The 55675-nt window shown below is 69.9% G+C and carries 53 protein-coding genes (2 of these 53 only partly in view); 36 read left to right on the top strand and 17 right to left on the bottom strand.

The window, feature by feature from the left end:
- The 12 genes from AC07PU_RS20505 to AC07PU_RS20450 form a co-directional block, all read right to left on the bottom strand.
- Window positions 1-412 carry the beginning of an aldo/keto reductase gene (locus tag AC07PU_RS20505; protein ID WP_495319981.1) on the bottom strand. The gene continues 644 nt to the left of window position 1, outside the view, so the window shows 412 of its 1056 coding nt (coding positions 1-412); it begins with the start codon at window positions 410-412; its stop codon lies beyond the left edge, outside the window.
- Window positions 413-438: 26 nt separating this feature from the next.
- Entirely contained in the window at window positions 439-2064 is a 1626-nt protein-coding gene (locus tag AC07PU_RS20500) for an MFS transporter (RefSeq protein WP_495319979.1), read from the bottom strand.
- A gap of 63 nt (window positions 2065-2127) precedes the next feature.
- Window positions 2128-2586, bottom strand: a complete 459-nt coding sequence (locus tag AC07PU_RS20495; protein ID WP_398492550.1) for a MarR family winged helix-turn-helix transcriptional regulator — start codon at window positions 2584-2586, stop codon at window positions 2128-2130.
- 119 nt (window positions 2587-2705) lie between these two features.
- On the bottom strand, window positions 2706-4649 hold the full coding sequence (locus AC07PU_RS20490; protein WP_495319976.1) for an aconitase family protein: 1944 nt from the start codon (window positions 4647-4649) through the stop codon (window positions 2706-2708).
- A 23-nt stretch (window positions 4650-4672) separates the two neighbouring features.
- Window positions 4673-5653 (bottom strand): tripartite tricarboxylate transporter substrate-binding protein, encoded by a 981-nt coding sequence (locus tag AC07PU_RS20485; protein WP_495319974.1) that lies wholly within the window; start codon window positions 5651-5653, stop codon window positions 4673-4675.
- A complete protein-coding gene (locus AC07PU_RS20480; protein WP_495319972.1) occupies window positions 5650-6285 on the bottom strand; it encodes an isochorismatase family protein in 636 nt (211 codons plus the stop codon). The genes AC07PU_RS20485 and AC07PU_RS20480 overlap by 4 nt, the downstream gene beginning before the upstream one ends.
- A complete protein-coding gene (locus AC07PU_RS20475) occupies window positions 6282-7328 on the bottom strand; it encodes a 2,5-dihydroxypyridine 5,6-dioxygenase NicX family protein (RefSeq protein WP_495319970.1) in 1047 nt (348 codons plus the stop codon). Before AC07PU_RS20475 ends, AC07PU_RS20480 begins: the two co-directional genes overlap by 4 nt.
- Before the next feature lie 25 nt (window positions 7329-7353).
- Window positions 7354-8349: an amidohydrolase family protein gene (locus AC07PU_RS20470; RefSeq protein WP_495319968.1), complete on the bottom strand. Its 996-nt coding sequence runs from the start codon at window positions 8347-8349 to the stop codon at window positions 7354-7356.
- Window positions 8350-8362: 13 nt separating this feature from the next.
- Window positions 8363-8878, bottom strand: a complete 516-nt coding sequence (locus tag AC07PU_RS20465) for an aromatic-ring-hydroxylating dioxygenase subunit beta (RefSeq protein WP_495319966.1) — start codon at window positions 8876-8878, stop codon at window positions 8363-8365.
- Window positions 8875-10185, bottom strand: a complete 1311-nt coding sequence (locus tag AC07PU_RS20460; RefSeq protein ID WP_093345134.1) for an aromatic ring-hydroxylating oxygenase subunit alpha — start codon at window positions 10183-10185, stop codon at window positions 8875-8877. The genes AC07PU_RS20465 and AC07PU_RS20460 overlap by 4 nt, the downstream gene beginning before the upstream one ends.
- A gap of 21 nt (window positions 10186-10206) precedes the next feature.
- The gene (locus AC07PU_RS20455; RefSeq protein WP_495319964.1) at window positions 10207-11466 is read right to left on the bottom strand and encodes an NAD(P)/FAD-dependent oxidoreductase; all 1260 of its coding nucleotides are present in this window, start codon (window positions 11464-11466) and stop codon (window positions 10207-10209) included.
- Window positions 11463-11780 (bottom strand): non-heme iron oxygenase ferredoxin subunit, encoded by a 318-nt coding sequence (locus AC07PU_RS20450; RefSeq protein ID WP_495319991.1) that lies wholly within the window; start codon window positions 11778-11780, stop codon window positions 11463-11465. The genes AC07PU_RS20455 and AC07PU_RS20450 overlap by 4 nt, the downstream gene beginning before the upstream one ends.
- A gap of 305 nt (window positions 11781-12085) precedes the next feature.
- Here AC07PU_RS20450 and AC07PU_RS20445 point away from each other — a divergent pair, with 305 nt between their 5' ends.
- Genes AC07PU_RS20445 through AC07PU_RS20425 form a run of 5 tightly spaced genes read left to right on the top strand, consistent with a single transcriptional unit; the run spans window position 12086 to window position 17981 of the window.
- Window positions 12086-14467 carry a xanthine dehydrogenase family protein molybdopterin-binding subunit gene (locus AC07PU_RS20445; protein WP_495319962.1) on the top strand — a complete coding sequence of 794 codons (2382 nt, stop codon included), beginning with the start codon at window positions 12086-12088 and terminating at the stop codon, window positions 14465-14467.
- The gene (locus AC07PU_RS20440) at window positions 14464-15321 is read left to right on the top strand and encodes an FAD binding domain-containing protein (protein ID WP_495319960.1); all 858 of its coding nucleotides are present in this window, start codon (window positions 14464-14466) and stop codon (window positions 15319-15321) included. The genes AC07PU_RS20445 and AC07PU_RS20440 overlap by 4 nt, the downstream gene beginning before the upstream one ends.
- 11 nt (window positions 15322-15332) lie before the next feature.
- Window positions 15333-16514 (top strand): xanthine dehydrogenase family Fe-S subunit, encoded by a 1182-nt coding sequence (locus tag AC07PU_RS20435; RefSeq protein ID WP_495319958.1) that lies wholly within the window; start codon window positions 15333-15335, stop codon window positions 16512-16514.
- A 2-nt stretch (window positions 16515-16516) separates the two neighbouring features.
- Entirely contained in the window at window positions 16517-17344 is an 828-nt protein-coding gene (locus AC07PU_RS20430; RefSeq protein WP_495319956.1) for an alpha/beta fold hydrolase, read from the top strand.
- A 37-nt stretch (window positions 17345-17381) separates the two neighbouring features.
- Complete coding sequence (locus AC07PU_RS20425; RefSeq protein ID WP_495319954.1) at window positions 17382-17981, top strand: MarR family winged helix-turn-helix transcriptional regulator; 600 nt, start codon at window positions 17382-17384, stop codon at window positions 17979-17981.
- Here the strand turns inward: AC07PU_RS20425 and AC07PU_RS20420 are convergent.
- Window positions 17965-18768 carry a helix-turn-helix domain-containing protein gene (locus tag AC07PU_RS20420; RefSeq protein ID WP_296784043.1) on the bottom strand — a complete coding sequence of 268 codons (804 nt, stop codon included), beginning with the start codon at window positions 18766-18768 and terminating at the stop codon, window positions 17965-17967. The two genes, AC07PU_RS20425 and AC07PU_RS20420, sit on opposite strands and share 17 nt — an antisense overlap.
- A 175-nt stretch (window positions 18769-18943) precedes the next feature.
- Here AC07PU_RS20420 and AC07PU_RS20415 point away from each other — a divergent pair, with 175 nt between their 5' ends.
- Genes AC07PU_RS20415 through AC07PU_RS20395 form a run of 5 tightly spaced genes read left to right on the top strand, consistent with a single transcriptional unit; the run spans window position 18944 to window position 24521 of the window.
- Window positions 18944-20950: an FUSC family protein gene (locus tag AC07PU_RS20415; protein WP_495319952.1), complete on the top strand. Its 2007-nt coding sequence runs from the start codon at window positions 18944-18946 to the stop codon at window positions 20948-20950.
- Window positions 20947-21153 carry a DUF1656 domain-containing protein gene (locus AC07PU_RS20410; protein ID WP_093345151.1) on the top strand — a complete coding sequence of 69 codons (207 nt, stop codon included), beginning with the start codon at window positions 20947-20949 and terminating at the stop codon, window positions 21151-21153. Before AC07PU_RS20415 ends, AC07PU_RS20410 begins: the two co-directional genes overlap by 4 nt.
- Before the next feature lie 30 nt (window positions 21154-21183).
- Entirely contained in the window at window positions 21184-22161 is a 978-nt protein-coding gene (locus AC07PU_RS20405) for an HlyD family secretion protein (protein WP_495319950.1), read from the top strand.
- Complete coding sequence (locus AC07PU_RS20400; RefSeq protein WP_495319948.1) at window positions 22158-23621, top strand: efflux transporter outer membrane subunit; 1464 nt, start codon at window positions 22158-22160, stop codon at window positions 23619-23621. Before AC07PU_RS20405 ends, AC07PU_RS20400 begins: the two co-directional genes overlap by 4 nt.
- Window positions 23622-23624: 3 nt before the next feature.
- On the top strand, window positions 23625-24521 hold the full coding sequence (locus tag AC07PU_RS20395) for a LysR family transcriptional regulator (RefSeq protein ID WP_495319946.1): 897 nt from the start codon (window positions 23625-23627) through the stop codon (window positions 24519-24521).
- 87 nt (window positions 24522-24608) lie between these two features.
- Here AC07PU_RS20395 and AC07PU_RS20390 read toward each other — a convergent pair whose 3' ends face one another.
- Window positions 24609-25376 (bottom strand): FadR/GntR family transcriptional regulator, encoded by a 768-nt coding sequence (locus AC07PU_RS20390; RefSeq protein ID WP_495319944.1) that lies wholly within the window; start codon window positions 25374-25376, stop codon window positions 24609-24611.
- Between the two features lie 222 nt (window positions 25377-25598).
- Here AC07PU_RS20390 and AC07PU_RS20385 point away from each other — a divergent pair, with 222 nt between their 5' ends.
- The 21 genes from AC07PU_RS20385 (at window position 25599) to prpB (ending at window position 47234) form a co-directional block, all read left to right on the top strand.
- On the top strand, window positions 25599-26564 hold the full coding sequence (locus AC07PU_RS20385) for a Bug family tripartite tricarboxylate transporter substrate binding protein (RefSeq protein ID WP_495319942.1): 966 nt from the start codon (window positions 25599-25601) through the stop codon (window positions 26562-26564).
- Between the two features lie 41 nt (window positions 26565-26605).
- Window positions 26606-27490 carry a fumarylacetoacetate hydrolase family protein gene (locus AC07PU_RS20380; protein WP_261214189.1) on the top strand — a complete coding sequence of 295 codons (885 nt, stop codon included), beginning with the start codon at window positions 26606-26608 and terminating at the stop codon, window positions 27488-27490.
- Window positions 27491-27498: 8 nt separating this feature from the next.
- Window positions 27499-28482 carry a Bug family tripartite tricarboxylate transporter substrate binding protein gene (locus tag AC07PU_RS20375; protein ID WP_495319939.1) on the top strand — a complete coding sequence of 328 codons (984 nt, stop codon included), beginning with the start codon at window positions 27499-27501 and terminating at the stop codon, window positions 28480-28482.
- 25 nt (window positions 28483-28507) lie between these two features.
- Window positions 28508-29482 (top strand): cupin domain-containing protein, encoded by a 975-nt coding sequence (locus AC07PU_RS20370; RefSeq protein WP_495319937.1) that lies wholly within the window; start codon window positions 28508-28510, stop codon window positions 29480-29482.
- Between the two features lie 138 nt (window positions 29483-29620).
- Window positions 29621-31069, top strand: coding sequence for an MmgE/PrpD family protein (locus tag AC07PU_RS20365; protein ID WP_495319935.1), 1449 nt, complete (start codon window positions 29621-29623; stop codon window positions 31067-31069).
- 30 nt (window positions 31070-31099) lie between these two features.
- Window positions 31100-32110, top strand: coding sequence for a tripartite tricarboxylate transporter substrate binding protein (locus AC07PU_RS20360; RefSeq protein ID WP_495319933.1), 1011 nt, complete (start codon window positions 31100-31102; stop codon window positions 32108-32110).
- 43 nt (window positions 32111-32153) lie between these two features.
- The gene (locus tag AC07PU_RS20355) at window positions 32154-32960 is read left to right on the top strand and encodes an SDR family NAD(P)-dependent oxidoreductase (protein WP_209539537.1); all 807 of its coding nucleotides are present in this window, start codon (window positions 32154-32156) and stop codon (window positions 32958-32960) included.
- Between the two features lie 39 nt (window positions 32961-32999).
- The gene (locus AC07PU_RS20350; RefSeq protein WP_495319931.1) at window positions 33000-34139 is read left to right on the top strand and encodes an ABC transporter substrate-binding protein; all 1140 of its coding nucleotides are present in this window, start codon (window positions 33000-33002) and stop codon (window positions 34137-34139) included.
- Between the two features lie 13 nt (window positions 34140-34152).
- A complete protein-coding gene (locus tag AC07PU_RS20345) occupies window positions 34153-35016 on the top strand; it encodes a branched-chain amino acid ABC transporter permease (RefSeq protein ID WP_209539535.1) in 864 nt (287 codons plus the stop codon).
- The gene (locus AC07PU_RS20340) at window positions 35013-36854 is read left to right on the top strand and encodes a branched-chain amino acid ABC transporter ATP-binding protein/permease (protein WP_495319929.1); all 1842 of its coding nucleotides are present in this window, start codon (window positions 35013-35015) and stop codon (window positions 36852-36854) included. Before AC07PU_RS20345 ends, AC07PU_RS20340 begins: the two co-directional genes overlap by 4 nt.
- Window positions 36851-37555, top strand: a complete 705-nt coding sequence (locus AC07PU_RS20335) for an ABC transporter ATP-binding protein (RefSeq protein WP_495319927.1) — start codon at window positions 36851-36853, stop codon at window positions 37553-37555. Before AC07PU_RS20340 ends, AC07PU_RS20335 begins: the two co-directional genes overlap by 4 nt.
- A gap of 48 nt (window positions 37556-37603) precedes the next feature.
- Window positions 37604-38398, top strand: a complete 795-nt coding sequence (locus AC07PU_RS20330; protein ID WP_495319925.1) for an SDR family oxidoreductase — start codon at window positions 37604-37606, stop codon at window positions 38396-38398.
- Window positions 38399-38430: 32 nt separating this feature from the next.
- Entirely contained in the window at window positions 38431-39525 is a 1095-nt protein-coding gene (locus tag AC07PU_RS20325) for an amidohydrolase family protein (protein WP_495319923.1), read from the top strand.
- Complete coding sequence (prpF, locus tag AC07PU_RS20320) at window positions 39522-40739, top strand: 2-methylaconitate cis-trans isomerase PrpF (protein WP_495319921.1); 1218 nt, start codon at window positions 39522-39524, stop codon at window positions 40737-40739. The genes AC07PU_RS20325 and prpF overlap by 4 nt, the downstream gene beginning before the upstream one ends.
- Before the next feature lie 2 nt (window positions 40740-40741).
- A complete protein-coding gene (locus AC07PU_RS20315) occupies window positions 40742-41497 on the top strand; it encodes an SDR family NAD(P)-dependent oxidoreductase (protein ID WP_093350149.1) in 756 nt (251 codons plus the stop codon).
- Window positions 41498-41561: 64 nt separating this feature from the next.
- Window positions 41562-41810 (top strand): hypothetical protein, encoded by a 249-nt coding sequence (locus AC07PU_RS20310; protein WP_209539528.1) that lies wholly within the window; start codon window positions 41562-41564, stop codon window positions 41808-41810.
- Window positions 41811-41815: 5 nt separating this feature from the next.
- The gene (locus AC07PU_RS20305; protein ID WP_495319919.1) at window positions 41816-43225 is read left to right on the top strand and encodes an FAD-dependent oxidoreductase; all 1410 of its coding nucleotides are present in this window, start codon (window positions 41816-41818) and stop codon (window positions 43223-43225) included.
- A 29-nt stretch (window positions 43226-43254) separates the two neighbouring features.
- Window positions 43255-44892 (top strand): FAD-dependent monooxygenase, encoded by a 1638-nt coding sequence (locus tag AC07PU_RS20300; protein ID WP_495319917.1) that lies wholly within the window; start codon window positions 43255-43257, stop codon window positions 44890-44892.
- Between the two features lie 37 nt (window positions 44893-44929).
- Window positions 44930-45277: an FAD-dependent oxidoreductase gene (locus AC07PU_RS20295; protein ID WP_495319915.1), complete on the top strand. Its 348-nt coding sequence runs from the start codon at window positions 44930-44932 to the stop codon at window positions 45275-45277.
- Complete coding sequence (locus tag AC07PU_RS20290) at window positions 45235-46326, top strand: FAD-dependent oxidoreductase (RefSeq protein ID WP_495319913.1); 1092 nt, start codon at window positions 45235-45237, stop codon at window positions 46324-46326. Before AC07PU_RS20295 ends, AC07PU_RS20290 begins: the two co-directional genes overlap by 43 nt.
- On the top strand, window positions 46323-47234 hold the full coding sequence (prpB, locus tag AC07PU_RS20285; RefSeq protein WP_495319911.1) for a methylisocitrate lyase: 912 nt from the start codon (window positions 46323-46325) through the stop codon (window positions 47232-47234). The genes AC07PU_RS20290 and prpB overlap by 4 nt, the downstream gene beginning before the upstream one ends.
- A 61-nt stretch (window positions 47235-47295) precedes the next feature.
- On the opposite strand, the gene AC07PU_RS20280 is transcribed toward prpB, so the two are convergent.
- Window positions 47296-48114: an IclR family transcriptional regulator gene (locus AC07PU_RS20280; protein WP_495319909.1), complete on the bottom strand. Its 819-nt coding sequence runs from the start codon at window positions 48112-48114 to the stop codon at window positions 47296-47298.
- A 44-nt stretch (window positions 48115-48158) separates the two neighbouring features.
- Window positions 48159-49172 carry a TRAP transporter substrate-binding protein gene (locus AC07PU_RS20275; RefSeq protein ID WP_208507445.1) on the bottom strand — a complete coding sequence of 338 codons (1014 nt, stop codon included), beginning with the start codon at window positions 49170-49172 and terminating at the stop codon, window positions 48159-48161.
- A gap of 175 nt (window positions 49173-49347) precedes the next feature.
- On the opposite strand from AC07PU_RS20275, the gene AC07PU_RS20270 reads away from it, so the two are divergent.
- The 3 genes from AC07PU_RS20270 to AC07PU_RS20260 all read left to right on the top strand — a co-directional run bounded on the left by AC07PU_RS20270 (window position 49348) and on the right by AC07PU_RS20260 (window position 52999).
- Window positions 49348-50151 carry an SDR family NAD(P)-dependent oxidoreductase gene (locus tag AC07PU_RS20270; RefSeq protein WP_495319906.1) on the top strand — a complete coding sequence of 268 codons (804 nt, stop codon included), beginning with the start codon at window positions 49348-49350 and terminating at the stop codon, window positions 50149-50151.
- A 42-nt stretch (window positions 50152-50193) separates the two neighbouring features.
- Window positions 50194-51024: a cupin domain-containing protein gene (locus AC07PU_RS20265; protein WP_093345189.1), complete on the top strand. Its 831-nt coding sequence runs from the start codon at window positions 50194-50196 to the stop codon at window positions 51022-51024.
- A 61-nt stretch (window positions 51025-51085) separates the two neighbouring features.
- A complete protein-coding gene (locus AC07PU_RS20260; RefSeq protein WP_495319904.1) occupies window positions 51086-52999 on the top strand; it encodes a TRAP transporter large permease in 1914 nt (637 codons plus the stop codon).
- Window positions 53000-53031: 32 nt separating this feature from the next.
- Here AC07PU_RS20260 and AC07PU_RS20255 read toward each other — a convergent pair whose 3' ends face one another.
- Window positions 53032-53604 (bottom strand): TetR/AcrR family transcriptional regulator, encoded by a 573-nt coding sequence (locus AC07PU_RS20255; RefSeq protein ID WP_495319902.1) that lies wholly within the window; start codon window positions 53602-53604, stop codon window positions 53032-53034.
- A gap of 186 nt (window positions 53605-53790) precedes the next feature.
- Here AC07PU_RS20255 and AC07PU_RS20250 point away from each other — a divergent pair, with 186 nt between their 5' ends.
- Entirely contained in the window at window positions 53791-55437 is a 1647-nt protein-coding gene (locus AC07PU_RS20250) for an acyl-CoA synthetase (RefSeq protein ID WP_495319900.1), read from the top strand.
- A 145-nt stretch (window positions 55438-55582) separates the two neighbouring features.
- Window positions 55583-55675: the 5' end (the start) of a nuclear transport factor 2 family protein gene (locus tag AC07PU_RS20245; protein ID WP_495319898.1), read on the top strand. It continues 345 nt past the right edge of the window; only the first 93 of its 438 coding nucleotides appear in the window; the start codon lies at window positions 55583-55585; its stop codon lies beyond the right edge, outside the window.

Below are 55675 nucleotides of genomic sequence, written 5' to 3'. Positions count from 1 at the left end.
GAATTTCCTCGGTGGGCGTGACGTTGTCGGAGTGATGGACCCACAGCAGGTCGATGCGGTCCGTCTTGAGCCGTTGCAGGCTCTGCTCGACGGAGTAGACGAGGTTCTTGCGGCTGTTGCCGGTCTTGGCCAGCGTCGGCTCCTTCGATGCGCCGCCGCTGTACTTCGTCGCCACCACGATGTCGTCGCGGACCGGTGCGATGAGCTCGCCGAGCATGGATTCGGACTGGCCGAACTGGTAGCCGTCGGCGGTGTCGAAAAAGTTGCCGCCGGCCTCGAGATAGCGATCGAACACCCGGCGCGCATCGGCATGCTCGGAGCCGTAGCCCCAACCCGTGCCGAACAGGGCGACACCGAGTGCGAATTCAGAGACGCGAAGGCCGGACTTGCGGCCGAGAAGACGATAGCGCATGGAATTTCTCCTTCGTTGATGGACGATCACTCACCCGGCGCCACCATGTGCGCCTCTTGCAGGCCGTTCGCCGCCTGGGCATCGCGGCCGGGCATCAGCAGCCGTGTCAGCACCAGCGAGGCCACGGCCACGCCGGCGGCGGACCACGCGGCGGCGGCGAATCCGGTGCCGAATGCATGTCGCAACGCAGTTGCAGCAGCGGCGGCCGTATCGGTGGGAAGCGCCTGCAATGCGTGCAACGCCCCCGCCACATCGCCCGCGCTGAAGCGCTTGGCCACGTCCCGCGCCAGTGCGGGCGCCAATGGCCACTGCGCGGCCGCGCGCTGGAAATCCGCAGTGGCCATCGCGACCAGCACCGCGCCCAATCCGGCCACGCCCGCCAGCAGACCGCTGAAGCGTGTGGTGCCCGCCAGGCCCGAGGCCATGCCCGCGCGCTGCGGCGGGATCGCGCCCTGCATGGCCTTGGCCGTTTCGCCGTTGAGCAGGCCGGCGCCCGTGCCCGCAAGCGCCATCGCACAGGCGAAGGCTAGATAGTTCGATCCGCCGGTGGCCAGCAGCGCCATGGCCGCATTCGCCACGCCGCTCAGCCCCAGGCCCAGGCACAGCAACGCGCGCGGCGTCCACCCGGCCGTGTAGTGGGCCGCGATGCGCGGTACCAGGAACATGGGCAGCGCGAACGGCAGCATCGAGATGCCCGCGCTGGCCGGTGACAAGCCAAAGGCGTTCTGCAAGTACAGCGGCAGGTAGAACAGCATGACCTGCGCCCCCGCCGCGTAACCCACCATGGCGAAAGCGCTGCCGACGAAAGCCGGCGAGCGCAGCAGCCTGAAGTCGACCATGGGCCGCGCCTGCAGGCCCTCGATCACCACGAAGGCCTCGAGCAGCAGCACGCCGCCGATCAGGCGTCCCAGCACCGCGGGCGAAGTCCAGCCCAGCGCGTTGCCGTCGATGGCGGCCCAGGTCAGCAGGAACAGCGCACCGCTGAAGGTGGCGACGCCGCCATAGTCCAGCCGCACGGCTTCCTTGTCGCGCGACTCTTCCACCACCCGCAGCGTGGCGGCGATCAGCACCACGCCGATCGGCAGGTTGATGAGAAACACCCAATGCCAGCCGATGGTGCTGGAGATCACACCGCCGAGGATGGGCCCGCAGGTGATGGCGATGCCCAGGCAGGCGCCCCAGAACGCGTAGGCCCGTGCGCGCGCGGGTCCCTGGAAGCTGTGGTTGATCACTGCCAGCGCCGCCGTCAACAGCAGGGCTGCGCCGATCCCCTGGAACGCCCGCGACACATTCAGCACCCAGGCGGCCGGGGCCGTGCCGCAGAACAGCGAAGCGCCGACGAAGAGCACCTGCCCCACCACCATGATGCGTCGCCGGCCATACCGGTCGCACAGCGAGCCCGCAGCCATGAGCAGGGCCGCGAAGGGCAGCATGTACGCGGTGATCACCCATTGCATGTCCGCGAACTCGGCATTGAGCGTGTGCGCGATGGTGGGCAGGGCGACCGCCACCACGTTGGTGTCGAGCATCACCAGCGACGACACCATGGAGGCCACCAGCAGAACGGCCTGCTGGCGACGTGGATCCTGCGCGATGGCAGGCGAGGCTGCGGCCTGTTGTGGCGCGGGCGTGGGTGGAAGGCTGGCGGTCATGATTTAGGGGCATATGCCCATATTGGGGTCAACGAGAAAAGCGGTGGATGCAAACCCGAAAAATCAGGAGGCCCGCGAACTCAGCCGCTCGTCCGCGGCAATGTCCAGCAAGGTGATGCGCAAGATCGCCGCCTCCGCTTCGCCGAACACCTCGCAGAAGCGGTCCTGCGCGCGCTGCCACAGCGGTTGCGCGCGAGCGACGAGTGCCTGGCCCTTGCGGGTCAGCACCACCTGGCGCTGGCGCCGATCCGACTCGCCATGCTGCAGCGCCAGCAGGCCATCGCGTTCCAACGGGCGCAAGGTGTGACCCAGGGCGGAGCGGTCCATCACCAGGGCATCGGCCAGCACCTGAAGGGTGGGCGCCTCGCTGGCACGCCGGCTCAGTTCCATCAGGATCGAATACTGGGTGGAACGCAGCCCCACGGGTGCCAGCGCCTCGTCATAGAGCTGCGTGACGCGGCGCGTGGCCTTGCGCAGCGCGGTGCTGCAGCACATGCCGTGGTGGTGGTGGGCGGAGGTCATGCGCAATTATGGGTATATGCCCATAAACCGCGAGGGCGGTAGTGTTTACCGCGTGGCGCTGCCGCTTCGCCGTGAGCGCCTTGCGGCCGGGGCCGCCGTCAACCACCGTGCCGAGCCCGCTACGGCTCAGCGATGCACCCCGCAACCGCCGATGCCGCAAGCACACGCGGATTGGCCAGATAGACATCGCCGTCCCCCATCCGCCCCGGCATGTTCCTGTTCGTCGCAGAGATGGCGACCTGCCCCGCGCGAGGCCCCCCGGGGCCCGCACTGATGCACGCGCCGCATCCAGGCTCGTCGATCACCGTCACGCCGGCCGCGACAAGCACGTCGTGGTAGCCCGCCTGCCTGGCCTGTTGCTGCACCAGCTGCGAGCCGTATTGCACATAGGTCGGAATGCGGACGCGGCGGCCGCTGAAGACTTCGGCATACATCGCAATGCTGCCCAGGTCACCGGCAGTGCACGAGCCGCCATAGGCCAGGTCCAGCGGCGTTCCCAGCACTTGCTCGAGCGGCACCCCGTTGCCGGGATGGCCGGGGCGCGCCACCAGGGTCTGGATCGCGCCGAGGTCGACGGTCATCACGCGCTCGTATTCGGCCTCCGGATCGGGACGCAGGCACAGGGCCCAGGCATCCTCCGGCGCGATCTGCCGCCGAACGGCCAGGTGATCGATCATCGCCAACGTGGGTTCGCACACGGCGGTCAACGCATTGCATTCGACCGCCATGTTCGCGAGCACGGCCTGCTCGTCGAACATCAAGGTCTCGAGGCCGCTGCCGCCGAATTCGATGACGCGGCCTGTGAAGATGCCCGACGCCTTGCCGATGCCGGCCAGGTGAAGCATCACGTCCTTCGCCGTGCAGGCCGCGGACAAGCGGCCCTCGAGCTGGACCCTGACGGTCCGCGGGACACGAACGCTGAGCACGTTCCACTCCCACACGGCGGCGATCTCGCTGTTGCCGACGCCATAGGCCAGGCAATTGAGCGCGCCGGCGGAGCAGGTGTGCGAGTCGGTCCCGACGATGACCTGGCCGGGAAGGGCGACCTGCTCGCGGATCACCGTGTGGCAGATGCCCGTGGGCGTTCCTTGCGGCGTGGCGTGCCAATGCATCCCGGTCCGCTCGGCCAGCGTACGCTGCGACATGCGCAGATCGGCAATGCCGGCCAGCGCTTCGGCATCGATGCCCGGCAATCGCGAGGCCAGCGTCAGGTGGTCCGGAAAAGAGTGGACGGTTGCAGGCCGCTGGACGCGAACCGGTCGTCCGAGGGCCGCCTCGGCGGCGGCCGCGGCAGGCGCCGTCGTGTAGTCATGGGAGAACGCCGCATCGACCTCGAGAAAGCCCGTGTCCCCGGGTCGAACCGCACCGAAGCGCGTCTTCATGCGCCGCGCCATGATCTTCTCCGCGAGGGTCATCGCGCGGGCCGGCGTCGCGATGGCCTCGTCGTGTTCCTTGCCTTCGCTGCGGGCCTGCATGAAGGGGAACAGGCCACCGCGGCGAAGAATCCTGCGCGAGCTCGCGTCGAAGCCCTCGAGCAGCTCGTCGAATGCGAGGGTCTCGCCATCGGCCATGCGCCAGGCGAGTGCGGGATCGGTGATCGGCAGCATCCCGTTGTTGATCAGGTTCTGCCGATGAATGGGCGCGATGGACGGGGCGAACACCGCGCCGATCCCCGCGATCAGCAGCGCCCGGGCAGCGACCTCGCGCGAACTGCCTTCGCCCCATCCCTCGCCCGCCAGAATCAGGCCGAAGCCGCCTTGCCGTATCTCCCTGGCCTCGACGTAGCCGCCGTTTCCCAGGGAGCGCAGCAGGAGGTCGCCGAGCCGGTCGTCGTAGTAGTAGCAATCGGGGTTCGCCTTGATGATCGCGTCGGTCGATACATGGGCGAACAGATCGGAGACCGCGGGCCTTTCGGTCAGTGTGGCGCCTTGCAACTGGGTGCGCAGCGGGCCGCGGTCGTGCGTCAGATACAGGGCCCTGCCCACCAGCCTGGCGGCGGTGGCGAGGCCGTCGTCGTCCAGCAGGATGGTGAGATGGCCGACCTGGCGAAGCTTCGAAGTCATCGTGGGCATGAGGAAGGAGGTCGTCAATCGAGCGGCTTGAAGCCGGTGTCCTCGATCACCTTGCGCCACCGCTCGAGATCGGGCTTCATGCGCGCGGCCAGTTGGCTGGCGCCCGCATTGCCGGGCCTGAAGGCCAGCTGGCGGAAGGTCTCCTGCACGCTCGGCTGCTGCAGCGCGGTCTTCACCCCTGCCTCGACCTGCTGCACGAACTCCAGTGGCGTGCCGGCCGGATAGAAGAAGGCGTTGTAGTCCTCGAGCGTCAGCGCGCCGAAGCCCGCCTCGGCGATGGTCGGCACGTCCGGCAGGCTGCGTTCGGCGCCGCTGGTGGCCAGCAGCCTGATCCGGCCGCTGCCCAGGTGCGGCACCAGGCCCGAGGTCACGTCGACGCCGAAGGGTATCTGCCCGCCATTGAGTGCCTGCAGATGCGGCGCGCCGCCGAGGAAGGGAACGTAGTTCATCGCCACGCCGGCCTCGCGCCCGAGCATGGCGCCCATGAAGTGCGGGATCGACCCGACGCCGACGCCGCCGTAGTTCCCGTTCCTCGGATCCGCCTTCACCCACTGCACGTACTCGCGCAGCGACTTGATGCCCGGTGCTGCCGACGTGCTGGCGACGAAGCCGAACTCCATGTTGACGACGGACGCCACCGGCACGAAGTCGCGCAGCGGGTCGTAGCCGAGGTTCTTGAAGACGTGCGGGTACACGCACATCAGCGTCGAGGACGTCAGCAGCAGGGTGTTGCCGTCGGGCCTGGCGCTCTTCACGTAGGTGTTGGCCAGGCGGGCACCGGCACCGGGCTTGTTGTCGACGATGACGGTCGCCTTCAGCGCCTTCTCCAGGTGCGGTGACATGGTGCGCGCGATGACGTCGGTGGAGCCGCCCGGCGGAAAGCCGATGACGATTCGAACGGTGCGCCCGGACACGCTCGAGAGCTGCGCGCGCGCGACCTGCGCGGCGCCGAGCGCGCCCATGGCGATCGTGTGGAGGACTTGTCGGCGTTTCATGACTGGCTCCCGTGAATGCGTTGCACGCCCAGCACCTCGTCGCGGGTCAGCAGGGTCGCGTACTTCTGTCCCATGTCGAACAGGTTGGCCTCGTGCGCCGGCAGCGAACGGTCGCCCACGCAGTCGGTCACGACCACGGGGCGGAAGCCGTGACACATCGCGTCCACCACGCTGGCGCGCACGCAGCCGCTGGTGGTGCAGCCCGTCACCAGCACGGTCTTCACGCCGCGCTGCGACAGCCAGCCCGCCAGCGAGGTGCCGAAGAAGGCGGAAGGATGGACCTTGCGCACCACCAGTTCGCCGGCGGAAGGCTGCAGCTGCGGCACGAACTGGCTGCCGTGCGCGTCTTCCTTCAAGGCGAGGATGCTGGGCACCTTGAGCGCGAAGATGTTGGCGTCGGCTCCGTCGTCCTGGTAGACCACCCTCGTATGCGCGATCGGCCAGCCGCGCGCACGCGCCTCGGCCAGGAGGCCGTGCGTGCATTCGATGGCGGGCCCGATGTTGCCGCCGCCGAAGCTGCCCGGGTCGGCGAATCCATTGATGAAGTCGACGATCAGCAGGGCGAACGGGGCCTCGGGCGGCAGGGCGTTGCCGAAGCCCTGCTGGCGGTACACGTCGTCGTCGCGGCTCATTGCAGGGCCTCCTCGACGACCTTGCCGTCGCGCACCACCACCACGCCGTCGAGCTCCACCGTGCAGTTGCGCAACGGAATGTCGAGATGGCAGGCCGTCGTGCGCGGGCCACCGACCTCGTTGTTGGGCCCCAGGGAGAACAGGAAGTTGCCTTCGAAGGCGCGCGCGTCCATGCCCACCGTCTGCTCGCGGTCGAGCAGGGACAGCGTGTGCCAGTAGCAGCGCGGCTGCATGCCCCAGCCGATGTGCGCCATCGCATAGGCCTCGGGGTCCTTGTAGGCCTCCATGAACTCGCGCATCAGCTGCGCGTCAATGTCGCCTTCGATCTCGCGCACGAAGCCGTCGCGCACCGTCAGCGTGATCTTGTCCGCCATGTAGTTCTTCTGCGGCAGGAGGATGTCGCCCTTGTCGATCACGATGGTGCCGTCGCTTCCGCCCTCGTTGGCGAAGGTGAAGAGGAAGCCGCTGGGCCAATGGTCCCAGCGGCCGGGCTCGTCGCAGAACCCGTACTCGCCGATGGTGGGAAAGTCGCCGATCTTGAAGGTGGCATCGGTGCCGGCGGGCGAGGTCACGCGCATCAGCCGGGCCTTGCTCAGCACCTCGGTGGCGCGCCGCACGCGGCGGCGATCTTCTTGCGTGGGCACGGCCCGCACCAGGATCTCGGGCGGTTCGACGGCCAGCAGGATCTTGGTGCCGGACCCGAGGATTTCCATCTGCTCGGGCGAGAACAGCAGCACCATCAGGTCGAGCACCAGGTCGCTCGTCTTCAGCGCCGCGAGCGCCACCGGGTTGTTGCTCAGCGGCGTCTCGCCCAGCCAGTTCAGGCGGTCGCGGCTCGTGGCCTTCTCGGCGTTGATCGGCGGCAGCTCGATCGTCGTGACGACCGCACCCGCGTTCTGGGCCGCGACCAGCGCGGTCCGCAGCGTCTGCGGGTTCGTGTAGGGCGCGCACAGGATGGTCACCGTTTGGCCGGGCTCGAGCCTGGACAGCCGGAGAACCTCTTCCCAGGCCTTCGTCAATTGGTAGTCGCTGACAGCGGACATTTTTTGTACCTCTTCGTTGGTGACGTCAGACCTGGGGCAGCACCGCTTCTTCGAGCGCTTCGAGCTTGAAGAGGCGGCGTGCATTGCCGTGGCAGACCAGCGCGCGCGTGGCGGCATCCAGCGGCGCGTTCTCGATGAACGTGCAGGCTTCCTCGGTGGACTCGAAGGGATAGTCGACCGAGAACAGGACGGCCTCGGCCCCGATCTCGCCGATCGCGCCCAGCAGGGCGGGCGCCGAGCACACGCCCGCGGTGGTGATCAGGATGTTGCGACCGAAGTATTCGCTCGGCTTGCGGCCCAACCGGATGCCCGACGGATAGGCGGCGAAGCGGCTGTCGATCCGCGTGCGCTGGTAGGGCAGGAACTCGCCCATGTGTCCCAGCAGCAGCACGAGCCGCGGGAAGCGATCGAAGACACCGCCGAACAGCAGGCGCAGCGCATGTCCCGCGGTTTCGACGCCCCAGCCCCACGTGGGGCCCAGCAGCACGGGCATGCCCGCGAGCAGGGCCGGCGGTGCGCTGAACGCTGCCGGGTGCAGGTAGATCGGAACACCGAGTGCTTCCGCGCGTTCCCAGAAGACGTCGAAGTCGCGGTGCTCGTAGTAGCGGCCCAGCGTGTGGCCGTTGATCAGCGCGCCCTTGAATCCGTATTCGCGAACGGTGCGCTCCAACTCGTCCGCCGCGCTGGCCGGCTCCTGCAGCGCGACATGCGCGAATGCGCCGAAGCGCTTCGGGTGGCGTGCCACGCGCCCCGCGAGGAACTCGTTGTTCTCCCTCGCTCGCCGGACCGCGAGCGCGCTGTCCGCTTCGGCCTGCACACCGGGGGTGGTCTCCGACAGGATCGAATAGCCGATGTTGCCGGCATCCATTTCGTCGATGCGCCGGTCGTCGAAGTCCGAGAGCCGGGCCCCGATCTCGGCGGTGAAGGCGCGCGGGAGCGCGCTGACGAAGGGCGCCCAGTACTGCTCGAATCCGGGCGCCGAGAAGTGTTCTTCGAGTGCGATCTTTGGTGTGGTGTTCATGGTGGGTTTTCTGTCAGACCGGATAGACCAGGGCCGTCGCCAGCACTTCGGTGTCATGGACGACGTCGCGGTGGAACAAGACGAGCCCGTCGGCGCGCCGCAGGAACTTGTCGTAGTAGGTGCCCGCCAGATGGAGCGTCGATGGGCCCTCCACCAGGGTCTGCACGAGCATGAAGGGGGTCTGCGCGGCGATCGTGGATTCGTCCTCGTCCACCACGCGCGTGATGCCCAGCACGTGGACCATCTGGCGCGGCGCGAACATCTGCGAGTGGGCGATGGCCATCGCGCGGTCGCGGATCATGTCGAGCCCTTCGCAGTACATCAGGCCGACGGGCATGCCGAGCAGCGCGTTCTCGCGCGAAGTCACGCGGTAGGTGGCGTCCTCGCAGAAGAACCCGGGCCAGCGTTCGATGTCGGCGGCGTCGAGCGCGGCGCAGTACTCGGCGTGGAAGACGTCGATCTCGGCGCGCAGTTCGATCGCGCGCCGGGGCGCGACCCTCGCGGGGCTGTAGGCGAGCGGGTGCTTCATGCCGTGGCCTCCGCGACGGGAATGCCCATCACCTCGCGGTAGTAGGCGTACATCGAGCGGATGCAGGACTCGGAGATGAACCCACGCGTGGTGCCGGTCTGCCCGGCATCGAGCTGGATCACGTTGGTGTCCGTCGTCGAGCGGCGCATGCCTTCCTGGACGAACTTCAGCGCCTCGTTGTCTTCCACGCCCAGGAAGCCTCCGGGTCCCATCAGGTTGCCCTGGCGCAGGCGATGGCGCGTCATCTCGGGCGTGTCGTCCTCGTAGCCGAACATCGTCCACTGCATGATCATGCTGTTGGGCCCGTTCGGGATGATCTGGCGCACGCCCAGCGTGTTCAGCTCGCGCTGCACGATCATGTTCGGCCAGATGGTCATCATGATGGCCGACCAGGGCGAGTCGAACTCCTCCACGAAGTCGAGGAAGCGCTCGTCGCGCAGCTTCAGGTGGTCATGGAACGAGCGCATCTGCGACTTGTTGTCGTCGGAGACGCTGGCGTACTTCTCCTTCGTCTTGCGCGAGCCCATGAAGCCATGGCGCCCGTGCACCGTGTCCGCGTAGATCAGGGCCTTGACCCCCGCCACGGCCAGGCCGAACACCACCAGGAACGAATGCAGCAGCGTGGCGTGGTACGGGTCCTTGAGGTTCTCGTGGTACATCTTCCAGTTGCACGGAAGCTCGTTGCGGTAGTAGCCCAGCACCTTGAGCTTCTTGCCCGGAAAGGTCGAATCGAGCTGCTCGACGATCTCCGGCGTGAGGTACTCCTCGAGCGGCGGCGTGCGGTCCGAATAGGTGGCGAACACCAGGCCGTTGCGCGTCGCCACGCGCAGCTGGCGCAGGCCGTGGTCCTCGTTCCTGAAGCTCGGCGGCATGCCGCCCACCTTGTCGACGCCGCGCTTGAAGGGGATCCCCTGCAGGTTGCCCTTGAGGTCATAGGACCACTGGTGATAGGGGCAGACGAACTCCTTCGCATTGCCCTGGTTGTGGCGGCAGAACTCGGCCCCGCGGTGCGCGCAGCGGTTCTCGAAGACCGAGACGGTCCCGTCCTCCGCGCGCGCGATCACGACGGGCGTGGCGCCCACGTAGCCGCGCTTGTAGTCGCCGGTGGCCGGGATCTCGGCCTCGAGCGCGACGAAGTTCCAGCTCTCCCCGAGAAAGAACTTGTCGATCTCGCGGTCGTAGACCGCCTTGCTGGTGTAGACCCAGTCCGGGATCGTGTGGAGGGCATCGGCCGGCCAGACGCACTGCTCGAATGGCGGGTCCTTGTCGGCATTCGTGATTCCAATAACCGCTTGTGATTGATACATACAGGTCCTTCAAGAAAAGGGTCATGCGGCGACCGGCAGGCGCTGCAGCGCCTGCTTGGCCCATGCCCGGAGGTTGACGATCTCGTGGGAGAGGTCGCTGACGTCGACCGGCTGTGCGCGGTCGAAGAGAGGTCGGATGGCACGCAACTCGGCACCGCAGTTGAGGGCGACGCCATGGATCGGCACGCCGTCCCGATGTCCGATCCACAGCGCCTTGTCGTGCAGGGGATCGCCGCAGCGGAGGTACTGGAGATCGCTGGCCGGAGCGCCCAGGACCTGGACGTTGTGCCGGCCCTGGTCGGTCCAGAACCATGGCACCCCCGGGGGTGGCGGCCGCAGGCCCAGGATGGCCGCCGCGGCCGTGCGTGCCTGCTCGTTCGCGTTCTGCCATGACTCGACGCGCGTGGGCTGCGATTGGCCGCGACGCAGCTGGCTTGCGCAGTCGCCCACGGCAAAGACGAAGGGTTTGGTGGTACGGCACTCGGCATCGACGAGCACGCCGCCGCCGGCCGCGATGCTCAGGCCCGCATCGCGCGCGAGCTGGTCGTTGGGCACGAGGCCGATCGCGACCACGATCTGGTCGGCCTCCAGCCGCAGCCCCGCGGCGGTGACCAGCTCCATGCAGCCGTTCTCGGCGGCTCGCGCATGAACCAGGGAATCGTCCAGCACCAGCCGCACGCCCTCGCGCACCAGCGCGGAAGCCAGCCATGCCGAGGCTTCGCTCGGCAGGAAGCGTTCGAGCAACGGTGGCGTGCGCACCAGCAGCGTCACCGATGACGCACCGGCCTCCAGCGCGGAATGCGCGAGCTCGAGGCCCAGGAAGCCGCCGCCGACGATGGCGACGCGCGGCCGCTCGCCGAGGGCCGCACGGAAGCGGCGCGCGTCGTCGAGGGTCCGGATGTAGTGCACGCGCGGGGTGCCGCGCGGCAGGCCGGCCATCGTCATGGCTTCGCCGCCGGTGGCGAGCAGGCATGTGCCGTATGCGAACACGCGCCCGTCGCGGGCGCGGACTTGCTGCCGTTCGGGATCGAGGGCGACCACTTCGACGCTCGGAAGCAGCTCGACATCGATGCGCGACCAGACGTCGTCCGGCAGGACATCGAGCCGGGGTTCGACCTCCGCGCTGAGCATGGCCTTCGACAGGGGCGGGCGCTCGTATGGCCGGTGCGCCTCCCGGCCCAGCATGACGATCCGCCCCTGATGGCCGAGCTCGCGCAGCGTTTGTGCGGCGACCGCGGCGGACTGGCCGGCGCCGACGATGACGATCGGTTCGCGGCTCATGCGGCGTCCGGTGCCTGCACGTAGATGTCATCGCCCACGCGCTTCGTGGCGTGAGTGCGCAGGTCGACGGTCGCCGGTGCGCACAGGGCCTTGCCGGTGCGGATGTCGAAGCGTCCCTGGTGCAGCGGGCATTCGATGCATCCGTCTTCGAGGAAGCCCTCGGACAACTGCGCCTTGCCGTGCGTGCAGATCCCGTCGGTGGCGAGGAACTCCCCATCGACGCGGTAGAGCGCGATGCTGTGGCCCGCGACGTTCACGGACCTGACTTCGTCCTCGCCCAGCTCCTGCGCCGAGGCCACCTTGATCCATTCCATGACGAGTTCCATTGCAGTGCTCTAGAAAATTGCTCAGTACACGTCGTAATTTAGGTGAAAGGAGATCGGGATGAATCAGGGTTTCCACGGGGAACGCTCGCTTCGGAGAAGACAGACCGAGCATCTGAATGTCGAAGAAGGTATCTGTTTAATGGGGAAAAATGGTCGATACGCCGGGTCGAAGCCTAGGGTTTCCACGCGGCAAGACAGGTGATCCGCTTTCGCGACGAGCTACCTATAATTAAGACAGTACACTTCGTATCTATCGATTTTCCTGTCGATCCACCACACCTCGGAGACAACACATGGATCACGCAGAACTACCGACACGGGCGCTCAAGCCCGAGGGGATCGGGGCCAGGGTTCCCCGCAAGGAGGACGCCCGGCACATGGCGGGCAAGGGCAACTTCGTCGGCGACGTGGTGATGCCCGGGCTGCAGGAGGTCGCGTTCCTGCGCAGCCCGCTCGCGCACGCCGCCATCACGGGCGTGGAGATTCCGGAGGAACTCGCGGGACGGGTGTTCGTGCGCGAGATGCTCGAGGGCGCGCTGGACATCCAGTCGCCGTCGAGCATCCCGGGCTACCAGTACTCGGAAGTGCCGCCGCTCGCGAAGGGCAAGGTGCGCCATGTCGGCGAGGCCGTCGTCATGGCGATCGCGCCGACGCGCGCGCTCGCGGAGGACCTGCTCGAGGAGGTGCAGGTCTCGTACGACGAACTGCCGGTCTATCACGACGCCGCGTCCGCGCGGGCGGCGACCGGCGAGTTCCTTCATCCGGGCTGGAAGGACAACGTGTTCCTCACGCTGCGCATGGACCGGGACTTCGAGCAGGTCGCGGCGCAGGCCGAAGTCAAGGTCAGCCGCAGCGTCGAGCTCTCGCGCCAATGCATCGCGCCCATGGAGGGCAAGTCCGTCATGGCGTACTGGGACTTCCGCACCGAGCAACTGGTGCTGATCTGCGCGACGCAGTGCCCCCATCTGCTGCGCGCCGGCATCGCGCAGCACCTCGGCATGAACGAGGAGTACGTGCGCGTGATCTCGCCGGACGTGGGCGGCGGCTTCGGCTACAAGGGCATGCTCTACCCGGAGGACATGTGCGTGGCCTGGCTGGCCAAGACGTACAAGCGCCCGTTCCGCTATCTCGAGGATCGGCGCGAGCACCTGATCGTCGGCGCCAACACGCGCCAGCACCACTACGAGCTCACCGCGTACGCGGACCGCAACGGCAAGCTGCTCGCGCTCGACGCGGTGATCACCATCGACGGGGGCGCCTACTCGTATTGGCCGTTCTTCATCGGGCTCGAGCCCGGGCAGGCGCTCGGGAACCTGCCCGGCCCCTACACGATCCAGGGCTACCGATGCGAGACCGTGTGCATCGGCACGAACAAGCCCGGCTTCATGCCCTACCGGGGCGTGGCGCGCACCGGCGTCTGCTTCGCGATCGAGCTGCTCATGGACGCGGTGGCGCGCGAAGTGGGCCGCGAACCGTGGCAGGTGCGCCTCGAGAACCTCGTGCCCGCCGCGCAGATGCCTTACGTGAACATCGCGAACAAGCACTTCGACAGCGGCGACTTTCGCGCCAGCCTCACGCGTGCGCTCGAGATGGTGGGCTACGAGGCCGTGCGCGAACGGCAGGCCCGCGGCGAGCCCGATGGCCGCCGCATCGGCTTCGGTGTCGCCACCTACACCGAGCAATCGGCGCACGGCACGGCGGTGTTCGCCGGCTGGGGCATCTCGGTCGTGCCCGGCTTCGACCAGGCGCTGGTGCGAATGACCGGCGACGGCGGCGTGGAAGTGCGCGTGGGCGTGCACTCGCACGGGCAGGGGATGGAGACCAGCTTCGCGCAGATCGCCCACGACGTGCTGGGCATCCCTGTCAGCCGCATCCGCGTGATCCATGGCGACACCGATCTCACGCCGTTCTCCTCCGGCACCTATGCCTCGCGCGCCACCGTGATGTCGGGCGGCGCCATCGCCACCGCCTGCAAGGAACTGCTGCCCCGGGTGCAGTCCATCGCGGCGCACCTGATGGGCGTGGATGCGCACAGCGTGTCCCTGCTCGACGGCCATGCCTGGGCCGGCGAGCAGTCGATTCCGCTGGCCGACGTCGGACGCGCCTGGTACCTCACGCCGCAGGACCTGCCGCCCGAAGTCCACCTGGGCGGACTCGAGGTATCGCGTGCCTACAAACCCAAGGTCGACACGGGCACCTTCACCTATGCGAGCCACGCCGCGGTGGTCGCGGTGGACACCGAGACCGGCCACGTCGAGATCCTCGACTACGTGGTGGTGGAAGACTGCGGCACCATCGTGAATCCGATGATCGTGGAAGGCCAGACCATCGGCGGCATCGCGCAGGGCATCGGCACCGCGATGTACGAGGAGAGCCCCTATGACGACCAGGCCCAGCCCCTGGCTTCCACGCTGGCCGACTACATCCTGCCGGGCGCCATGGAGATGCCGCGGATCCGGATCGAGCACACCGAGACACCCTCGCCCCACACGGAGTTCGGCGCCAAGGGCATGGGAGAAGGCGGCGCGGTCGCGCCACCCGCCGTGATCTTCAATGCCGTGAACGATGCCTTGCGAGGAACCGGCGCCGCCGAATTGCGAATGACGCCGCTGACGCCCCGGCGCCTGCTGCAGGCGCTCGAATCGGCCAGGCCCGTTCGGGAGGGCGCGCTGTGAAAGCCGCGAACTTCGCCTACGCCCGGGCCGCGGACGTGAACCATGCCATCGAACTGCTGTCGCAGAACGGTTCGGCCAAGCTTCTGGGCGGCAGCCAGTCGCTCGGGCCGATGCTGAACCTGCGCCTGGCGCGCCCCTCGGAGGTGATCGACATCGCGCAGATCGAAGACCTGCGCGTCGTGCGCACCCGAGGCGATGCCATCGAGATCGGCGCCGCCGTGACGCATGCGGAACTCGAGGACGGGGTGCATCCGCCCCTGGTGGGGCATCCGGTCCAGGACGTCGCGGCCGGCATCGCCTACCGCGCCATCCGCACGCGCGGCACCATCGGCGGCAGCCTGGCGCACGCCGACCCCGCGGCGGACTGGGTCGTGAGCCTGGCGGCCCTGGGTGCACGCGTCCGGCTGCGGTCGCGCAACGGTGAGCGCACCGTCGAGGCGGACAGCCTGCTGCTGGGCGCCTACACGACGGTGCTCGCGGCGGACGAGCTGATCGTCTGCGTCGCGGTGCCGGTCTCGACGCCCACCGCGCGCTGGGGCTATCACAAGCTGTGCCGCAAGACCGGCGAGTTCGCCGAAGCGAGCGCGGCCTGCTTCTTCGATCCCTCGCGCAACTGCGCGCGTGTGGTGCTCGGCGCGGTCGATGGTCCGCCGATCCTGCTGCGCGGCCTCGCGGCGCATCTGGGCGATGACGCTACGCAGGGGCTGACGCGCGAGCAGGTGAAGGCTGCCGTGAAGCAGGCCCTTCCCGAGCGCGACGCCATCGATCTCCAGCTGTTCGCCGCCGCCCTCGAGCGTGCGCTGCAGCAGGCCAGCGTGACCATCCACCACCAGGTTCAGGGAGCAAGGAATTGAACGCGATCTCCATGCAAGTCAACGGCCGCACGGTGAGCCGGGACGCCGAGCCGAGGATGCACCTCGGCGATTTTCTGCGCGACGGGCTGCAGCTGACGGGAACGCACCTGAGTTGCGAACACGGCGTGTGCGGCGCCTGCACCGTGCTGCTGGATGGGCAGCCGGCGCGCTCCTGCACCACCTTCGCCGTGGCCTGCGAGGGGCATGCGGTCACGACCATCGAGGGCTATGACGACGATCCGGCGATGCGCCTGCTGCGTCCCGCCTTCACGCGGCACCACGCGCTCCAGTGCGGCTTCTGCACCCCGGGCATGCTCGCCACGGCCCGCGACATCGTGCTGCGGGTCCCCGCGGCCGACGACGCGCGGGTTCGCCTCGAGCTCGCGGGCAACCTGTGCCGCTGCACCGGCTACCAGGGCATCGTCGACGCCATCCTGGACGTGCTGAAGCAACAGCGCGACACGCCGGACCCGCGCGTCGAGCAGCTGCGCGAGACGCTGCGCACGCCGCGACCGGTGACGGTCTACCGCAAGCCCGCCCACGCAACGCCGGCACCGACGCCGGCGCCGGCCGCTCCGGCCTTGCCGCAGACCGAGGTCGTCGCCGAGGTCGATGACGGCATCCTCGCCAAGGCCCGGGCCAAGGGCCATGCGATCGATGCGTCCTTCGACGTTCCCTTTCCCGCCGAGCATGTCTGGGCGCTCATGGGCGATCTGCCGACGGTCGCGTCCTGCCTGCCGGGCGCGCGCATCGACTCGCACGATGGAGAGAGGGTCAAGGGCAGCATCGCCATCAAGTTCGGCCCGATGTCGGCCGCCTTCGTCGGCGCGGCGCGCCTCGAGCGCGACGATGCCGTCAAGCGGGCCGTCCTGCGCGGCGCGGGCCAGGACAGCCTGAGCAAGTCGCGCGCCCAGGGCAACGTGGCCTATCGATTGGAGTCCACCGACGCCGGCCACACGCGGGTCCACGTGGACATGGTGTATGCCCTGCAGGGACCGCTGGCGCAGTTCTCGCGCTCGGGCCTGGTCAAGGACTTCGTGCGCCGCATGGTGGCCGACTTCGGCGTGCAGGTGTCGCGACGCCTGGCGGGAGAGACCGCGCCCGCCGATGAAGCGAAGCGCTCGGTGTCCCTGCTGGCCATCCTGTGGAGCGTGGCCGTCGACCGCTTGCGCCGCGTGTTCAAACGGGCCTGACGATGACGCTCGTGCCCTACGGCTACCACGTGCGCGCCAATGGCGTGCGCCTGCACCTGCTTCGCTTCGGCGGGCAGGGGCCTCGCCTTCTGATCCTCCCGGGCATCACGAGCCCGGCCGTGACCTGGGGCTTCGTCGCCGAACGCCTGGCGCCACACTTCGACGTCCACGTGCTCGACTTCCGGGGGCGCGGGCTGTCGTTCAGCGCCCCGGGCATGGATGCGAGCCTGGCGACGATGGCCGCCGATGTCCTCGACCTCCTCGCGTCCCCGGACTGGTCGGCCACGACGGTGCTGGGCCATTCGATGGGCGCGCGCGTGGCGATCCGCGCCGCTGCGCACGACGCGCGGCAGATGGCCCGCGTCCTGTTGATCGACCCGCCCGTCTCGGGGCCTGGCCGGCGCGGTTATCCGTACCCGCTGGATCTGTACGTGAACTCGATCCGGGCGGCCACGCATGGAACCACGGCCGAGGCGCTGCGTGCGTTCACGCCCACGTGGACGGACGAACAGTTGCGGCTGCGCGCGCAATGGCTGCACACATGCGACGAGGCCGCCGTGGTGCAGGCGCACCGCGGATTCCACGAGGACGACATCCACGCCGACATCGCGCGACTCCATACGCCAGGACTGCTGATGGCAGCGGGCCGCGGCGGCGTCATCTCGGCGGAAGACCGGGCGGAGATCCGGGCGCTGGCTCCCCACCTGTCCCAATGCGTCGCCGCCGACGCGGGCCACATGATCCCCTGGGACGACGCCGAAGGCTTCTTCCGGTTGCTCGGCGAGTACCTGCGGATCGACCTGCGCCACGCGCCTCGGCGGGTCGCGTAGATACACTCGCGAACGTGAGACATCCACCATCCAGAGCATGACGACCCAGCGCAATTCAACGCAGAAGACGGCAGCGGCGAAGGACTCCACGAACAGGCCGGCGCCGTTCAATCCCTTGCGGCAACTCATGTTCAGCCGCCCGAATTTCCTGATCCGGCGCCTGCATCAGATCGGGGCGGCCATCTTCTACGAGCTCTGCCACTCGGAGAGCATCACGCCGCTGCAGGTGGGAATGCTGACGGCACTGTCGATGAACCCGTGGCTCGACCAGAAGGCGATCGGCCGCGAGCTCGCCCTCGACCGCACGACGACCGCGGAGGTGCTCAAGCGCCTGAGCGAGAAGGGCCTGATCGAAACGCGCGTCAACCCGGACGACCGCCGCTCGAGGCTGTCGGTGATCACCAAGGACGGACTCAAGCTCATCCAGGAACTACAGGACAGCGTGCGCCACGCGCAGGAGCTGCTGATGGAGCCGCTGTCCGCGGAGGATCAGCAGGTGTTCATGGGCCTGCTGACGCGGCTGGTCGAAGCGCACGAGCTGCGCGATGTCGCGGCGCGGCCCGAGGCCTCGACCGCCGTCGACGGCGAGCCGCCCGCGACGCGCCGCCGCCCGCGCGCGGTCAAGCGCCCACTTTGAAGCGCTCGGCGATGTAGGTGGCCGGCGGCTTGCCGAAGGCCTTCTTGAACATCGTGATGAAGGCGGACGGCGACTCGTACCCCAGGCCATAGGCCACCTGCTGCACGGTCGCGCCGCCCGAGAGTTCGCGAAGCGCCACGATCATGTGCAGTTGGCGCCGCCAGCGGCCGAAGCTCAGGCCGGTCTGCGCCGTGCACAGCCGGGTCAGGGTGCGCTCGCTGGTCCCGGTCTCGGCGGCCCAGTCCTGCAGGGTCCGGCGGTCCGAAGGGTCGAGCGTGATGGCGCGCGATATCTTGCGAAGCCGCGCGTCCTGCGGCATCGGCAGCGAGAAGTCCTCGTTCGGCATCGCGGCCAGCTGATCGAGCAGCACATGCGCGAGCCGGTCGGTCGCGCTGCCGGGCTCGTAGGTCGGCGGCAGGCCGGCCAGGTGCTGGATCATTTCGCTCAGCATGGTGCTGATGGCCAGGGTGCAGCACTTCGTCGGCAATGCGCCCGTGCCCGGCGCCACGAACAGATAGAAGATCAGCGCGTTCGCCGTGCCGTGGTTGCTGTGCGGCGTGCCGCCCGGAATCCACACGCCCGCCTGCGGCGGCACCATCCACAGCGCGCCCGGCACTTCGCACGACACCGCGCCGCGCAGCGCGATGACCAGCTGCCCCATCTGGTGCTGGTGGACCGGGATCTCGCGCGCACGCGCCTCGACGTCCACGCGCAGCGCCATGACCGGCACGGTGAGCTGGTGGTCCAGGCCTTCGGGGACGACCTCGGGGCGTTGCATGGTCTCCATGGGCGTTGCTGCGAGCCGGCCATTCTCGCCGCGTCGAGCGAAGGCTCCGGACGGAAGGGGCGCACGCCGGGCCGTGGCCGAAAAGAGAAATCGTTCGGCCAGGAATGCAATTTCCGGCAAAGGCACCGCTGCCTAGCATCGATGCATGCAAAGGATTCGCTTCTCTCGCCCCGAGATGCTCTTCTCCCTCAAGAGCTTCGCGGGCGCCATGCTCGCGCTGTACCTGGCCAGCCGCGCCGGCCTGCCACGGCCCTTCTGGGCCTTCATGACCGCGTACATCGTGGCGCATCCGCTCGCGGGCAACGTGCGCTCCAAGGCGCTCTATCGCTTCATGGGCACCCTGCTCGGCTGCGCGGCCACCGTGGTGCTGATCCCGGCGCTGTCGGCCGCGCCCGAACTGCTGACCCTGGCGCTCGCGCTGTGGACCGGACTGTGCCTCTACCTCTCGCTGCTGGACCGCAGCGCGCGCTCCTATGTCTTCCTGCTGGCGGGCTACTCGGCCGCGCTCATCGGCTTCCCGCTGGTGGAAGCGCCCGCGGCCATGTTCGACACCGCCGTGGCGCGGGTGCAGGAGATCGGGCTGGGCATCCTGTGCGCCAGCCTGGTCCACAGCCTCGTGCTGCCGGCCAGCCTCGCGCCATCGCTGCTGGCCCTGATCGACCGCGCACTCGGTGACGCGCGCCGCTGGATGAGCGACCTGCTAGGCGACGGGCTCGCCCGCGCGGATGGCGCGCGCATGGCCGCGGACCGCCAGCGGCTGGCGCTGGACATCACGCAGCTGCGCCTGCAGTCGACCCATGTGCCCTTCGACACCGGCAACCTGCGCTGGACCGCGGGCGCCATCCGCGCCATGCAGGACCGCCTCTCGGCGCTCACGCCCACGCTGTCGGCGATCGAGGACCGGCTCGAGGCGCTGAAGGTCGCCGAGGGCGAGGTGCCGGCGGACATCGCCTTGGCACTCGGGCGGCACATGGGCTGGATCGCGGCGCAAGAGGCAAGCTTGCCGGCCGCGGCCATCGACGAAGCACGCGCCGCCTTCCGCGCCCTGGCCGATGGACCGGCGTCATCGCCCTGGATCCGCGCACTGCGCATCGACCTCGCCGTGCGCCTCGAGGCACTGGTGCGCGAGTGGCAGGCCTGCATTGGACTGCGCACCGACATCGACGCCGGCCTCGCGGGCAGCGCGATGCCGCGACAGCGTGCCGCGGCGCTCGGTCAGAAGGTGCTGCATCGCGACCGGGGCCTGGCACTGCGCTCGGCCGCGACGGCCGTGCTGGCCACCTGCGCATGCTGCGCGGTCTGGATCGCCACGGCATGGCCCTCGGGGTCGGCAGCGGCGATGTCGGCGGCCGTCTTCTGCAGCTTCTTCGCGACGATGGACGATCCCGTGCCGGCCATGCACAAGTTCGTCGTCGCCTTGCTGTGGTCCTTGCCGGTGTCGGTGTTCTGCGTGCTGGTGGTGATGCCGCTGGCGCGCGACTTCGGCATGCTGGCGCTGTGCATCGCGCCGTTCTTTTTGCTCGTCGGCTGCTACATTGCGCGGCCCGCCAGTTCGCTCGCGGCACTGGGCATGTTCTTCGGCGTGGCCGGTACGCTCGCCTTGCAGGACACCGCCAACGCGGACCTGCCGAGCCTTCTCAATTCGAACCTCGCGCTGATCCTGGGGGCCGTGGCCGCGGCGCGCATCACGGCGCTGGTGCGCAGCGTGGGCAGCGACTGGAGCGCCCGGCGCCTACGGCGCGCGACCTCGCTGGATCTGGCCGAGTTGGCGGCCAATCCGCAAGACGCATTCGCGCGCGACGCCTATGCGGGTCGGATGCTGGACCGCATCGCGTTGCTCGCGCCGCGCACGGTACCGGGCGCGGGCGGGGAGGCCCGGGCCGACGCGCGGCTCGCGCTGCGCGACCTGCGCATGGGTGCCGACATCGCGACCCTGCAACAGTGGCGCCGCTGCCTCCCGGCTGAAGCCGTTGGCCGCCTGCTCGCGGACTCGGCCCGGGTCTTCCGCGCCCAGGCCGCGGGGGCGCCACGGCGCGATGAACCGCTGCTGCCGCAGATCGACCGCCTGCTGCTCGACGCGCTGCATGGCGATGCCGCGCAGCCTGCCGGCGCCGCCATCGCCGCCCTCGTGGGCCTTCGACGCAACCTCTTTCCAGCGGCCCACGGCGCGCTCCACCCATGATCGAAACGAGTTTCCACGGTGTGTACCTGCCGGGGCTGATGCTGCTGAACGGCGGCGCGCTCGCGTGTTCCTGGGCGCTGCGCCGCTTGCTGTCGCTGGCCGGCGTCTACCGCTGGGTATGGCACCCGGCCCTGTTCGACCTGGCGGTGTACGTACTGCTGCTCTTCGCCCTGGCCCGTTTCACCGGCGCCTTCGCCACCTGATCTCCGAGCTTCGCATTGCATTCCTTCTCCATGAAACCTGACGCCATTCCTTTTTCCACCTGGGCCCGCCGCGGCATCCGGCTGCTCGTCACCCTGGCGGCCGTCGCGGCCGCCTGCTTGGCTGCCTGGCAACTGTGGGACCACTACGAGCTGGCCCCCTGGACCCGCAACGGACGCGTGCGCGCTGAGGTCGTGCAGGTCGCGCCCGACGTGTCCGGCCTGGTGACCGATGTCGCGGTGCGTGACAACCAGTTCGTCGCCGCCGGCGCGCCGCTGTTCTCGCTGGACAAGGCCCGTTTCGAACTGGCCGTGCAGCAGGCCGAGGCGGCCGTCGCCGCGCAGGCCGTCGCGCTCGACAACCAGCGCATCCTCATCGCTCAGGCTCAGCGCGAGAACAACCGCAACGCGGGCCTGGGCGAGCTGGTCTCGCAGGAACTTCGCGAGCAGTCGCGCATGCGGCTGGACCAGGCGAACGGCACGCTGCGCGCGGCCGAAGTGGCGCAGCGGCAGGCCCAGGTCGCGCTGGACACCGCGCGGCTGAACCTGCGCCGCACGCAGGTGCATGCCCCCGCCGACGGCCTCGTGACCAACCTCGATCTGCGGCAAGGCGCCTATGCGAGCGCCGGCCATCCGGTGATGGCGCTGGTGGATGCGGGATCGGTCTACGTCGAAGGCTATTTCGAGGAGAACAAGCTGCCTCGCATCCACCTGGGCGACCGCGTGCGCGTGACGCCCATGGACGCCGGCGCGCTCGAAGGCAGCGTGGAGAGCATCGCGGCCGGCATCGCCGATCGCGATCGCAGCACCGGCGCCAACCTGCTTCCCAGCGTGAACCCGACTTTCAACTGGGTGCGGCTCGCGCAGCGCGTGCCCGTGCGCGTGAAGCTGGACGCGATACCGGCGGGCACGCGGCTGGTCACGGGCCAGACGGTCACGGTGCAGGTGCTCGGGGCGTCGGCGGCGCCGGAGACGGCAGCCGCCGCGCGCCGCTCGGGGCTTCCTGGATGAGCCGCCTTCATCGACTTCTGGCCGTCACTGCGGCGGGTGTGTTGCTGGCCGGTTGTGCCCACTCGCCCGTCGGTCCCGACTATGTCGCGCCGGCCGCGCTCTCGCCCGCGCAGGCGGCCTCCGCGGGACCGTTCCTGTCGGCCGAAGGCAATGCGGCGGACGCGGCCCTGCCGCCGAACTGGTGGCATCTCTACCAGGACCCGCAGCTGGACGCACTGGTCGCGCGGGCCTTCTCGCACAACGCCGACCTGCGGCAGGCCATCGCCAATTTCGAGCGCGACCAGGCGCTCGAGGCCGAGGTGCGTGGGCCGGAGCGTCCGACGCTGGCCCTGAGCGGCGGCCCCGGCTTCGGCCATGTCTCGGGGCTGACGCTCGTGCAGAAGGACTACGAACCGCCGAGCCGCTTCACCTATGGCATGGGTGCGAACCTGTCCTACCAGCTCGACCTGTTCGGCCAATTGCGCCGCGCCATCGAGGCGGCCGAGGCCGGTAGTGGCGCGGCGCAGGCGGCCGTTGACCTGGTGCGCGTCAACGTCGCCGGCGGCACCGCGAGGGCCTATGCCGAGGCCTGCGCCACCGGCTTGCGTTTGCGCAGCGCCCACGAGTCGGTTCGGCTGCAGGAGGAGGCCGTACGGCTCGCGCAGCGGCTGCGGCAGGCCGGCAGGGTGGGGCCCATCGACACCGCGCGCGCACGCGGCCAGCTCGAGCTGCTGCGCGCCTCGCTGCCGCCGCTGCAGGCGCAACGCCAGAACGCGCTGTACCGCCTGGCCACGCTCACGGGCGAGGCCCCGCGCGACTTTCCGGCCCAGGTGGCCGCATGCGACAGCCCGCCGCGCGTGGCCGGTCCGCTGCCCGTCGGCGATGGTGCAACCCTGTTGCGTCGCCGGCCCGACGTGCGCCAGGCCGAGCGCAGCCTGGCGGCCGCCACCGCCCGCATCGGCGTGGCGACCGCCGAGCTCTACCCCAAGGTCGTGCTGGGCCTGTCGGCCAGTTCGGCCGGCTTCATGGACCGGTTCGGCAACCGAGAGTCTTTCAGCTACAGCCTGGGCCCGCTGATCAGCTGGACGCTGCGCACCAACGGCGTGGCCCGCGCGCGCATCGCGCAGGCCGAGGCCGCCACGCGGCAGGCCGCGGCCCGCTTCGATGCCACCGTGCTCACGGCGCTGCGCGAGGTCGAGACCGCCCTCGAGTCCTACGCCCGCGAACTGGACCGGCATGCGGCGCTGACGGCCGTGCGCGACCAGAGTGCCGTGGTCGCGGCGCAGGCACGCGCGCTCTACGTCAACGGCAAGACCGCGCAACTCGACGCGCTCGACGCCATGCGCACGCTGGCGGCCAGCGAGGCCGCGCTGGCGGCATCGGAGGCCCAGCTCGCGGACGGCCAGTTCGCCGTGTTCATGGCGCTCGGCGGCGGCTGGGAAGGCGAAGGGCAGGACCGGCTCGCGAAGGTGGCGCCCTAGGCCATGGAGGACCTGCAGCAGCTCAAGGTCTTCGGCGAGGTCGTCGCCCGCAAGAGCTTCACGCGCGCGGCCGTCGCATTGGGCATCTCGAAGGCCAGCGTCACCAAGATCGTGGCCCAGCTCGAGAAGGGCGTGGGCGTGCGGCTGCTGAACCGTTCGACGCGTTCGGTCACACCGACCGACGCCGGCCAGACGCTCGCGCGGCGGCTGGTGCCACTGTTCGGCCTGCTGCAGGAACTGAGCACGGAGTTGTCGGACTTCGCGGCGCATCCGCGCGGGCGGCTGCGGGTCGCGGCGCCGCACGGCCTGTCGCTGAGCCAGCTGGGCTGGCAGATCGAGGACTTCATCGCCGACCACCCCGACGTGCACGTGAGCATCCACCTGAGCAATCGCGACGACGACCTGGTGATGGGCGGCATCGATGTCGCCTTGCGCATCGGGCCCATCGAGGCCCGCGACGTCGTGGTGCGCAAGCTTCGGCCGGTGCCGCTGGTGCTCTGCGCGTCGCCGCGGTACTGGGCGCGCAGGGGCATGCCGTCGAAGCCCGAGGACCTGGCCCTGCACGACGTGCTGACCTACTCGCTGTGGGACGCTTCATCCCGGCTGCCCTTCCTGGTCGACGGCAAGACCCACTACGTGCCGGTGCGCAGCCGCCTCGATGCGGACGATGCCGCGCCGCTGATCGCGCTGGCTGTGAAAGGGCTCGGCGTCACCTGCGTGCCCGAGGTGCTGGCGCGCGCGCACCTGGGCTCGGGTGCCTTGGTGCCCGTGCTGAAGGATGCGATGCCGCCGACGATCTGGCTCTATGCGACCTACGCGCACCGCGACCACAAGAGCGCGGCGCTGCGGGCGTTCCTCGACTTCCTGACGTCGAGCGCCGGAACGGTCTTCTCGCATTGAGGGACGTCGAGGCGCATCGCATCAGCGTGCGTGGTCCCACCGGGATCTGAACGCTTGGCTCGGTCTTACGGCGTCGCGCGTCGCGGCTCAGCCCTCGGCCGCCGGCTTCTCCAGCAGCCGGTTGAGCCGCTCCAGATGGGCGCGCATTTCCTTCACCGCGCCCTCCGCATCGCGCGCGCGCATCAGCCGCAGCACGTTGCGGCGCACGCCGATCACGTCGCTGCGCGGCACCGGGCTGGCCTTCGCGAGCAGCGCGCGCGTGAGCTCCGACAGCGACTCCACCAGCATGACCATCACCTGGTTGTGCGTAGCCTGCGCGAGGATCCGGTAGAACTCGGTGATGTAGGCATTGCGCCGCGAGAAGTCGCCGCGCAGGGTGAGCTCCTCCGCGCGGTCGATGTCCTGCTCGATGGCCTGGAAGTCCTCCTCGGTCGCGCGTTCGCAGGCGAGGCGGATCGCCTGCTCGGTCAGGATGATGCGCATCTCGGTCACGCTGTGCGAGGGGATCTGGCCGAGCATCACCATGTCGCCGACCGCCTGGGTCACGGTGCTCGAGTCGCGCTTGCGGATGAACGCGCCGCCGCCCATGCCCTGCTGGCACTGCACGATGCCCGCGTTCTCCAGGCTGCGCATGGCTTCGCGCACGGCCGTGCGGCTCACGCCGAGCTGCTCCGCGAACTCGCGCTCGGGCGGCAGCCGGTCGCCGGGCTTGAGCGTGCCCAGCGCCACCTCGCGGCGGACCTGCTCGCACACCGCCTCGAAGGCGCGCTTGGCCTTGATCGGCTGGAAGCTCGGTCCGGCACGGCCAGCCATGCCGGCCTCGGCGTTCTCGATGTCGGTCTGTTCGGCAGTCATGCGGCGCCTCCTCTTTTTGCAGTTCGGACAAAGGTTATACCTTATGTCCTTGTCTCGATAGAGGGGTGTCGCTGCAGGAATTTTCAAGCCGCACCATCCATACTTCTAAAAGGTCGTACCTTAGCACCTAACGTCAAAACGCTCCCGCCGGTATCGGGGTTTGCCTCATGTATAAGGTATGACCTTATTAGCTATCGTACCTTCCAAGATGAAGGAGACACGATGAGTACCGCTGGACGTCACCTGGTGGGGTGGGCTTTGGCCCTGGCCGCGGGCATGGCATGCGCCGCCTACCCGGACAAGCCGATCACGCTCGTCGTGCCCTATTCCCCGGGCGGCATGGGCAGCACCTTCGGTAACCTGATGAGCGAGGCACTGAGCCCGGCGCTGGGGCAGCGCGTGGTGGTCGACTACCGGCCCGGCGCCAACGGCGGGCTCGGCGCGGCCCTGGTCGCCAAGGCGCCGGCCGACGGCTACACCCTGCTGATGGCGGTCAACAGCACGATGGCGATCAACCCGGCCATCTACCCCAAGCTGCAGTACGACCCGATCAAGGACTTCTCGCCGGTGGCCATGGTCTACACCTCGGCCAACGTGCTGATGGTGAATGCCAAGAGCCCGTACCGCAGCGTGGCCGACCTGGTGAGCTACGCCAAGGCCAATCCGGGCAAGCTCAACTACGGCTCCTCGGGCAACGGCGCGACGCCGCACCTGTCGGGCGAGATGTTCCGGCGCATGGCCGGCATCTCGATCAATCACGTGCCCTACAAGGGCATCGGGCCGGCCATCGTCGACCTGATCGGCGGGCAGATCGAGCTGGTGTTCAGCGACACCTCCGCGATGACGCAGGTGACGGGCGGCAACCTGCGCGCGCTGGCCGTCACCGGCCCGAGCCGACTGGGCATGGCGCCGAACCTCCCGACGATGCAGGAGCAGGGATTCCCGGGCTTCTCGATCCGCTCCTGGTACAGCATCGCCGCGCCGGCGGGCACGCCCAAGGCGGTGGTCGAACGGCTCAACGCCGAGATCGCCAAGGTGGTCCGCTCGCCCGAGATGCGCCAGCGCATGAAGGACATCGGCGTCGACCCGGCCGAGGACACCTCGGTGCACTACCTCGACGCCACCACCCGCGCCGACCTGGCGATGTGGAAGAAGTTCGTGACCGAGGCGGACATCAAGCTCGACTGAGCCCCGCCACGCCCCCTCCGAGACCTGAAAGGAAAAGCCAAGTGAAGATTGCCGTGTTCGATGACGACCGCGTGGGCCTCGTCGAGGAAGACCTGATCTACGACGTGACCGCGGCCGTGCCCGATGCCGGGCCCGAGTTCCCGCGCGTCTACATGTCGCGGCTGATCGCGCAATGGGACCGGCGCAAGGCCGACATCGAGAAGGCACGCCGCGAGGCGCGGGCGCGGCCCCTGTCCGAGGTGACGCTGCGCGCGCCCAACCCCTTCCCGCTGCACGTGGTGGCCGCGCCGGTCAACTACCGCAAGCACATCGGCGAGATCGGCGCGCGCTCGGTCAGCGGCGGCGCCTCGGCGGTCGAGCGCGGCTTCTTCCTGAAGGCCTCCTCGTCGGTGATCGGCGCGGGCGAGGCGATCCGCCTGCCGCGCGGCTCGACGCGCCGCTTCGACCACGAATCCGAACTCGCCGTGGTGATCGGCAGGCAGGCGCGCAACGTGCCGCGCGAGCAGGCCCTCTCGCACGTGTTCGGCTATTGCTGCCTGATCGACGTGACCCTGCGCATCGAGCCCGGCCGGTTCGAGGAGGAGCGCGTCGCGCGCAAGTCCTTCGACACCTTCACGCCCGTGGGCCCGTACATCGTGACGGCCGACGAGATCGGCGATCCCGGCGACCTCGCGAACCGCCTGTGGGTCAACGACGAGCTGCGCCAGGACTCGCGCACCAGCGCGCTGATCCTCGACGTGCCCGGACTCATCGAGTGGGCCTCCTCGGTCATGACCCTGCAGCCCGGCGACATCATCGCCACCGGCACGCCCGAGGGCGTGGGCCAGTTCTCGCCCGGCGACCGTGTTCGCATGGAGATCGAGCGCGTGGGCTCGATGACCCTACCGGTCGTCGAGGACGAGGACTTCGCGCCGCGGCGCTTCTGAAGACAAGGATGGCGATGCGAACCCTGCGTCTTCTGGCCTGCGCGCTCGCGCTGCTCGGTGGCGGCGCCACCGCCGTGCATGCGCAGCAGGACTATCCGTCCCGGCCCGTGCGCATCATCGTGCCGTTCCCGGCGGGCGGCGGCGTCGACGTGCTGATCCGCTCGGTCGCGGCCGAACTGTCGAAGCGCTGGGGCCAGGCCGTGGTCATCGACAACCGCGGCGGCGCCGGCTCGCTGATCGGCGCGGAGGCGGTGGCGCGTTCGGCGCCCGACGGCTACACGCTGATGGCGACCATCAACCAGACGCTGACCTCGAACCGCTTCCTCTACAAGTCGCTGCCCTACGATCCCGACAAGAGCTTCGCGCCAGTCGCGCTGATGACCACCAGCGACCAGTTCCTGATCGCCAACCCCTCGGTGCCGGCGAAGGACCTGCGCGAACTCGTCGCGGCGGTGCGCGCCAAACCCGGTACGCTGGCCTACGGCTCGTTCGGCAACGGCAGCCAGCCGCATCTGGTCTACGAACTGCTCAAGGCCAAGGCCTCGCTCGACATCACCCATGTGCCCTACAAGGGCGTGGCGCCGGTCATGACCGGGCTCGTGGGTGGCGAGATCCAGCTGGCCACGGGCAGCGCGAGCGTCGCGGGCGAACTGCTCAAGGCCGGGAAGATCAAGCCGCTGGCGGTGGCCGGAGCCAGGCGCTCCACGCTTTTCCCCGATGTGCCGACCACGGCCGAGCAGGGCTATCCGCAGCTGCGCGCCGCCGTCTGGTATGCGCTGGTCGCGCCGGCCGGCACGCCCGAGGCGGTGATCGAGCGCATCGCCGCCGACGTCAAGGCGATCCTCGGCGAGCCGGAGTTCGCACGCAAGAACGCCACCGCGCGCGGCCTCGAGGTCAACGCCGGCGGGCCGGCCGAACTGCGCCAGGCCATCCGCGACGACGTTGCCGTCACGCGCGAGATGGTGCAGGCCGCGGGCGTGAAGCCCGAGTGAAGAAGACAACGCAAGGCCCACCGCCATGAACACCACCGCCACCGCCCGACCCGATTTCGACAGCGCGAGCGATCTCGCGCAGTTGCACCGCATGCTCGAGGACATCCAGGTGAAGAACGGCTGGAACAAGCCGACGCCCTCGCTCTATCCGCAACCCAAGCAGCACTACATGCCCGCGCACTGGCAGTACGCCGACGCGCGCGCCGCGCTGCACGCGGCCGGCCGCCTCGTGGGCACCGAATGGGCCGAGCGGCGCAACCTGATCCTGGCCAACCCGATCCCCGGCAACGACTACCCGACCGTGACCACGCTGGTGGCCGCCTACCAGATGGTCAAGGGCGGCGAGGCCGCGCGCAGCCATCGCCACACGCCCAACGCAATGCGCGTGGTGGTCGAGGCCGCGCCCGGCACCTTCACCATCGTCGATGGTGTCGACGTGCCGATGGAGCCCGGTGACGTGCTGCTCACGCCCAACTGGAGCTTCCACGGGCACGACAACCGCAGCGAGGCCGACGCCTACTGGATCGACATCCTCGACGCGCCGCTGGTGCAGCTGCTCGGGCCGATGTTCTTCGAGCACCATCCCGACAAGGTCGAGAAGGCCGAGCGCATCGATCCCGCGAGCCCGATGCGCTTCGCGCTGCGCGACTACAAGCCGCGGCTGCTGGACGCGCCCGAGATCGCGCCGGGCGTGCGCACGCTCGAGCTCGGACCGCCGACGCTCGACACCTTCGACCGCGTGGCGGTGGCGCTGTCGGCTGGCCGCGAGTGGCAGGTCGCGCAGAGCACCGCGAACCAGATCTTCATCGTGGTCGAGGGCGAGGGCAGCTCGCGCATCGGCGAGCACGGCTTCGAATGGCGGCGCGGCGACGTGATCGCGGCACCGGCCTGGCTCGCGCAGCGGCACCGCGCCACGCGCGACGCGATCCTGGTGCGCATGTCCGATGCCCCGGTGATGCGCGCCTTCCGCTGGTTGCGCTCGGGGACGCTCCCTCCGTGAGCCATGGCCATGCACCGATGAACTGAGGCGGGCCGGCAGGTGCCGGCCGCCCACCTTCCGTTTCGCTCTCCATGCCAGGCCCCCGTGCCGGCAGGAGTTGGTTCGCCCCTTCCACCCACGCAGCCTCCGTTCGCCACCATGGACACCACCACCCGCCGACTCGCGACCTTCGCCATCGAGACCCGCCACGAGGACATTCCCGAGGCGGTGCGCCGCAGCGCCAAGCTGCTGCTGCTGGACACGCTGGGCTGCGCCATCGGCGCGGTCGGCACCGATCCCGGCCTGGCGGTGCGGCGCATGGTGCAGCGCAACGGCATCGGCGGACCGGCCAGCGTGCTCGGCACGGGCCAGAAGACCTCGGTCGCCACCGCCGCCTGGGCCAACGGGCGGCTCGGGAACATCCTCGACATCGACGAGTGCTACAAGGTCCAGGGCCATCATGCGCAGGCCAGCCTCGGCGCGGCGCTCGCGCTCTCGGAGGAGCAGGGCGGCAATGGCGCCGACCTGCTGGCCGCCTTCACGCTGGGCTTCGAGGTGGGCGTGCGGCTGGGCAATTTCCTGAGCCCGCGCGTGACCGTCGACGAGCAGGGCCGCACCAAGGGCTGGACCGGGCTGGTCGGCCCGGGGCAGGGCGTGCATGCGGCCTGCACCGCGGCCTCGCGCCTGATCGGCGCCACGCCCGCGGAGCTCGCCGATGCCTTCGGCAACTGCGCCCAGTACATGGTGGGCCGCGACTGGTCGCGCCAGTGGGGGCGCGACACCGACCTGGGCACCTTCAAGTACGCCGACACCGGCTGGAACGCGCAGGGCGGGCTGATGGCCGCCTGGCATGCGCGCGAAGGCATACGCGGCATCCGCGACATTTTCGACACCGACAGCTACGCGCAGGTGTTCCAGGGCGTGATCCTCGATCCCGGCGCGATGCTCGCGAAGCTGGGCAGCGAGTGGTATCTGCCCGGCACCTCGATCAAGTTCTGGCCCTGCTGCCGCTGGATCCACTACGCGCTGACCGCCTTCGACCAGCTGCTGCGCCGCCATGCGCTGCGCGCCGAGGAGATCGAATCGATCGAGCTGCGCTCGTTCCCGATGATCCCGTACCCGCGCTTCGCCGACGACGGCGATCCGCCGAACCTCGTGGCCGCCACCTTCAGCTTCCCACATGCGGCCGCGATGGTGGCGCTCGGCGTGCCGGCCGGCCCCGAATGGTTCAGCGACCAGAACATGCGCGGCGAGGCGGCACGCGCGATGCGCCGCAAGGTGCGTCTGGCCAACGAGCCCAAGGGCTACGACCCCGCGACCTGGGGCCTGGAACAGCAGGTGCTCAAGGTGCCGTCGCGCGCCGTGGTGCGCGCGCGCGGCCGCGAGTTCGAGCTGGAGAGCGACTTCGCGCTCGGCGACAGCTGGGAGGGCGCGCCGCGCTACGGCGAGCAGGACGTGGTCGACAAGTTCCGCCGCATGGCGCGCACGCTCGCGCCGATGTCCAGCCGCTGGGACGCTCGCATCGACGAGGCGGTCGACATGGTGATGGCGCTCGAGTCGCTGGGCGACGTGCGCGCACTGACCCGTGCGCTCGATCCGGCCTGCTGAGACCTTCCCCATCCATCCCCAGGAGCCGACATGACCACCATCGTCCGTCCCTTCCTTCCCCGCATCGCCTCGCGCGTGTTGCGCGCGCTGTGCGCGGCCATGGCGCTCGGCGCCGCGCTCGCGCCGCTCACGCAGCCGGCGCGCGCGGCCGATGCCTTCCCGAGCAAGCCGATCCGCATCGTGGTGCCGTTCCCGCCGGGCGGCCTGACCGACGTGAGCGCGCGCCGCATCGGGCAGCTCGTGGCCGACGACCTGGGCCAGCCGGTGGTGGTGGAGAACCGGCCCGGCGCCAACGGCCTGATCGGCACCGCGCAGGTGCTGCGCGCGCCGGCCGACGGCTACACGCTGGTGGCCGTCACCACCAGCGTGGTGCTGATCAGCCCGCTGCTGACCAAGGCGCCGTTCGATCCACTCAAGGACATCGCCTACGTGCTCAACTACGCCGGGCCCTCGCATGCGCTGGTGGTCAAGGCCGACTCGAAGTACCGCACGCTCGACGACCTGATCGAGGATGCGCGCGCGCGTCCCGGCGAGCTGACCTTCGGCACGGTCGGCACCTCCGACACCGCCTATTTCGGCGCCAAGGCCCTCGAGCGCGCCAAGGGCGTGCGCTTCAACCACATTCCCTACCAGGGCGCCAACCAGAGCCTGATGGCGGTGGTGTCGGGCGAGACCACCTTCGCGCCGACCTCCAACTACGCCGAGATGGTCAAGGCCGGCAAGCTGCGCGCGCTCGCGCTGCTCGACCGCCAGCGCATGCCCTCGATGCCGCAGGTGCCGACCTTCACCGAGCTCGGCGTGGACTGGCAGTTTCCCTGGATCACCGGCCTCGCGGTCTCCGCGCAGACGCCCGAGCCCATCCGCAAGACGCTGGAGACCGCCTTCCTCAAGGCCGCGCGCAGCCCGGCCTTCGGCAGCCTGCTCGAGCAGATGCAGGTGCCGCTCTACGTGCTCGACGGCGAGGCCATGAAGAAGGACCTGGCCGCCAAGATCCCGCAGTACCGCCGCATCGCCGACGAGTACGGCCTGGTCCAGCAGTGAGGCTCCCGCCGCCTTGCCCCATCCATCCAACGAGGACCCCTTCATGAAACTCCAGGACCAGGTCGCCATCGTCACCGGCGCCGCGCGCGGCATCGGCCGCGGCTTCGCGCTGCGCCTCGCCCGGCTCGGCTGCCACGTGGTGGTGGCCGACGTCGACCTCGACGCGGCGCGCCGCTTCGACGAGCAACTGAGCGCTGCCAGCGTGAGCGACGAGATCGTCGCGCTGGGCCGCCGCAGCATCGGCGTGCAGGGCGACCTGCGCCAGCGCGCGGCCGCCGACGCGCTGGTGGCGCGCGCCATCGAGGCCTTCGGCCGCGTCGACATCCTCGTCAACAACGCGGGCGGCGCCTTCGCGCCGATCGAAGCTAGCCGGGCCTCGCAGATGAGCGACCGCGACATGGCCGACATGTTCGACGTCAACCTCATGACCACCGTGTACTGCAGCCAGGCCGTGCTGCCGCACATGCGCGCGCGGCGCAGCGGCAACATCATCAACGTGGGCTCGACGCTGGGGCTCGACGCCGCGCACCGCGCCGGCGCCTATGCGCACTACGGCATGGCCAAGACCGGCGTGGTGCAGTTCACCCGCTTCCTCGCGGCCGAGGTCGGGCCCGACGGCATCCGCGTCAACTGCATCGCGCCCGGCTCCACGGCGACCGCGCGCGTCGCCAGCCAGGCCCGCGCGCGCGGCATGGTGGGCGATGCCGACCTGCCGAAGATCCCGCTGCGCCGCCTCGCCACCGTCGAGGACATGGCGGGGCCGCTCGAGTTCCTCGCGACCGATCTTTCCTCCTACGTGACCGGCCAGTGCATCTCCGTCTGCGGCGGCAAGGTGCTCACGCCGTCGTGACCCTCATCGCCCTTTATTGACCGGAACCGGAGACACGCCATGAACCATTCGAACCGACCCCTTCGCCGCCGCCTGCTCGCGGCCGTCTCGGCCACGCTGCTCGCCACCTGTGCCGCGCTGCCGCCCTCCGCCTTCGCGCAGGGCGAGCCTGTGAAGATCGGCGTGCTGATGCCCACCAAGAGCGTCATCGGCCAGCAGGGCCAGCAGGGCGCCGAGCTCGCGGCCGAGATGATCAACGACCAGGGCGGCATCCTCGGCGGGCGCAAGGTGCAGCTCATCGTCTACGACAGCAACTTCCAGCCCGTCGAGGGCGTGGCCGCGGCGCAGCGGCTCATCAACCAGGACCGCGTGAAGTTCATCGCCGGCGAGATCAGCAGCACGGTGGCGCTGGCGGTGCTGCAGATCGCGCGCGCCAACAACGTGCTGTTCATGGCGGCGGTGCCCAAGCACCCCGACCTCACGAAGTCGGGCTACGACAAGGTGTTCCGCCTCACGACCACGCTCGACGCCGATTCGGAGTACTTCGATCGCCAGCTGCTCGAGCGCGTGAAGCCGCAGAAGCTCGCGGTGGTGGCGGAGAACACGGACTACGGCCGCTACGTCATCGAGGGCTCGAAGAAGCGCTTCGGCGACAAGTTCGTGGCCGGCGAGACCTTCGAGCTCAGCCAGAGCGACTTCAGCACGCTGATGACCAAGGTCAAGGCCAGCGGCGCGGACACCGTGTGCATCGTCGCGGGCAAGCCCGAGCAGGCGGCCAACGCATTGCGTGCGATGGGCACCGTGGGCCTGCAGGCGCGCAAGTGCACGGCCACCGGCGTGCTCAACAACCAGATCCTGCGGCTGGCGGGCGACGCCGCCGAAGGCGCCTTCGGTTCCGACATCTACGTGTCGACGCGGCGCAATCCGCTCAACGACGAATTCGTCAAGCGCTTCCAGGCCAAGCACGGCCATGTGCCCGAGAAGGTAGAGGTGCTGGGCTTCGAATCGGTGTGGCTCACCGCCAAGGCGATGGCCGCGGCCGGCACCAGCACCGACACGGCCAAGGTGGCGGAGGCGCTGCACAAGAACGCCTGGGCCACGCCGCGCGGCGAGATCCGCTTCGATGCCGGCGGCCAGTCGCAGGCCCGCGACTACGTCGACTTCGTCGCCAAGGGCGGCAAGCTGACGGCGTCGCAGTGAGCGGACGGCACCGATGACGGAATTCGTCCTTCAGCTGCTGGCCAACGGCCTGTCGAACGGCGTGGGCTACGCCTTCGTCGCGCTCGGCCTGACGCTGGTCTTCGGCGTGCTGCACGTGATCAACTTCGCGCACGGCGAGGTGTTCATGGTCGGCGCGCTCGCGGCCCTGCTGGGCACGCGCTGGGGCCTGCCCTACCTGGCGACGCTGCCGCTGGCGGTGCTGGCGGGCGTGGCGCTGGGCGCGTTGCTCGACCGCGTCTGCGTGGCGCCGCTGCTGGCGCGCAGCCACGACAAGTCCGAGGTGCTGCTCGCGACCTTCGCGGCCTCGATCATCGTGTTCGAGGCGGTGTTCGTGAGCTTCGGCGCGCAGGCCGAGAACGTGCCGGGCATCCCGGGCGTGTGGACGGCCGGCGGCGTCGCCGTGCCGTGGCAGCGCGTGTTCGTGCTCGGCGCGGGCATCGTGGTGCTGGTGGCGATGGAGTTCCTGCTGCGGCGCACGGCCTTCGGCGTGCAGCTGCGCGCCGTGGCCCAGAGCGCCTTCGCCGCGCGCGTGGTGGGCATCCGCGTGCAGCGCGTCAACAGCCTGACCTTCGTGCTGGCCAGCGCCATCGCGGGGCTCGGCGGCGCGCTGCTCGCGCCCGTGATCCTCTATTCGCCGCAGATCGGCCATGCCGTGATCATCAAGGCCTTCGTGGTGGTGGTGATGGGCGGGCTGGGCAGCGTGCGGGGCGCCGTGGTGTTCGGCGTGCTGCTGGGCGTGGTCGAGGCGCTGGCGGGCGCCTTCATGTCCGAGGGCTTCGCCGCCGCGGCCATCTACGCGCTGATGCTGGTCACGCTGCTGTGGCGGCCGCACGGCCTGATGGGGCGCGCGGCATGAAGGCGCTCCTCACTCGGCTGCCGGTGCTGCTCGCCGGCGTGGCGCTCGCCAGCGCCGCCATCGCCGGCCTCGCCACCGCGCCCTACGTGGCCGACGTGCTGAGCTACGCGGTGGTGCTCGCGCTGTTCTCGCTCGCGGTGGGGCTGACCTTCGGGCAGCTCGGCTACGTGAGCTTCGGCCACGCGGCCTTCCTCGGCGTGGGGGCCTACGCGGTCGGCCTGCTGGTCACGCGCGGCGGGCTCGACTACTGGAGCGCGGTGCCGCTGGCGCTGCTGCCTGGCGCGGCGCTCGGCGCGCTGGTCGGCCTGGCCTCGGTGCGCCTGGGCGGCGCCTACTTCGCGATCGCCACCCTCACGCTGGCCGAGATGCTGCGGCTGGTGGCCACCAACTGGATGGACGTGACGCGCGGGCCGCTGGGCATCATGGTCATGGTCCAGCCCATGGCCTGGACCGAGCGTCTGGGCTGGAGCGGCCAGCAGGGCTACCTGTTCGTGCTGCTCGCGACGCTGGGCCTGGCGCTGCTGCTGCTGGCCCGGTTGCGCGCGGGGCCGCTCGGGCGCGCCTGGACCTTCGTGCGCGAGGCGCCGGCGCTGGCCGAATCGGTCGGCATCCCGACGCTGCGCGCGCGCGTCATCAACATCGCGCTGTCGGGCGCGCTGGCCTCGCTGGCCGGCGGCTTGCTGGTGCCCAAGGCGCTGGTGCTCTCGCCCGACCTGTTCGGCGTGCAGCATTCGGCGGCGGGCCTGCTGGCGGTGATCCTCGGCGGCAAGGCCACGCTGATCGGGCCCGTGATCGGCGGCATCGCCTTCGGCGTGCTGCCCGAGATGCTGCGCGCCATCGACGAGTACCGGCTCGGCCTGTTCGCGCTGATGCTGCTGGTGGTGGTGCGGCTGCTGCCCGAGGGCTTCGTGTCGCTGCTGCCGCGCTGGCGCAGGCCGGCGACTTCCGGCGGCGCGGACGCGGTCGCCGCGGCGGTGCCCGCGGTGGCGGTGGTGGAGGCGAGCGAGGCGCGCCCCGTGCCCGCCGCATCCGGCCTACCCATCGTCACCGTCCGCGGCGTCGGCCGGCGCTTCGGTGGCCTGGTCGCCGTCGACGGCGTCGACATGCAGATCGCCAGCGGCGAGCTGCTCGGCATCATCGGGCCCAACGGCGCGGGAAAGACCACGCTGCTGTCGATGCTCGGCGGCTTCATGGCGACCAGCACGGGCGAGATCCGGCTGGCCGGCGAGGCCATCGATGCCGGTGCGCCGAACCGGGTCGCACGGCGCGGTCTGGTGCGCACCTTCCAGCAGACCGCGCACTGCGCGTCGCTGAGCGCGTTCGACAACGTGCTGTTCGCCAGCTACCTGCTGCACCGCGAGCGGCCCTGGGCGGGCCTGGTGCGCACGCCGGCCTTCGAGGCGCGCGAGCGCGAGCGGCGCGAGAACGCGGCGCGCTGCCTCGCGGCGGTCGGCCTGGCCGAGCGCGCCGATGCCGTGGCCGGGACCTTGCCTTACGGCGAGCAGAAGCTGCTCGGCGTGGCGGTGGCGCTGGCCACGCGGCCGCGCGTGCTGCTGCTGGACGAGCCCGCCGCCGGGCTCAACCACACCGAGGGCATGCGGCTGGCGGCCGTGCTGCAGCGGGTGCGCGCCGACGGCTGCACGATCGCGATCATCGACCACAACCTGCCGCTGCTGATGTCGATCTGCGACCGCATGGTGGTGCTGCAGCAGGGCCGCAAGATCGCCGAGGGCACGCCGGCCGCCATCGCCGTGCATCCCGAGGTGCTGCGCGCCTACCTGGGCACGCCCGCCGAGCCGGCGGCCGCGCAGGCCGCGCCCGAGGAGGTGCCGGCATGAGCTTTGCCATCGAAGGACTGCAGGTGCGCTACGGCGCCGTCACGGCGGTGCACGACGTGTCGCTGCGCATCGCGCCGGGCGAAGTGGTGGCGCTGATCGGCGCCAACGGCGCGGGCAAGTCGTCCATCCTCAAGGCCGTGATGGCGCTCACGCCGCACACGGCGCGCCAGGTGGCCATCGACGGGCGGGCGCTGGAGCGCGCCGACACGCGCGAGCGGCTGCTCGCGGGCATCTCGCTGTCGCCCGAGGGGCGCCACGTGTTCCCGCAGCTCACGGTGCGCGAGAACATCGACCTCGGCTACCTGGGCAAGGACAGCGGCGAGCGCGCGGCGCGCCGCGAAGCCATGTACCAGCGCTTCCCGCGGTTGCGCGAGCGCGAGGCGCAGGCGGCCGGCAGCCTCTCGGGCGGCGAGCAGCAGATGCTGGCGATCGCGCGCGCCGTGATGGCCGGCCCGCGCCTGCTGATGCTCGACGAGCCCACGCTCGGCCTCGCGCCGATCGTGGTGCGCGAGCTGGCCGCCGCGATCCGCCATTTCGCGCGCGGCGGCATCGCCGTGCTGCTGGCCGAGCAGAACGCCGAGATGGCGCTGTCGACGGCCGACCGCGGCTACGTGCTGCAGGGCGGGCGCGTCATCACCGAGGCCCCGGCCCGGGCGTTGCGCGCGAGCGAGGAGGTGCGCGCCGCCTTCATGGGCATGTAGCCCGCGCCGCGCACGACCCCATTCCATTCTTCGAGGACACCAGATTCCATGACCCCACAGACATCCATCGATCCATCCGCGCCCGGCGCCGCGCTCGTGCGCGTGGCGGCCGTCACCGGCGCGGGCGGCGGCCTCGGGCTCGGCGTGGCCGTGGCGCTGGCGGAAGCCGGCCTGCACGTGATCGCCATCGACCGCTCGCCCAAGGTCGCGGAGGCGGTCGCCGCGCATGCCGCGCGGGGCCTGCGCATCGAGGCGGCGGTGCTCGACGTCACCGACGAGGACGGCGTGCGCGCGCTCGTGGCCTCGGCGCTCGAGCGCTTCGGCCGGCTCGACGTGCTGGTCAACAACGCCGGCATCCATCCGAAGACCGACGGCGAGCGCACCGGCGTCACGGCCATGAGCACCGCGCAGTGGAAAGAGGTGCTCGACGTCAACCTCACGAGCGCCTTCGTGTTCAGCCGCGAGGCCATTCCCGCGATGCGGCGCAACGGCTGGGGCCGCATCGTCAACATGTCCTCGCGCGCGGGCCGCACGCTGGTCGGCACGGCCGGCGTGCACTACGCGGCCTCCAAGGCCGGAATGATCGGCATGAGCCGCGTGCTGGCCGCCGAGGTGGCGGCCGACGGCATCACGGTCAACTGCATCGCGCCCGGGCGCATCGAGTCGCCGATGACGCAGCAGGGCGACGAGGCGCAGCGCGCGCGGCTGGTGGGCGCGATTCCCGTCGGCCGCATCGGCACGCCCGAGGAGATCGGGCACGTCGCCGCCTTCCTGGCCTCGGAGCACTCGGGCTACCTGACGGGCGCCGTGATCGACGTCAACGGCGGCACTTTCATGGCCTGAGCGCCGCGTCGCCCCAAAAAAAGGAAAACGCCATGTCGACCGCTCATCACGCCAAACCCCTGCGCGGCGCCGCGCCGCACCATTTCGTCGACGAGGAATGGCTGGCCCTGCGCAGCGAGCCCGTGCTCGAACCCGACCTGCCGATCTTCGATCCGCACCACCACCTGTGGGACCGGCGCCCGCACAGCCTGTACCTGCTGCCCGAGATCCTGGCCGACATCCAGGCGAGCGGCCACCACGTGCGCGGCACCGGCTTCGTCGAATGCACCTCGATGTACCGCGCCGACGGCGACCCGCGCCTGGCCTGCCTGGGCCAGGTGGAGTTCATCAACGGCATCGGCGCGATGAGCGCGAGCGGCGTCTACGGACCGGTGCGCGTGTGCGCGGCCATCGTGGGCAAGGTCGACCTGAGCGAGGGCGCCTCCGCGCGCGAGCTGCTCGAGGCCTGCGTCGCGCGCGCGCCCGATCGCTTTCGCGGCATCCGCCACATGGCGGCCTGGGACGCGAGTCCCGAGGTCAGCACCCTGGTGCGGCCGCCGCCGCGCGGGCTGCTGATGGACAAGGGCTTCCGCGCCGGCTTCGCGCAGCTCGCGCCGCTCGACCTGGTGTTCGACGCCTGGGTCTACCACCCGCAACTGGCGGAGCTCATCGACCTGGTCGACGCGCATCCCGAGGTCCGCGTGGTGCTCAACCACATGGGTGGACGCGCCGGCCTCGGCCCTTACGCGGCCGATCCCGCGGCCACCTTCGCGCAATGGGCGGCCGGCATCCGCGAGCTCGCGAAGCGGCCCCAGGTCTCGATCAAGATCGGCGGCATCGGCATGCGGCTGGGCGGCTTCGGCTTCCACGACCGCGACCTGCCGCCCACGTCGGCGGAGCTGGCCGAGGCCTGGCGGCCGTCCTTCGAGGTCTGCCTCGAGGCCTTCGGCCCGGCGCGTGCGATGTGCGAGAGCAACTTCCCGGTCGACAAGTCCCTGTGCAGCTACCGCACGATGTGGAACACCTTCAAGCGGCTGGCCGCGCCGCTGTCGAGCGACGAGCGCGCGGCGCTGCTGGCGGGCACGGCGGTGCGCACCTACCGGCTGCCGGCCGCGCTGGCGCAGCGCGCGCCGGAACACACCGCATGACGGGGCAGCGCGAGATCGCCGCGACCTGGATGCGCGGCGGCACCAGCAAGGGCGTGTTCTTCGACACGCGCGCGCTGCCGCAAGGCATGGCCAGCGATGCCGCGCTGCGCGACCGGGTGCTGCTGCGCGCGATCGGCAGCCCCGACCGCTACGACAAGCAGATCGACGGCCTGGGCGGCGCGACCTCGAGCACCAGCAAGGTGGTGCTGGTGGGCCCCGCGACGCGGCCGGACTGCGATGTCGACTACCTGTTCGGCGCCGTCGCCATCGAGGCGCCGGTGATCGACTGGAGCGGCAATTGCGGCAACCTGAGCGCCGCGGTCGGTCCCTTCGCGATCGCGTGTGGCCTGGTGGATGCGCCGCGCGATGGCATGGCCACGGTGAGGATCTGGCAGGCCAACATCGGCAAGCGCATCGTCGCGCAGGTACCGATGCGCGACGGCCAGGTGGTCGAGGAGGGCGATTTCGAACTCGATGGCCTGAGCTTTCCGGGCGCGGCGATACGGCTGGACTTCCTCGACCCGGCGGGAGAGGAAGAGGGTGGCGGCGGCGCTCTATTCCCCACCGGCCGGGCGATCGACATCCTCGAAGTGCCGGGCGCCGCGAGCGTCGAGGCCAGCCTGGTCGACGCGGGCAACCCGACCGTGTTCGTCGCGGCCGCCGACCTCGGGCTCACCGGCACCGAATCGCAGGGCGAGATCAATGCGAACACCGAACTGCTCGCCCGCCTCGAGCAGCTGCGCGCGCACGCGGCGGTGCGAATGGGACTGGCGCGCACGGCCCGGGAGGCCACCGAATTGCGCCCCGCGACGCCCAAGCTCGCCTGGGTCGCGCCGCCGGTCGACCACGGCGTGGCCGGCGGACGCCGCGTGGCGGCGCATGAGATCGATCTCGTGGCGCGCATCCTGTCGATGGGCAAGCTACACCACGCGATGACCGGCACCGGCGCGGTGGCGATCGCCGCGGCCGCCGCGGTACCGGGCACCGTCGTCTCGCGCATCGCGCCGGCGAAGGCCGATGGAAGCGTGCGCTTCGGCCATGCCTCGGGCGCGATCGAGGTCGGCGCGCAGGCCGAACGGGCACCCGAGGGGCACTGGCGGATCCGGCGCGTGTCGCTGTCGCGCAGCGCGCGCCGACTGATGGTCGGCGCCGTCTGCGTGCCGGCGGCCTGCTTCGAGGCGGCCCCCGCGAATTCAACGAACAAGGAGCAATGAACATGACCTCTACACGAACCGCCCTGGTGACGGGCGCGGCCAGCGGCATCGGCCGCGAGAGCGCGCGGCTGCTGGCCGAAGCCGGCATCCGCGTGATCCTGCTCGATCGCAGCGAGCAGGTGCGCGAGGCGGCCGCCGAGCTCGCCGCCGCGGGCGCGAAGGCCGAGGCCGTCGTCGCCGATCTTTCCGACCTGGCCGCGCTCGACCGCGTCGGCGACCAGGTGCTGGCGCTGTGCGACGGCGTCGACATCCTGGTCAACAACGCGGGCGTGCATCCCAAGGTCGATGGCCGCATCGCTCAGTTCGAGGCCATCGCGCTGGCGGACTGGGAGTTCGTCTTCCGCGTCAACACCACCGCGCCGTTCCTGCTGTGCCAGAAGATGCTGCCGGCGATGAAGCGCAAGGGATGGGGCCGGATCGTCAACATCGCCTCGCGCGCGGGCCGCACCTATTCGCCGCGCGCCGGCACCCACTACTCGGCGTCGAAGGCCGCGGTGATCGGCATGACGCGAAAGATCGCGGGCGACTACGCGCCCTTCGGCATCACGGCCAACTGCATCGCGCCCGGGCAGATCGAGACGCCGCTGGCGCGGACCTCGGCGCCGGAGGTGCTCGCCGAGGCCGCGAAGAAGATTCCGGCCGGCCGGCTCGGCACGGTCGGCGAGATCGCCTCGGCCGTGCTCTACCTCGCGAGCGATGGCGCCAGCTTCGTCAACGGCACGGTGGTCGACATCAACGGCGGCGAAACCATGGCCTGACGCGGGCGGCGGGCCCTGCGCCCGCCGTTCCTCGCCCTTTTCCAACAATCAAGGAGTTATCCCGATGGAGCAGACCCTGGAGCAGGAAGCGCCAGTGCCGTTTCCGCAGATCCGGTCGGTGTTGAAGCACAAGCGCCGCATCGTCGGCGCGGCGAGCGCGGGCGTCGCCGCGCTGGGCATCTGGCTGGCATGGCGCACCGGCGTCGTCGAGCTGTATGCGATCGCGCTGGTGCTCGCGGCGGCGGTGCACATGGCCATGAAGGTGGCGGTCGAGGTGATCGAGCTGGTCGCCGAGACGCTGATGCCGAGATGAGCGCCATGACATTCGACGTCTGCGTGGTGGGCGCGGGCCTGGCGGGGTTGACCGCCGGCGTGCGCGCGGCCGAGGCCGGGCTGCGCGTGGTGGTGCTCGAGCGCTCGGCCGATCCCGAGTACCTGTGCAATTCGCGCCTGACCGGCGGCGCCTTCCACGTCTGCCTCAACGACATCCAGACCGAGGCCGGCCGGCTCGAGCGGATCATCCTCGACGCGACGCACGGCGCCGCGCACGCGGGCCTTGCGCGCGCCATCGCGACCGATGCGCGCCGCGCCGTCAAGTGGCTGCAGTCGCAGGGCATCCGTTTCATCAAGGGCGGTTCGGAGCCGCATCACAACTTCGTGCTGTCGCCGCCTTCGCTGCAGCGCGTGGGCTCGGAATGGCGCGGCCGCGGCGGCGACGTGCTGCTGCGCACGCTGGGCGCAGCCCTGGCGCGCCATGGCGGCGAACTCAGGCGTGGGCACCGCGCGCAGGAGCTGATGGTGGCGAATGGACGCTGCGTCGGCGTGAAGGGCACGGCGCAGGAGGGTCCGTTCGCGATCGAGGCCGATGCGGTCGTGATCGCCGACGGCGGCTTCCAGTGCGATCCGGCGCTGCTGCGCCAGAGCATCTCGCCCGAGCCCGCGAAGCTGCTGCAGCGCAATGCGCGTTCGGGCCTGGGCGACGGCGTGCGCATGGCGCAGGCGGCCGGGGCGCGGCTGTCGGACCTGCGCGGCTTCTACGGCCACGTGATGAACCGCAACGCGATGACCGACGACCGGCTGTGGCCGCTGCCGTGGATGGACAACGTGGCCACGGCCGCCATCGTGGTGGATGCGGGCGGGCGGCGCATCGCCGACGAGGGCCGCGGCGGCGTCTACCTGGCCAACCGCATCGCGGCGCTGGCGGACCCGCTGTCGGCCTTCGTGATCTTCGACCAGCCGATCTGGGACGGGCCGGGCACCTCGCGCTTCCTGCCGCCCAATCCGCACATGGAGAAGTGCGGCGGCGCCATCGAGCGCGCCGATTCGATCGAGGCGCTGGCCGGCAAGCTCGGCATCGACGGCGCGGCGCTCGCGGCCACGATCGCGGGCCACAACGCCGCGCTGGCGGCGGGCACGACGGGGCAACTGGCGCCGCCGCGCAGCCTGGGCAGCTACAAGGCGCTGCCGATCGCGACCGGCCCCTTCTACGGCGTGCCGGTGTGCGCCGGCATCACCTACACCATGGGCGGCCTCGCGATCGACGAATGGTCGCGCGCCATGGACGAACAGGGCGCGCCCTTCGCGGGGCTGTACGCGGCCGGCGGAGCCAGCGGCGGCCTCGAGGGCGGCGAGGACGTCGGCTACGTGGGCGGCCTGGCGAAGGCCGCCACCACCGGCCTGCGCGCCGCGGAGCACATCGTGGGCCAGCGCGCAACGGCGCGCGCCTGAGCGATGCGCAACATCAAGACTGGGAAGCAATGGAACAACAAGCAGTGAAGACGGACGTGCTCGTGGTGGGCGGCGGTCCGGTGGGGCTGTCGCTCGCGGGCGACCTGGGCTGGCGCGGCCATGCGTGCGTGCTGATCGAGCAGGGCGACGGCGTGGTGCGGCAGGCCAAGATGGACGGCGTGGGCGTGCGCACCATGGAGTTCTGCCGGCGCTGGGGCATCGTGGGCGACGTGGAGGGCAGCGACTACAACCGCGCCTATCCGCAGGACAACGTCTACCTGACCACGCTCGACGGCTACGAGCTGGGCCGCCAGCCGATGCCGGCGATGCAGGACGACCGGCCGCCGCCCGAGAGCCCGCAGAAGCGCGAGCGCTGCCCGCAGAACATGTTCGACCCGATCCTGCAGAAGTTCGCGCGCTCGCGCCCGGGCGTCTCGCTGCGCTACGGCCAGCGGCTGCTCGACTTCGAGCAGGACGCCGAGGGCGTGACCGCCACCGTCGAGCACGCCGCCACCGGCGTCAGGACCGTCTACCGCGCGCGCTACCTGGTCGGCTGCGACGGCGGCCGCAGCACGGTGCGCGAGCAGTTGGGTATCGGCATGCAGGGCAAGGGCGTGCTCACGCACACCACCAACGTGATCTTCCGCTGCGCCGGCTTCAACGCGCTGCACGACAAGGTGCCGGGCTACCGCTACATGTTCGTCGGCGCGCAGGGCGTGTGGGCCACCATCGTCGCGATCAACGGCAAGGACCAGTGGCGCATGTCGATCATCGGCACCGCCGACGAACGCAAGGTCTACGGCGACGACGAGCTCAAGGCCTTCGCGCATCGCGCGGTGGGGCGCGTGTTCGAGCTCGAGATTCTCAGCATCCTGCGCTGGACCCGCATCGAGCAGGTGGCCGACGCCTACGGGCGCGATCGCGTGTTCATCGCGGGCGATGCCTGCCACCTGACCTCGCCGACCGGCGGGCTCGGCATGAACACCGGCATCGGCGATGCGGTGGACATCTCGTGGAAGCTCTCGGCCTGCCTCGAGGGCTGGGGCGGTCCGGCGCTGCTGGCGTCCTACGGCATCGAGCGCCGCCCGATCGCGCACCGCATCACGCGCTTTTCCACCAGCAACCTCGAGGTGATGCAGCAGGTGCCGCACACCGCGCAGGTCTTCGAGGCCGGCGAGGCGGGCGACCGCGCCCGCGCACAGGTGGGGCAGGCGCTGTCCGACGGGCTGCGCAAGGAGTGGTTCTCGAAGAACATGCACCTGGGCAACCGCTACACCGGCTCGCCCGTGTGCGTCTACGACAAGCCCGAGTCGCCCGAGCAGATCCAGGCCGAGTTCCTCGACGCCGTGAACTACCGGCCCGGCACGCGGCCCGGCGCGCGCGCGCCGCATGCCTGGCTCGAGGACGGACGCTCGACGCTCGACCTGTTCGGCCGCGGCTTCGTGCTGATGAGCGATGCGGCCCACGTCGACGAGGCCGCCGCGCTGCTGGCCGCGGCCGAGGCGGCGGGCGTGCCCGTGCGCCAGCATGCGATGCGCGAGCCCGAGGTGATCGCGGCCTACCAGAAGCGCCATGTGCTGGTGCGCCCCGACGGGCACGTGGCCTGGCGCGGCGATGCGATGCCGCGCGATCCGGCGGCGCTGGTGAAGACCGTGGCCGGACATTGAGCGGGATGGACAAGGACATGGAAACGAGAGGAATGCAATGACACAGCAAGAGAACCAGCACGACGTGGTCGTGATCGGCGCCGGCATGGCCGGCCATTGCGCGGCCATCGAGGCGGCGCGGCGCGGCGCCAGGGTGCTGCTGCTCGAGAAGACCGCGCTGTACGGCGGCAGCACGCGCATGTGCGGCGGCGCCTTCGCGTTCGCGGGCACCGAGGTGCAGCGGCGCAACGAGATTCCCGACAGCGCGCAATTGCTCGAGCAGGACCTGCTCGAGGCCGGCAAGCACCGCAACGACAAGGCGCTGGTGCATGTGTATGCCGAGCGCCAGTACGAGACCTACGAATGGCTGCAGGCGATGGGCCTGCGCTTCGCAAGGTCTCGTTGAGCGGCAGCCAGTCGGTGCCGCGCAACCACAGCATCGACCCCGTGCTGGTGCTCGAGACGCTGCATGCGCAGGCGCTCGCGGCCGGCGTCGGGTACCGCGCCGGCGCCCACGTCGAGCGGCTGCTGACCGAGGGCGAGGGCGATGCGCGCCGCGTGATCGGCGTGGTGCTGAAGGACGGCGAGCGCATCGGCGCGCGCGGCGGCGTGGTGATCGCCACCGGCGGCTTCTCGCGCGCGCCCGACCTGGTCGAGCGCTTCGCGCCGCACCTGCGCGAGGCACGGCCCATGGGCGGCCACGGCAACACCGGCGACGGCTTGCGCATGGCCTGGGCGCTCGGCGCCGACCTGATCGACCTGGGCTACGTCAAGGGCACCTTCGGCGCGCCCGTGGCGGAGCCGGCGCCGGGCAAGGAGGAGGTGGCGCCGCGGCTGGTGTCGGCCATGTACCGCGGCGCGATCATCGTGAACAGTGCAGGGCGCCGCTTCGTGAACGAATCGGTGTCGTACAAGACCATCGGCGACCGCTGCCTCGAGCAGCCCGAGCTGCTGGGCTTCCAGGTCTTCGATCAGCGCGTGATGGACCAGTCCTCGCCGCTGCCCACGGTGGCCGACTACAAGGGCGCGCTCGATGCCGGCCTGGTGAAGCAGGCCGATTCGCTCGAGGCACTGGCCGCGGCGCTGGGCATCGATGCCGCCGCGCTGCGCGAGACCGTCGACGCCTACAACCGCGCCTGCGACGGCGCCGAGGCCGATGCCTTCGGCCGCACCTCGCTGAGCACCGGCTACGGCAAGCCCACGCGCGTGGAGACCGGGCCGTTCTACGGCCTGGCCTGCACCACCGGCCTGACCTCGACCTACTGCGGCCTGCACATCGACGTCGATGCGCGCGTGCTCGACGTCTACAAGCGGCCGATCGAGGGCCTCTATGCAACGGGCGAGGTGATGGGCGGCTTTCATGGCGAGACCTACATGAGCGGTTCCTCGCTGGCCAAGGGCTGCATCTTCGGACGCCTGGCGGCGCAGCATGCCGTGGCGAGGGCCGCGGCATGAGCGCGGGACAGACCAGCCCCGGCGCGCGTTTCCGCGCCGCGCTGCGCGAGGAATCGCCGCTGCAGATCGTCGGCACGATCAACGCCAACCATGCGCTGCTGGCGCGCCGCGCCGGCTATCGCGCGATCTATCTCTCGGGCGGCGGCGTCGCCGCGGGTTCGCTGGGCCTGCCGGACCTCGGCATGAGCGGACTGGAGGACGTGCTGGTCGACGTGCGCCGCATCACCGACGTGTGCGACACGCCGCTGCTGGTGGACATCGACACCGGCTTCGGCCCCAGCGCCTTCAACATCGCGCGCACCGTGCGCAGCCTGGTCAAGGCCGGCGCGGCCGCCTGCCACATCGAGGACCAGGTCGGCGCCAAGCGCTGCGGCCACCGGCCGGGCAAGGAGATCGTGGGCGTGCGCGAGATGGCCGACCGCGTGAAGGCGGCCGTGGATGCGCGCACCGACGACGCCTTCTTCGTGATCGCGCGCACCGACGCCATCGCGATGGAGGGCGTCGATGCCGCGATCGAGCGCGCCCGGGCCTGCGTCGAGGCCGGCGCCGACGCGGTGTTCGCCGAGGCTGCGCTGGACCTGCCGACGTACCGGCGCTTCGTGGACGCCACTGGCGTGCCGGTGCTTGCGAACATCACGGAGTTCGGCAAGACGCCGCTGTTCTCGGTCGAGGAGCTGCGTTCCGCCGGCGTCGCAATGGTGCTCTATCCCTTGAGCGCCTTCCGCGCGATGAACAAGGCGGCCGAGGCGGTCTATGGTGCAATCCGCCGCGATGGCCATCAGCGCGCGGTGCTCGATGCGATGCAGACGCGCGAGGAGCTCTATGAACGCATCGGTTATCACGCGTTCGAGCAGCAGCTCGATGCGCTGTTCGCCGTAGGACGCCAGGGCAGGGAGACCGCGGGCTGACCGGACGCGGAAAGCAGCCGATCGCCGCGCGGAAGGGCTGCCTTCGGGTGGGGGCCGATGCTCAGCTCGCGACGGTCAGCCGGGCGATCTCCGCCGCGGCCTTGCGCGCAAAGGCCACCACCTCGGCCCGCCTCTCGGGGGCCAGTCGCTCGGGCACCGCCGCCACGCTCACCGCGCCGATGGGGATGCCCAGTTCGGTCACGATCGGGATGCCGATCGCGTTCATGCCGGGCATGACCTTGCCGTCGCTCAGGAAGAAGGTGGAAGAGGCCACGCCGGCGGCGCGCGTGGCCTGCACCTTCTCGCGCAGCCGATCGACCGAGATCTCGGGCGCATAGGGCACGTAGCGCGAGACATTGGAACGCAGCACCTCGTCGACGTCGGCATCGGACATCGCGCTGAGGATCGCGAGGCTGCCCGCGCCGACGCCCATCGGCCGGCGATCGCCCACCGACATCGTGAGCGTGCGGATCGGGTACTCGCCTTCGTAGCGCGCGATGCACAGCGAGTCCCTGCCGTCGGGGATCGACAGGAACACCGTGTCCTGCGTCTCGTCGGTCAGGCGCGCGAGCGCATCGACGCTCGCGCGGCGCAGGTTGAGGCGCTGTCCGGCCAGCGCGCCGAGGCTGAAGAGCTCGAGCCCGAGGTAGTAGCGACGCGTGGTCTCGTTCTGCGACAGCAGCTTCTGCTCGATCAGTGCGGCCAGCAGGCGCCGCACGGTCGGCTTGCTCAGGCCCTGGTCGCTCACCAGGTCGGTGAGGCGCGCGCCCGCGTCGCCGCAGGCGGCCACGGCCTGCAGCAGGCGCACCGCGCGCTCCACCGCCTGGGTGCCGGTGCGCGATTCAGTCAGTTCGGTCTCCTCGATGGGCGCGGTACTCATGCGGCAAAGGATACGACAGAGTCATTGGCGTTCTCGCGCGCGTCTCAGCTCAGCTTGCCCGTCGATTTCTCGAGCGCGGCCCAGGCTTCCTCGCCGAAGTTCTTCTTCCAGGTCTCGTAGAAGCCGGCACCGCGCAGGGCCTCGCGGAACGGCGCGACATCGGGCTCGTTGAACTTCAATCCCTTGCCCGCGAGATCGGCGCGCACGCTGTTGTTGAGCTGCGCGAGGTCGGCGCGCTCCGCCATGGCGGCTTCGTTGATGTGCCTGGCGACGATGGGGCGCAGCGATTCGGGCAGCCGTTCCCAGGCGCGGCGGTTGGCCAGGAACCAGAAGCCGTCCCAGGCATGGTTGGTGATCGAGCAGAACTTCTGCACCTCGTAGAACTTGGCGGTCGAGAGGATCGACAGCGGGTTCTCCTGCGCATCGACGATCTTCGTCTGCAGCGCCGAGTACAGCTCGTTGAAGTTGATCGGCGTGGTGGCCGCATCCAGGCTCTTGAACAGCGAGATGAAGATCGGCGCCGAGGCGAGACGGATCTTCAGTCCCTTGAGGTCGGCCGGCTTGTCGATCGGGCGCGTGCTGGTCGTGATCTGGCGAAAGCCGCTGTCCCAGATCTTGTCCATGGCCACGAGGTTCGACTTGGCGATCTGGCCACGCACGTAGGTGCCGAGGCTGCCGTCCATTGCCGACCAGACCGCGTCGTAGTTGGGAAAGGCGAAGCCCAGGCCGCTGATCGATGCGGCGGGCACCAGCGTCGCGAGGATCAGGCCCGACAGCGTCATGAACTCGATCGCGCCCGAGCGCACCTGGCTGAGCATGTCGGTGTCCGAGCCGAGCTGCCCGTTCGGAAACACCTGCAGCTCCACGCGCCCGCCGGTGTCGGCCTTGATGCGCGCCGCCGCCTCGTTCGCGCGGACGTTGAGCGGATGCGCCAGCGGCAGGTTGTTGGCGAACTTGCAGGTGAACTCCGGCGCTGCCTGGGCGGGCAGCGACACCAGCGTGGCGCCGGCGGTCGCGGCGCCGCCGATCAGCAGCGTTCTGCGTGTCATCGAACTCATGTCTGTCTCCTGTGGGGGTGGGTCGTTGTGTGGTGCGCCTTGGCACTCTTCAATGGTCCACAAAATGGACCTATGGTTTGCACGAATCTGCAGCGCGATTTCATTCTAGATAATGCTTTCATTGCGGAGAGGCGGGAGAATCCCGAACAAGCCGATCCCAAAGTAGGTACACATAATGGACCATCAATCTAAAACAAGAGGCGCCACGGTCGTGACCGGCGGGGCTTCCGGCATCGGCCTGGCCACCGTCGAACTGCTGTGGCAACGCGGGCAGCGCGTGGTCGTGGTCGATGCCAACGCCCGGGCCCTGGAAGCGCTGCGCGACCGCGCGGACCTGCCGCTGGACCTCGCCTGCCTCATGCCCTGCGACGTCACCGACGAGGTCGAGGTCGAGCGCATGTTCGAACGCGCGCAGGCGCGCTTCGGCCGCATCGCGGGCCTGGTGCAGTCGGCCGGCATCGGCGCGGAGATTCCCTTCCTCGACACGCCCACGCGCACCTTCCGCCAGGTGCTGGAGGTCAACCTGGTCGGCGCCTTCGTCGTCGCGCGCACCGCGGCGCGCCGGATGGCCGCGCAGGGGGGCGGCGCCATCGTCAACATCGCCTCGGCCTCGGGCCTGGTGGGCAACGCGGGGCGCAGCGCCTACGGCGCCTCCAAGGGCGGGCTCGTCACGCTGACCAAGGTGATGGCCGTCGAGCTGGCCGAGGCCGCGATCCGCGTGAACGCGGTCGCGCCGGGCGCGATCGAGACACCGCTGGTGGCCACCATGCATTCGCCCGCCACGCGCGCCTCGCTGCTCGAGCGCATTCCCCAGCGGCGCTACGGCACGCCCCATCAGGTGGCGAGCGTCATCGCCACCCTGCTCGACGACGAGCTCAGCGGCTACTGCACCGGCCAGGTCATCGCCATCGACGGCGGCATGACGGCCGCCGGGCTGCTGGCCGCCGCGCGCTTGCGAGAGGCCTCCGAGGCCTCCTGATTCCGACTTTCCATCCACTCCATCCCATAAAGGAAACCCACCATGCTGCCCTCCTCGAACACCGCCGTCGCCGAACGTCCGGCGCGACTGCGCGATGCCACGATCCACATCCACGACGTCGCTGCCGCCCCCTGGGTCGAAGCCGGCAAGCCGGGGCTGCACCAGAAGCTCGTGCGCGGCAACGAAGGCCAGGGCGAGTTCCTGGGCCTGCTGGGCTTCGATGCGCTGGTGGCCAGCGGCCTGCACCAGCACACCGGCGTCACCAGCAGCTACATGCTCGGCGGCTCGCTGACCGACCACTGGGACACCTACAAGGAAGGCGTCACCGGCATCAACCTCGAGGGCTCGACGCACGACGCCATGTGCTACTGCAAGACCTCGATGGTCAACCGCCTCGAGGCGCCGGTGCTCTATCCGCAGGACTTCTCGCTGCACACGCTGCACCATGGTTCGCGCCATGGCGACTTCGGCAATCCCGCGCCCGAACTCACGCCCACGCTGAGCATCGAGGTGGCGCGCGTGCAGGCGGTGCCGACCGCCGCGGCCGGTGTCACCCGCCGCATGATCTTCGACTACGGGCGCCCCGCGCAGCACGGCCGCCCCGGCGCCGCGGTGAACCATCGCCACGTCTGCCTCACGATGCTGCCGCGCTCGCGCGTGCCGGTCTTCAAGACCTCGGCGCTGACCGAGTTCTTCGTGCTCGGCGGCGAGATGACGATCGATGGCCGGCGCGCCGGCCCCGCCAACTTCGTGATCGTGGAGCCCGGCACCGAGGTCGCCATTGGCTCGGAGTTCGGCTGCACGCTGCTGGCCTGGGCCGACGGGCCCACCGCCTGGAGCGATCTCGAGGCCCCCGACCTGTTCGGGTTCTGATCCCGGCGCGGCGACCGCACCCGGGCCCCACGTCCTTCCCAAGAAAAAGATCGGCAGTGCCATGAACACCAACTCCCTGCATGCGGCCGCCGTGGATCCGCCGGCGCAGCGGTCGCACGCTTCCGAGGCCGCGGACTCGGGCTGGCTCCAGCGGGCGACCCGTACCGCGGTGCGCATCGTCGAGGTGCTGGCCTGCGTCCTCGTGGCCGCGGAGATCGTGCTGCTGCTGTGCGGCGTCGTCTCGCGCTACGTGTTCCGCCAGCCGCTGACCTGGTCGGACGAGCTGGCCTCGATCCTCTTCCTGTGGCTGGCGATGCTGGGCGCGGTGCTGGCCTTCTGCCGCGGCGAGCACATGCGCATGGCGGCGCTCGTCAACGGGCTCGACGAGCCCAGGCGGCGCTTCTTCGCGACGCTCGCCGTGATGGTCTGCGTGGCCGTGCTGCTGGCGCTGGCCTGGCCCGCGATCGAGTACGCGCAGGACGAGGCCTTCATCAGCACGCCGACCCTGCACCTGCCGAACATCTGGCGCGCGGCCGCCATGCCGGCGGGGCTGGTGCTGATGCTGGCCTTCGCGCTGCTCACCCTGCTGCGGCGCGAGCGTCTCGCGCACGTGGCGGGGGCGGTCGTGCTGCTGGCGGCCATCGCGGCGGCGCTGTGGCTGCTGCGCCCGTGGTTGATGGAGATCGGCAACTACCGGCTGCTGGTGTTTTTCGTGCTGCTGGTCGGCGCGGGCGTGTTCGCGGGCGCGCCGATCGGCTTCGTGTTCGCGCTGGCCACCGTGGCCTTCCTGGCGGTCACCACCTCCACGCCGTTGAGCGTGGTGGTCTCGCGCATGGACGAGGGCATGAGCCACCTGATCCTGCTGTCGGTGCCGTTGTTCGTGTTCCTCGGCCTCCTGATCGAGGCCACGGGCATCGCGCGCAGCCTGGTGTCGTTCCTGGCCGCGCTGATCGGCCACGTGCGCGGCGGCCTCTCGTACGTGCTGCTCGGCGCGATGTTCCTGGTGTCGGGCATCTCGGGCTCGAAGGCGGCCGACATGGCGGCCATCGCGCCCGGGCTCTTTCCCGAGATGAAGAAGCGCGGCGTGGACGAGGGCGACCTGGTCGCGCTGCTGTCGTCCTCGGGCGCGATGTCCGAGACCATTCCGCCCAGCCTGGTGCTCATCACCATCGGCTCGGCCACGGGCGTCTCGATCGCCGCGCTGTTCACCGGCGGCATCCTGCCCGCGGTGGTGATGGCGCTCGCACTGGCCGTGGTGGTGGGGTTCCATTGCCGCAACGACGTCGTCGATGCCGCGCCGGGCCTGCTGCGTTCGCCCGCCTACTGGCGCACGGTGCGCCGCACGCTGCTGCTCGCGTTGCCGGGGCTCGCGCTGCCGTTCCTGATCCGTGCCGCCGTCGTCGAGGGCGTGACCACCGCCACCGAGGTCTCCACCGTGGGCATCGTCTATGCGCTGGTGGCGGGCTGGCTCATCAACAAGGGCCTGCCCTGGCGCCGCCTCGGCGCGATGCTGGCCGAGACCGCCGCGCTGTCGGGCGCGATCCTGCTGATCATCGGTGCCGCCACGGCCATGGCCTGGGCATTGACCCAGTCGGGCTTCTCGCGCGACCTGGTGGCGGCGCTCGCCGGCGTGCCGGGCGGGCACTACACCTTCCTGGCGCTGTCGATCGTCGCGTTCGTGCTGCTGGGCTCGGTGCTCGAGGGCATTCCCGCGATCGTGCTGTTCGGGCCGCTGATGTTCCCGATCGCCAAGGAGATCGGCGTGCACGAGGTGCACTACGCGATGGTCGTGGTGCTGGCGATGGGCATCGGCCTGTTCATGCCGCCGTTCGGCGTGGGCTACTACACGGCCTGCGCCATCGGCCGCATCTCGCCGGACCGCGGGATGAAGGCCATCCTGCCGTACATGGGCGCGCTGCTGGCCGGGCTGCTGCTGATCGCGCTCGTGCCCTGGATCTCGATCGGTTTCCTGTAGCGCCCCGTGGGCGGACGGAGAGGCCGCCTCGCCTAACCCGCAGCGAGACGCAACCCGGATGCAAGAGCCAGGAACCCGTCGATCGCCTTTTGGGACGCCTCATGCGGGTCCTTCGCGCTTGCGATCCACAACGACGCCCCCAGCAATGCGCCCATGATCAGTCGCGCCGTGGCGGGCGCATCGACGGGCCGCACCGTCTTCTCGGCGATGAGTTTCTCGATGCTGCGCTGCGTGCTCATGATGCAGGAGTTCTGGCTGGGCCAGCGCGATGGATCGCCCAGCACCGCCGGTCCGTCGAGAAACACGATGCGCTGGATCTCCGGCTCGAGCGCCATCTTGATGTAGGCAATGCTTTCGTCGATGAAGCCGTCCCAGGTCGTCTTCGCTTCATCGACGATGGCGGTGAGCCGGGCCGTCATCTCCGCGTCGATCTGCGCGATCACCGCCTCGAGCAAGCCCTTCTTGTCCCCGAAGTGATGGTAGAGGGCGCCGCGCGTGAGCCCGGCCTGGGCAGTCAGCACGTCCATCGAGCTCTGCGCGAATCCCTGGGTGGCAAACGATTCTCTTGCCGCTTTGATGAGCTTGGCACGGGTCTCCAAGATCATGTCCGAACGCTTCTGTGCCATGAAATCCTCAAATTGACCTACGCGGCGTATGTGAATTGACATACGGAGCGTATGTGAAATAGCATACTCACATACGAGGCGTATGTTAGTTGCTGGCGGGTGCTCTGGAAAGCGTCGCGCCGCCGCCTGGACATCCTGGAATCGATCGCAGCCGAGGGAATCGCGATGAACATCTATGAGCAGGGGCTGGACCGGAACGCGGCGAACTTCGAGCCGCTCTCGCCGACGAGCTTCATCGAGCGAAGCGCGCAGGTCTTTGCCGACATGCCCGCCGTGATTCACGGCGATCGCCGCTTCAGCTGGTCGCAATGCAGGGACAGGTCGGCCCGGCTGGCCGCCGCGCTGCGCGAACTCGGGGTTCGACGAGGCGACACGGTCAGCGTCATGCTCGCCAACACGCCCGAGATGATCGAAGCGCATTACGCGGTGCCGGGTATCAACGCGGTGCTCAACACGCTGAACACCCGGCTCGATGCGGACCTGCTGGCCTGGCAGATGAACCACTGCGAGACCCGGGTGCTGATCACCGACAGCGAGTTCGCACCGGTCATGCGGCAAGCGCTGCGTGCGCTGAAGCAGGTCCATGGCCGCACGCCGTTCGTGATCGACGTGTGCGATTCCGAACGCATCGGTCCTCACGAACGCGTCGGCCAGCACGAATACGAGTCCCTCCTTGCTTCCCACCTGCCGGTGCCCAAGCTGCAAGGGCCGCTCGACGAGTGGGATGCCATCGCCGTCAGCTACACCTCGGGGACGACCGGCGATCCGAAGGGCGTGGTGACACACCATCGCGGGGCGTACCTGAACGCGGTCTGCAACGTCGCGGTCTGGACGATGCCTCCCTTCGCACGCTATCTCTGGACCCTGCCGATGTTCCATTGCAACGGCTGGTGCTTTCCCTGGACGGTGGCGCTTCTCGGCGGCGTGCATGTGTGCCTGCGGAAGGTGGAAGCCAAGGCGATCTTCGCCGCCATGCAGGATCACGCGGTCGACCACTACAGCGCGGCACCGATCGTGCACGACCTCCTGATCGCAGCACCCGCCGAAGACAGGCTGGTGATTGCGCACAAGGTCCGCGCGATGGTCGCGGGCTCCGCGCCGCCCGCCGCCATGATCGAGGGCATGACCCGTCTCGGCATCGAGATGATCCACGTCTACGGACTGACGGAGGTGTACGGGCCCGCGGCCGTTTCCGCCAGACAACCGTCCTGGGAGCAGGCCAGTCTGGCCGAGCAGGTACGGTTGAACGGGCGGCAAGGCGTGCGGTATCCGCTGCAGGAAGACATGACGGTGCGCGACCCGGTCACCCTGCAAGAGGTGCCGGCCGATGGCGAAACCATCGGCGAGATCATGTTTCGCGGCAACATCGTGATGAAGGGCTACCTGAAGAACGAGGCCGCCACCGGCAGCGCCTTTCAGGGCGGCTGGTTCCATACGGGCGACCTCGCGGTTCTGGAGCCCGATGGCTACGCCAGGATTCGTGATCGCAGCAAGGACGTGATCATCTCCGGCGGCGAGAACATCAGCTCCATCGAGGTCGAGGACGCCCTGTATCGCCATCCGGCCGTCCTGTCATGCGCTGTCGTCGCCAAGCCCGATGCCAGGTGGGGCGAGACGCCCCTGGCATTCGTCGAGTTGCGGCCGGGCACCGAGGCCACGGCGGAACAGCTGATGGCCCACTGCCGAACGATGCTCGCCAAATACAAGATCCCGCGCGAAGTTCGATTCGAGGCGCTGCCCAGGACGGCGACCGGAAAGATCCAGAAGTTCCAGCTCCGCCGCAAGGCCAGTTCGGCGGAGGCGCTCGAATGAGCGCGCGCCAGGCCGAAGCCCCCTAGCTCCCCCGCCATGTAGCGGCACACCCATGCCGCGGACTCTCCACCACGCGTGGGGAGGGTCCGCGCACGCCCGGTTTTCTTGCTCGTCCACCCCCCCCAGTCCTTGCACAGGAGTATTCATGATCGAAAGTCTCATCGGTTACCAGTCGCCATCCATGATTGCCGACGCGGCGACGCGGAAGTCCCTCCACGGCTTCATCGCGCAGACGCTG

Source organism: Variovorax sp. GW821-FHT10D07 (genome assembly GCF_059415325.1).
This window is presented reverse-complemented; position numbering and strand designations above follow the sequence as displayed.

Excerpts from the sequence above, each read along its gene's own strand:
- AC07PU_RS20500 (WP_495319979.1), bottom strand. The coding sequence starts at position 2,064 with ATGACCGCCAGCCTTCCACCCACGCCCGCGCCACAACAGGCCGCAGCC.
- AC07PU_RS20495 (WP_398492550.1), bottom strand. The coding sequence starts at position 2,586 with ATGACCTCCGCCCACCACCACCACGGCATGTGCTGCAGCACCGCGCTG.
- AC07PU_RS20490 (WP_495319976.1), bottom strand. The coding sequence starts at position 4,649 with ATGACTTCGAAGCTTCGCCAGGTCGGCCATCTCACCATCCTGCTGGAC.
- AC07PU_RS20485 (WP_495319974.1), bottom strand. The coding sequence starts at position 5,653 with ATGAAACGCCGACAAGTCCTCCACACGATCGCCATGGGCGCGCTCGGC.
- AC07PU_RS20480 (WP_495319972.1), bottom strand. The coding sequence starts at position 6,285 with ATGAGCCGCGACGACGACGTGTACCGCCAGCAGGGCTTCGGCAACGCC.
- AC07PU_RS20475 (WP_495319970.1), bottom strand. The coding sequence starts at position 7,328 with ATGTCCGCTGTCAGCGACTACCAATTGACGAAGGCCTGGGAAGAGGTT.
- AC07PU_RS20470 (WP_495319968.1), bottom strand. The coding sequence starts at position 8,349 with ATGAACACCACACCAAAGATCGCACTCGAAGAACACTTCTCGGCGCCC.
- AC07PU_RS20465 (WP_495319966.1), bottom strand. The coding sequence starts at position 8,878 with ATGAAGCACCCGCTCGCCTACAGCCCCGCGAGGGTCGCGCCCCGGCGC.
- AC07PU_RS20460 (WP_093345134.1), bottom strand. The coding sequence starts at position 10,185 with ATGTATCAATCACAAGCGGTTATTGGAATCACGAATGCCGACAAGGAC.
- AC07PU_RS20455 (WP_495319964.1), bottom strand. The coding sequence starts at position 11,466 with ATGAGCCGCGAACCGATCGTCATCGTCGGCGCCGGCCAGTCCGCCGCG.
- AC07PU_RS20450 (WP_495319991.1), bottom strand. The coding sequence starts at position 11,780 with ATGGAATGGATCAAGGTGGCCTCGGCGCAGGAGCTGGGCGAGGACGAA.
- AC07PU_RS20445 (WP_495319962.1), top strand. The coding sequence starts at position 12,086 with ATGGATCACGCAGAACTACCGACACGGGCGCTCAAGCCCGAGGGGATC.
- AC07PU_RS20435 (WP_495319958.1), top strand. The coding sequence starts at position 15,333 with ATGCAAGTCAACGGCCGCACGGTGAGCCGGGACGCCGAGCCGAGGATG.
- AC07PU_RS20430 (WP_495319956.1), top strand. The coding sequence starts at position 16,517 with ATGACGCTCGTGCCCTACGGCTACCACGTGCGCGCCAATGGCGTGCGC.
- AC07PU_RS20425 (WP_495319954.1), top strand. The coding sequence starts at position 17,382 with ATGACGACCCAGCGCAATTCAACGCAGAAGACGGCAGCGGCGAAGGAC.
- AC07PU_RS20420 (WP_296784043.1), bottom strand. The coding sequence starts at position 18,768 with ATGGAGACCATGCAACGCCCCGAGGTCGTCCCCGAAGGCCTGGACCAC.
- AC07PU_RS20415 (WP_495319952.1), top strand. The coding sequence starts at position 18,944 with ATGCTCTTCTCCCTCAAGAGCTTCGCGGGCGCCATGCTCGCGCTGTAC.
- AC07PU_RS20410 (WP_093345151.1), top strand. The coding sequence starts at position 20,947 with ATGATCGAAACGAGTTTCCACGGTGTGTACCTGCCGGGGCTGATGCTG.
- AC07PU_RS20405 (WP_495319950.1), top strand. The coding sequence starts at position 21,184 with ATGAAACCTGACGCCATTCCTTTTTCCACCTGGGCCCGCCGCGGCATC.
- AC07PU_RS20400 (WP_495319948.1), top strand. The coding sequence starts at position 22,158 with ATGAGCCGCCTTCATCGACTTCTGGCCGTCACTGCGGCGGGTGTGTTG.
- AC07PU_RS20395 (WP_495319946.1), top strand. The coding sequence starts at position 23,625 with ATGGAGGACCTGCAGCAGCTCAAGGTCTTCGGCGAGGTCGTCGCCCGC.
- AC07PU_RS20390 (WP_495319944.1), bottom strand. The coding sequence starts at position 25,376 with ATGACTGCCGAACAGACCGACATCGAGAACGCCGAGGCCGGCATGGCT.
- AC07PU_RS20385 (WP_495319942.1), top strand. The coding sequence starts at position 25,599 with ATGAGTACCGCTGGACGTCACCTGGTGGGGTGGGCTTTGGCCCTGGCC.
- AC07PU_RS20375 (WP_495319939.1), top strand. The coding sequence starts at position 27,499 with ATGGCGATGCGAACCCTGCGTCTTCTGGCCTGCGCGCTCGCGCTGCTC.
- AC07PU_RS20370 (WP_495319937.1), top strand. The coding sequence starts at position 28,508 with ATGAACACCACCGCCACCGCCCGACCCGATTTCGACAGCGCGAGCGAT.
- AC07PU_RS20365 (WP_495319935.1), top strand. The coding sequence starts at position 29,621 with ATGGACACCACCACCCGCCGACTCGCGACCTTCGCCATCGAGACCCGC.
- AC07PU_RS20360 (WP_495319933.1), top strand. The coding sequence starts at position 31,100 with ATGACCACCATCGTCCGTCCCTTCCTTCCCCGCATCGCCTCGCGCGTG.
- AC07PU_RS20355 (WP_209539537.1), top strand. The coding sequence starts at position 32,154 with ATGAAACTCCAGGACCAGGTCGCCATCGTCACCGGCGCCGCGCGCGGC.
- AC07PU_RS20350 (WP_495319931.1), top strand. The coding sequence starts at position 33,000 with ATGAACCATTCGAACCGACCCCTTCGCCGCCGCCTGCTCGCGGCCGTC.
- AC07PU_RS20345 (WP_209539535.1), top strand. The coding sequence starts at position 34,153 with ATGACGGAATTCGTCCTTCAGCTGCTGGCCAACGGCCTGTCGAACGGC.
- AC07PU_RS20340 (WP_495319929.1), top strand. The coding sequence starts at position 35,013 with ATGAAGGCGCTCCTCACTCGGCTGCCGGTGCTGCTCGCCGGCGTGGCG.
- AC07PU_RS20335 (WP_495319927.1), top strand. The coding sequence starts at position 36,851 with ATGAGCTTTGCCATCGAAGGACTGCAGGTGCGCTACGGCGCCGTCACG.
- AC07PU_RS20330 (WP_495319925.1), top strand. The coding sequence starts at position 37,604 with ATGACCCCACAGACATCCATCGATCCATCCGCGCCCGGCGCCGCGCTC.
- AC07PU_RS20325 (WP_495319923.1), top strand. The coding sequence starts at position 38,431 with ATGTCGACCGCTCATCACGCCAAACCCCTGCGCGGCGCCGCGCCGCAC.
- prpF (WP_495319921.1), top strand. The coding sequence starts at position 39,522 with ATGACGGGGCAGCGCGAGATCGCCGCGACCTGGATGCGCGGCGGCACC.
- AC07PU_RS20315 (WP_093350149.1), top strand. The coding sequence starts at position 40,742 with ATGACCTCTACACGAACCGCCCTGGTGACGGGCGCGGCCAGCGGCATC.
- AC07PU_RS20310 (WP_209539528.1), top strand. The coding sequence starts at position 41,562 with ATGGAGCAGACCCTGGAGCAGGAAGCGCCAGTGCCGTTTCCGCAGATC.
- AC07PU_RS20305 (WP_495319919.1), top strand. The coding sequence starts at position 41,816 with ATGACATTCGACGTCTGCGTGGTGGGCGCGGGCCTGGCGGGGTTGACC.
- AC07PU_RS20300 (WP_495319917.1), top strand. The coding sequence starts at position 43,255 with ATGGAACAACAAGCAGTGAAGACGGACGTGCTCGTGGTGGGCGGCGGT.
- AC07PU_RS20295 (WP_495319915.1), top strand. The coding sequence starts at position 44,930 with ATGACACAGCAAGAGAACCAGCACGACGTGGTCGTGATCGGCGCCGGC.
- AC07PU_RS20290 (WP_495319913.1), top strand. The coding sequence starts at position 45,235 with ATGGCTGCAGGCGATGGGCCTGCGCTTCGCAAGGTCTCGTTGAGCGGC.
- prpB (WP_495319911.1), top strand. The coding sequence starts at position 46,323 with ATGAGCGCGGGACAGACCAGCCCCGGCGCGCGTTTCCGCGCCGCGCTG.
- AC07PU_RS20280 (WP_495319909.1), bottom strand. The coding sequence starts at position 48,114 with ATGAGTACCGCGCCCATCGAGGAGACCGAACTGACTGAATCGCGCACC.
- AC07PU_RS20275 (WP_208507445.1), bottom strand. The coding sequence starts at position 49,172 with ATGAGTTCGATGACACGCAGAACGCTGCTGATCGGCGGCGCCGCGACC.
- AC07PU_RS20270 (WP_495319906.1), top strand. The coding sequence starts at position 49,348 with ATGGACCATCAATCTAAAACAAGAGGCGCCACGGTCGTGACCGGCGGG.
- AC07PU_RS20265 (WP_093345189.1), top strand. The coding sequence starts at position 50,194 with ATGCTGCCCTCCTCGAACACCGCCGTCGCCGAACGTCCGGCGCGACTG.
- AC07PU_RS20260 (WP_495319904.1), top strand. The coding sequence starts at position 51,086 with ATGAACACCAACTCCCTGCATGCGGCCGCCGTGGATCCGCCGGCGCAG.
- AC07PU_RS20255 (WP_495319902.1), bottom strand. The coding sequence starts at position 53,604 with ATGATCTTGGAGACCCGTGCCAAGCTCATCAAAGCGGCAAGAGAATCG.
- AC07PU_RS20250 (WP_495319900.1), top strand. The coding sequence starts at position 53,791 with ATGAACATCTATGAGCAGGGGCTGGACCGGAACGCGGCGAACTTCGAG.